General features: G+C 69.0%; 77 protein-coding genes and 1 pseudogene (2 of these 78 running past the window's edge). 6 read left to right on the top strand and 72 right to left on the bottom strand.

All coding sequences use genetic code 11. The annotated features are described in order from the left end of the window. From ACZ4Z5_RS12930 to ACZ4Z5_RS12790, 29 genes and pseudogenes are all read right to left on the bottom strand, one after another. Nucleotides 1-926, bottom strand: partial view of a tyrosine-type recombinase/integrase gene (locus tag ACZ4Z5_RS12930; protein WP_468260884.1) — the 5' portion only. It extends 148 nt beyond the left edge of the window; 926 of the gene's 1,074 nt are visible here — the first part of the coding sequence; its start codon is at nucleotides 924-926; its stop codon lies beyond the left edge, outside the window. Between the two features lie 146 nt (nucleotides 927-1,072). Then, nucleotides 1,073-1,294, bottom strand: a complete 222-nt coding sequence (locus ACZ4Z5_RS12925; protein WP_468260881.1) for a hypothetical protein — start codon at nucleotides 1,292-1,294, stop codon at nucleotides 1,073-1,075. A 121-nt stretch (nucleotides 1,295-1,415) separates the two neighbouring features. After that, nucleotides 1,416-1,850, bottom strand: a complete 435-nt coding sequence (locus ACZ4Z5_RS12920) for a hypothetical protein (RefSeq protein WP_468260877.1) — start codon at nucleotides 1,848-1,850, stop codon at nucleotides 1,416-1,418. Continuing rightward, on the bottom strand, nucleotides 1,850-2,170 hold the full coding sequence (locus tag ACZ4Z5_RS12915) for a hypothetical protein (protein WP_468260875.1): 321 nt from the start codon (nucleotides 2,168-2,170) through the stop codon (nucleotides 1,850-1,852). The genes ACZ4Z5_RS12920 and ACZ4Z5_RS12915 overlap by 1 nt, the downstream gene beginning before the upstream one ends. Before the next feature lie 171 nt (nucleotides 2,171-2,341). Continuing rightward, nucleotides 2,342-2,923: pseudogene (locus ACZ4Z5_RS12910) on the bottom strand (N-acetylmuramoyl-L-alanine amidase); the annotation flags it as partial. Continuing rightward, the gene (locus ACZ4Z5_RS12905) at nucleotides 2,923-3,234 is read right to left on the bottom strand and encodes a hypothetical protein (protein WP_468260872.1); all 312 of its coding nucleotides are present in this window, start codon (nucleotides 3,232-3,234) and stop codon (nucleotides 2,923-2,925) included. The pseudogene ACZ4Z5_RS12910 and the gene ACZ4Z5_RS12905, both read right to left, overlap by 1 nt. Beyond that, nucleotides 3,234-3,668, bottom strand: coding sequence for a hypothetical protein (locus ACZ4Z5_RS12900; protein WP_468260869.1), 435 nt, complete (start codon nucleotides 3,666-3,668; stop codon nucleotides 3,234-3,236). Before ACZ4Z5_RS12900 ends, ACZ4Z5_RS12905 begins: the two co-directional genes overlap by 1 nt. Before the next feature lie 9 nt (nucleotides 3,669-3,677). Next, complete coding sequence (locus ACZ4Z5_RS12895) at nucleotides 3,678-6,854, bottom strand: hypothetical protein (protein WP_468260867.1); 3,177 nt, start codon at nucleotides 6,852-6,854, stop codon at nucleotides 3,678-3,680. A 163-nt stretch (nucleotides 6,855-7,017) separates the two neighbouring features. Further along, a complete protein-coding gene (locus ACZ4Z5_RS12890; protein ID WP_468260863.1) occupies nucleotides 7,018-9,918 on the bottom strand; it encodes a hypothetical protein in 2,901 nt (966 codons plus the stop codon). Nucleotides 9,919-10,047: 129 nt separating this feature from the next. Then, nucleotides 10,048-10,446 (bottom strand): hypothetical protein, encoded by a 399-nt coding sequence (locus ACZ4Z5_RS12885; RefSeq protein WP_468260861.1) that lies wholly within the window; start codon nucleotides 10,444-10,446, stop codon nucleotides 10,048-10,050. 27 nt (nucleotides 10,447-10,473) lie between these two features. After that, nucleotides 10,474-10,881 carry a hypothetical protein gene (locus tag ACZ4Z5_RS12880; RefSeq protein WP_468260859.1) on the bottom strand — a complete coding sequence of 136 codons (408 nt, stop codon included), beginning with the start codon at nucleotides 10,879-10,881 and terminating at the stop codon, nucleotides 10,474-10,476. A gap of 45 nt (nucleotides 10,882-10,926) precedes the next feature. Then, a complete protein-coding gene (locus ACZ4Z5_RS12875; RefSeq protein ID WP_468260856.1) occupies nucleotides 10,927-11,574 on the bottom strand; it encodes an endonuclease VII domain-containing protein in 648 nt (215 codons plus the stop codon). A gap of 21 nt (nucleotides 11,575-11,595) precedes the next feature. Continuing rightward, complete coding sequence (locus ACZ4Z5_RS12870) at nucleotides 11,596-12,009, bottom strand: hypothetical protein (RefSeq protein ID WP_468260854.1); 414 nt, start codon at nucleotides 12,007-12,009, stop codon at nucleotides 11,596-11,598. Between the two features lie 3 nt (nucleotides 12,010-12,012). Beyond that, the gene (locus ACZ4Z5_RS12865) at nucleotides 12,013-12,450 is read right to left on the bottom strand and encodes a hypothetical protein (RefSeq protein ID WP_468260851.1); all 438 of its coding nucleotides are present in this window, start codon (nucleotides 12,448-12,450) and stop codon (nucleotides 12,013-12,015) included. 10 nt (nucleotides 12,451-12,460) lie between these two features. After that, nucleotides 12,461-13,207, bottom strand: a complete 747-nt coding sequence (locus ACZ4Z5_RS12860; RefSeq protein ID WP_468260848.1) for a hypothetical protein — start codon at nucleotides 13,205-13,207, stop codon at nucleotides 12,461-12,463. Beyond that, nucleotides 13,208-13,666: a hypothetical protein gene (locus ACZ4Z5_RS12855; RefSeq protein ID WP_468260845.1), complete on the bottom strand. Its 459-nt coding sequence runs from the start codon at nucleotides 13,664-13,666 to the stop codon at nucleotides 13,208-13,210. 4 nt (nucleotides 13,667-13,670) lie between these two features. Then, nucleotides 13,671-14,054 (bottom strand): hypothetical protein, encoded by a 384-nt coding sequence (locus ACZ4Z5_RS12850; RefSeq protein WP_468260842.1) that lies wholly within the window; start codon nucleotides 14,052-14,054, stop codon nucleotides 13,671-13,673. A 2-nt stretch (nucleotides 14,055-14,056) separates the two neighbouring features. Then, complete coding sequence (locus tag ACZ4Z5_RS12845; protein ID WP_468260840.1) at nucleotides 14,057-15,115, bottom strand: hypothetical protein; 1,059 nt, start codon at nucleotides 15,113-15,115, stop codon at nucleotides 14,057-14,059. Between the two features lie 36 nt (nucleotides 15,116-15,151). Beyond that, nucleotides 15,152-15,469 (bottom strand): hypothetical protein, encoded by a 318-nt coding sequence (locus tag ACZ4Z5_RS12840; protein ID WP_468260837.1) that lies wholly within the window; start codon nucleotides 15,467-15,469, stop codon nucleotides 15,152-15,154. Nucleotides 15,470-15,565: 96 nt separating this feature from the next. Continuing rightward, nucleotides 15,566-15,730 carry a hypothetical protein gene (locus tag ACZ4Z5_RS12835; RefSeq protein WP_468260834.1) on the bottom strand — a complete coding sequence of 55 codons (165 nt, stop codon included), beginning with the start codon at nucleotides 15,728-15,730 and terminating at the stop codon, nucleotides 15,566-15,568. 261 nt (nucleotides 15,731-15,991) lie between these two features. Further along, nucleotides 15,992-16,438 carry a hypothetical protein gene (locus ACZ4Z5_RS12830; protein WP_468260831.1) on the bottom strand — a complete coding sequence of 149 codons (447 nt, stop codon included), beginning with the start codon at nucleotides 16,436-16,438 and terminating at the stop codon, nucleotides 15,992-15,994. A 13-nt stretch (nucleotides 16,439-16,451) separates the two neighbouring features. Then, on the bottom strand, nucleotides 16,452-16,967 hold the full coding sequence (locus ACZ4Z5_RS12825; protein ID WP_468260828.1) for a hypothetical protein: 516 nt from the start codon (nucleotides 16,965-16,967) through the stop codon (nucleotides 16,452-16,454). A 95-nt stretch (nucleotides 16,968-17,062) separates the two neighbouring features. Then, nucleotides 17,063-18,427: a phage major capsid protein gene (locus tag ACZ4Z5_RS12820; RefSeq protein WP_468260825.1), complete on the bottom strand. Its 1,365-nt coding sequence runs from the start codon at nucleotides 18,425-18,427 to the stop codon at nucleotides 17,063-17,065. A gap of 11 nt (nucleotides 18,428-18,438) precedes the next feature. Continuing rightward, on the bottom strand, nucleotides 18,439-19,392 hold the full coding sequence (locus ACZ4Z5_RS12815; protein ID WP_468260822.1) for a head maturation protease, ClpP-related: 954 nt from the start codon (nucleotides 19,390-19,392) through the stop codon (nucleotides 18,439-18,441). Nucleotides 19,393-19,577: 185 nt separating this feature from the next. Next, entirely contained in the window at nucleotides 19,578-21,791 is a 2,214-nt protein-coding gene (locus tag ACZ4Z5_RS12810) for a phage portal protein (RefSeq protein ID WP_468260819.1), read from the bottom strand. Between the two features lie 180 nt (nucleotides 21,792-21,971). After that, on the bottom strand, nucleotides 21,972-23,477 hold the full coding sequence (locus tag ACZ4Z5_RS12805; RefSeq protein ID WP_468260816.1) for a hypothetical protein: 1,506 nt from the start codon (nucleotides 23,475-23,477) through the stop codon (nucleotides 21,972-21,974). Then, nucleotides 23,458-23,982, bottom strand: a complete 525-nt coding sequence (locus ACZ4Z5_RS12800; RefSeq protein WP_468260813.1) for a hypothetical protein — start codon at nucleotides 23,980-23,982, stop codon at nucleotides 23,458-23,460. The genes ACZ4Z5_RS12805 and ACZ4Z5_RS12800 overlap by 20 nt, the downstream gene beginning before the upstream one ends. A 102-nt stretch (nucleotides 23,983-24,084) precedes the next feature. Next, nucleotides 24,085-24,369 carry a hypothetical protein gene (locus ACZ4Z5_RS12795; protein WP_468260810.1) on the bottom strand — a complete coding sequence of 95 codons (285 nt, stop codon included), beginning with the start codon at nucleotides 24,367-24,369 and terminating at the stop codon, nucleotides 24,085-24,087. Between the two features lie 97 nt (nucleotides 24,370-24,466). Then, nucleotides 24,467-24,850, bottom strand: a complete 384-nt coding sequence (locus ACZ4Z5_RS12790) for a hypothetical protein (protein ID WP_468260807.1) — start codon at nucleotides 24,848-24,850, stop codon at nucleotides 24,467-24,469. Between the two features lie 129 nt (nucleotides 24,851-24,979). Here ACZ4Z5_RS12790 and ACZ4Z5_RS12785 point away from each other — a divergent pair, with 129 nt between their 5' ends. From ACZ4Z5_RS12785 to ACZ4Z5_RS12775, 3 genes are read left to right on the top strand one after another with little or no spacing between them, the layout of a single operon-like run. After that, nucleotides 24,980-25,195 carry a hypothetical protein gene (locus tag ACZ4Z5_RS12785; protein ID WP_468260804.1) on the top strand — a complete coding sequence of 72 codons (216 nt, stop codon included), beginning with the start codon at nucleotides 24,980-24,982 and terminating at the stop codon, nucleotides 25,193-25,195. Next, nucleotides 25,192-25,710, top strand: coding sequence for a DUF6221 family protein (locus ACZ4Z5_RS12780; protein ID WP_468260801.1), 519 nt, complete (start codon nucleotides 25,192-25,194; stop codon nucleotides 25,708-25,710). Before ACZ4Z5_RS12785 ends, ACZ4Z5_RS12780 begins: the two co-directional genes overlap by 4 nt. Then, nucleotides 25,710-26,045: a hypothetical protein gene (locus tag ACZ4Z5_RS12775; RefSeq protein WP_468260799.1), complete on the top strand. Its 336-nt coding sequence runs from the start codon at nucleotides 25,710-25,712 to the stop codon at nucleotides 26,043-26,045. Before ACZ4Z5_RS12780 ends, ACZ4Z5_RS12775 begins: the two co-directional genes overlap by 1 nt. A 239-nt stretch (nucleotides 26,046-26,284) precedes the next feature. Here the strand turns inward: ACZ4Z5_RS12775 and ACZ4Z5_RS12770 are convergent, their stop codons facing one another. The 12 genes from ACZ4Z5_RS12770 to ACZ4Z5_RS12715 form a co-directional block, all read right to left on the bottom strand. Beyond that, nucleotides 26,285-26,524 carry a hypothetical protein gene (locus tag ACZ4Z5_RS12770; RefSeq protein ID WP_468260797.1) on the bottom strand — a complete coding sequence of 80 codons (240 nt, stop codon included), beginning with the start codon at nucleotides 26,522-26,524 and terminating at the stop codon, nucleotides 26,285-26,287. A gap of 99 nt (nucleotides 26,525-26,623) precedes the next feature. Next, nucleotides 26,624-27,094 carry a hypothetical protein gene (locus ACZ4Z5_RS12765; protein ID WP_468260794.1) on the bottom strand — a complete coding sequence of 157 codons (471 nt, stop codon included), beginning with the start codon at nucleotides 27,092-27,094 and terminating at the stop codon, nucleotides 26,624-26,626. Between the two features lie 222 nt (nucleotides 27,095-27,316). Then, complete coding sequence (locus ACZ4Z5_RS12760) at nucleotides 27,317-29,533, bottom strand: FtsK/SpoIIIE domain-containing protein (RefSeq protein WP_468260791.1); 2,217 nt, start codon at nucleotides 29,531-29,533, stop codon at nucleotides 27,317-27,319. After that, on the bottom strand, nucleotides 29,530-30,834 hold the full coding sequence (locus ACZ4Z5_RS12755) for a hypothetical protein (RefSeq protein ID WP_468260788.1): 1,305 nt from the start codon (nucleotides 30,832-30,834) through the stop codon (nucleotides 29,530-29,532). Before ACZ4Z5_RS12755 ends, ACZ4Z5_RS12760 begins: the two co-directional genes overlap by 4 nt. 21 nt (nucleotides 30,835-30,855) lie before the next feature. After that, nucleotides 30,856-31,050 (bottom strand): hypothetical protein, encoded by a 195-nt coding sequence (locus ACZ4Z5_RS12750; protein ID WP_468260785.1) that lies wholly within the window; start codon nucleotides 31,048-31,050, stop codon nucleotides 30,856-30,858. Between the two features lie 88 nt (nucleotides 31,051-31,138). Then, nucleotides 31,139-31,309: a hypothetical protein gene (locus tag ACZ4Z5_RS12745; protein ID WP_468260782.1), complete on the bottom strand. Its 171-nt coding sequence runs from the start codon at nucleotides 31,307-31,309 to the stop codon at nucleotides 31,139-31,141. Between the two features lie 45 nt (nucleotides 31,310-31,354). Further along, nucleotides 31,355-31,528, bottom strand: a complete 174-nt coding sequence (locus tag ACZ4Z5_RS12740; protein ID WP_468260779.1) for a hypothetical protein — start codon at nucleotides 31,526-31,528, stop codon at nucleotides 31,355-31,357. After that, complete coding sequence (locus ACZ4Z5_RS12735; RefSeq protein WP_468260776.1) at nucleotides 31,515-31,694, bottom strand: hypothetical protein; 180 nt, start codon at nucleotides 31,692-31,694, stop codon at nucleotides 31,515-31,517. The genes ACZ4Z5_RS12740 and ACZ4Z5_RS12735 overlap by 14 nt, the downstream gene beginning before the upstream one ends. Nucleotides 31,695-31,716: 22 nt before the next feature. Continuing rightward, nucleotides 31,717-31,902 carry a hypothetical protein gene (locus tag ACZ4Z5_RS12730; protein ID WP_468260774.1) on the bottom strand — a complete coding sequence of 62 codons (186 nt, stop codon included), beginning with the start codon at nucleotides 31,900-31,902 and terminating at the stop codon, nucleotides 31,717-31,719. A 96-nt stretch (nucleotides 31,903-31,998) separates the two neighbouring features. Next, entirely contained in the window at nucleotides 31,999-32,142 is a 144-nt protein-coding gene (locus ACZ4Z5_RS12725; protein ID WP_468260771.1) for a hypothetical protein, read from the bottom strand. Next, nucleotides 32,139-32,441 carry a hypothetical protein gene (locus ACZ4Z5_RS12720; RefSeq protein ID WP_468260768.1) on the bottom strand — a complete coding sequence of 101 codons (303 nt, stop codon included), beginning with the start codon at nucleotides 32,439-32,441 and terminating at the stop codon, nucleotides 32,139-32,141. Before ACZ4Z5_RS12720 ends, ACZ4Z5_RS12725 begins: the two co-directional genes overlap by 4 nt. Continuing rightward, nucleotides 32,441-32,698 (bottom strand): hypothetical protein, encoded by a 258-nt coding sequence (locus tag ACZ4Z5_RS12715; protein ID WP_468260765.1) that lies wholly within the window; start codon nucleotides 32,696-32,698, stop codon nucleotides 32,441-32,443. Before ACZ4Z5_RS12715 ends, ACZ4Z5_RS12720 begins: the two co-directional genes overlap by 1 nt. Before the next feature lie 195 nt (nucleotides 32,699-32,893). On the opposite strand from ACZ4Z5_RS12715, the gene ACZ4Z5_RS12710 reads away from it, so the two are divergent. Beyond that, complete coding sequence (locus tag ACZ4Z5_RS12710) at nucleotides 32,894-33,652, top strand: GntR family transcriptional regulator (protein WP_468260762.1); 759 nt, start codon at nucleotides 32,894-32,896, stop codon at nucleotides 33,650-33,652. 58 nt (nucleotides 33,653-33,710) lie between these two features. On the opposite strand, the gene ACZ4Z5_RS12705 is transcribed toward ACZ4Z5_RS12710, so the two are convergent. Genes ACZ4Z5_RS12705 through ACZ4Z5_RS12685 form a run of 5 tightly spaced genes read right to left on the bottom strand, consistent with a single transcriptional unit; the run spans nucleotide 33,711 to nucleotide 36,295 of the window. Continuing rightward, on the bottom strand, nucleotides 33,711-34,376 hold the full coding sequence (locus ACZ4Z5_RS12705; protein ID WP_468260759.1) for a hypothetical protein: 666 nt from the start codon (nucleotides 34,374-34,376) through the stop codon (nucleotides 33,711-33,713). Nucleotides 34,377-34,411: 35 nt separating this feature from the next. Continuing rightward, a complete protein-coding gene (locus ACZ4Z5_RS12700) occupies nucleotides 34,412-34,618 on the bottom strand; it encodes a hypothetical protein (protein ID WP_468260756.1) in 207 nt (68 codons plus the stop codon). Beyond that, nucleotides 34,615-35,448 carry a hypothetical protein gene (locus ACZ4Z5_RS12695; protein WP_468260754.1) on the bottom strand — a complete coding sequence of 278 codons (834 nt, stop codon included), beginning with the start codon at nucleotides 35,446-35,448 and terminating at the stop codon, nucleotides 34,615-34,617. The genes ACZ4Z5_RS12700 and ACZ4Z5_RS12695 overlap by 4 nt, the downstream gene beginning before the upstream one ends. Beyond that, complete coding sequence (locus ACZ4Z5_RS12690; protein ID WP_468260751.1) at nucleotides 35,448-35,669, bottom strand: hypothetical protein; 222 nt, start codon at nucleotides 35,667-35,669, stop codon at nucleotides 35,448-35,450. The genes ACZ4Z5_RS12695 and ACZ4Z5_RS12690 overlap by 1 nt, the downstream gene beginning before the upstream one ends. Continuing rightward, complete coding sequence (locus ACZ4Z5_RS12685; protein ID WP_468260748.1) at nucleotides 35,666-36,295, bottom strand: DNA-methyltransferase; 630 nt, start codon at nucleotides 36,293-36,295, stop codon at nucleotides 35,666-35,668. The genes ACZ4Z5_RS12690 and ACZ4Z5_RS12685 overlap by 4 nt, the downstream gene beginning before the upstream one ends. A gap of 390 nt (nucleotides 36,296-36,685) precedes the next feature. Here ACZ4Z5_RS12685 and ACZ4Z5_RS12680 point away from each other — a divergent pair, with 390 nt between their 5' ends. Further along, nucleotides 36,686-36,910, top strand: coding sequence for a hypothetical protein (locus ACZ4Z5_RS12680; RefSeq protein ID WP_468260746.1), 225 nt, complete (start codon nucleotides 36,686-36,688; stop codon nucleotides 36,908-36,910). A gap of 265 nt (nucleotides 36,911-37,175) precedes the next feature. Here the strand turns inward: ACZ4Z5_RS12680 and ACZ4Z5_RS12675 are convergent, their stop codons facing one another. The 8 genes from ACZ4Z5_RS12675 to ACZ4Z5_RS12640 all read right to left on the bottom strand — a co-directional run bounded on the left by ACZ4Z5_RS12675 (nucleotide 37,176) and on the right by ACZ4Z5_RS12640 (nucleotide 42,804). After that, the gene (locus ACZ4Z5_RS12675; protein ID WP_468260743.1) at nucleotides 37,176-37,601 is read right to left on the bottom strand and encodes a DNA methyltransferase; all 426 of its coding nucleotides are present in this window, start codon (nucleotides 37,599-37,601) and stop codon (nucleotides 37,176-37,178) included. 178 nt (nucleotides 37,602-37,779) lie between these two features. Continuing rightward, the gene (locus ACZ4Z5_RS12670; RefSeq protein ID WP_468260740.1) at nucleotides 37,780-37,992 is read right to left on the bottom strand and encodes a hypothetical protein; all 213 of its coding nucleotides are present in this window, start codon (nucleotides 37,990-37,992) and stop codon (nucleotides 37,780-37,782) included. Then, nucleotides 37,989-38,291 (bottom strand): hypothetical protein, encoded by a 303-nt coding sequence (locus ACZ4Z5_RS12665; protein ID WP_468260738.1) that lies wholly within the window; start codon nucleotides 38,289-38,291, stop codon nucleotides 37,989-37,991. The genes ACZ4Z5_RS12670 and ACZ4Z5_RS12665 overlap by 4 nt, the downstream gene beginning before the upstream one ends. Before the next feature lie 85 nt (nucleotides 38,292-38,376). Then, entirely contained in the window at nucleotides 38,377-38,877 is a 501-nt protein-coding gene (locus tag ACZ4Z5_RS12660; protein WP_468260735.1) for a DUF4326 domain-containing protein, read from the bottom strand. 35 nt (nucleotides 38,878-38,912) lie between these two features. Then, nucleotides 38,913-40,268, bottom strand: a complete 1,356-nt coding sequence (locus ACZ4Z5_RS12655) for a DNA cytosine methyltransferase (protein ID WP_468260732.1) — start codon at nucleotides 40,266-40,268, stop codon at nucleotides 38,913-38,915. A gap of 66 nt (nucleotides 40,269-40,334) precedes the next feature. Then, entirely contained in the window at nucleotides 40,335-40,565 is a 231-nt protein-coding gene (locus ACZ4Z5_RS12650) for a hypothetical protein (RefSeq protein ID WP_468260729.1), read from the bottom strand. Further along, complete coding sequence (dnaB, locus tag ACZ4Z5_RS12645) at nucleotides 40,562-41,896, bottom strand: replicative DNA helicase (RefSeq protein WP_468260726.1); 1,335 nt, start codon at nucleotides 41,894-41,896, stop codon at nucleotides 40,562-40,564. Before dnaB ends, ACZ4Z5_RS12650 begins: the two co-directional genes overlap by 4 nt. A gap of 14 nt (nucleotides 41,897-41,910) precedes the next feature. Next, nucleotides 41,911-42,804 (bottom strand): hypothetical protein, encoded by an 894-nt coding sequence (locus ACZ4Z5_RS12640; protein WP_468260723.1) that lies wholly within the window; start codon nucleotides 42,802-42,804, stop codon nucleotides 41,911-41,913. Nucleotides 42,805-42,998: 194 nt separating this feature from the next. Between ACZ4Z5_RS12640 and ACZ4Z5_RS12635 the strand changes: the two genes are divergently transcribed. Further along, the gene (locus tag ACZ4Z5_RS12635) at nucleotides 42,999-43,208 is read left to right on the top strand and encodes a type II toxin-antitoxin system Phd/YefM family antitoxin (protein ID WP_468260721.1); all 210 of its coding nucleotides are present in this window, start codon (nucleotides 42,999-43,001) and stop codon (nucleotides 43,206-43,208) included. Between the two features lie 31 nt (nucleotides 43,209-43,239). Here ACZ4Z5_RS12635 and ACZ4Z5_RS12630 read toward each other — a convergent pair whose 3' ends face one another. The 18 genes from ACZ4Z5_RS12630 to ACZ4Z5_RS12545 form a co-directional block, all read right to left on the bottom strand. Next, a complete protein-coding gene (locus ACZ4Z5_RS12630; protein ID WP_468260718.1) occupies nucleotides 43,240-43,725 on the bottom strand; it encodes an HNH endonuclease signature motif containing protein in 486 nt (161 codons plus the stop codon). 63 nt (nucleotides 43,726-43,788) lie between these two features. After that, on the bottom strand, nucleotides 43,789-44,196 hold the full coding sequence (locus tag ACZ4Z5_RS12625; RefSeq protein WP_468260716.1) for a helix-turn-helix domain-containing protein: 408 nt from the start codon (nucleotides 44,194-44,196) through the stop codon (nucleotides 43,789-43,791). Then, nucleotides 44,193-44,669, bottom strand: coding sequence for a helix-turn-helix domain-containing protein (locus ACZ4Z5_RS12620; protein WP_468260713.1), 477 nt, complete (start codon nucleotides 44,667-44,669; stop codon nucleotides 44,193-44,195). The genes ACZ4Z5_RS12625 and ACZ4Z5_RS12620 overlap by 4 nt, the downstream gene beginning before the upstream one ends. Next, complete coding sequence (locus tag ACZ4Z5_RS12615; RefSeq protein ID WP_468260710.1) at nucleotides 44,666-44,908, bottom strand: hypothetical protein; 243 nt, start codon at nucleotides 44,906-44,908, stop codon at nucleotides 44,666-44,668. The genes ACZ4Z5_RS12620 and ACZ4Z5_RS12615 overlap by 4 nt, the downstream gene beginning before the upstream one ends. Further along, on the bottom strand, nucleotides 44,905-45,225 hold the full coding sequence (locus tag ACZ4Z5_RS12610; protein ID WP_468260707.1) for a hypothetical protein: 321 nt from the start codon (nucleotides 45,223-45,225) through the stop codon (nucleotides 44,905-44,907). Before ACZ4Z5_RS12610 ends, ACZ4Z5_RS12615 begins: the two co-directional genes overlap by 4 nt. A gap of 176 nt (nucleotides 45,226-45,401) precedes the next feature. Next, entirely contained in the window at nucleotides 45,402-45,935 is a 534-nt protein-coding gene (locus ACZ4Z5_RS12605) for a hypothetical protein (RefSeq protein ID WP_468260705.1), read from the bottom strand. Next, a complete protein-coding gene (locus ACZ4Z5_RS12600) occupies nucleotides 45,935-46,981 on the bottom strand; it encodes a hypothetical protein (RefSeq protein ID WP_468260702.1) in 1,047 nt (348 codons plus the stop codon). The genes ACZ4Z5_RS12605 and ACZ4Z5_RS12600 overlap by 1 nt, the downstream gene beginning before the upstream one ends. Before the next feature lie 115 nt (nucleotides 46,982-47,096). Beyond that, nucleotides 47,097-47,417, bottom strand: a complete 321-nt coding sequence (locus tag ACZ4Z5_RS12595) for a hypothetical protein (RefSeq protein WP_468260699.1) — start codon at nucleotides 47,415-47,417, stop codon at nucleotides 47,097-47,099. Continuing rightward, nucleotides 47,414-47,575: a hypothetical protein gene (locus ACZ4Z5_RS12590; protein WP_468260696.1), complete on the bottom strand. Its 162-nt coding sequence runs from the start codon at nucleotides 47,573-47,575 to the stop codon at nucleotides 47,414-47,416. Before ACZ4Z5_RS12590 ends, ACZ4Z5_RS12595 begins: the two co-directional genes overlap by 4 nt. Next, complete coding sequence (locus tag ACZ4Z5_RS12585; protein WP_468260693.1) at nucleotides 47,572-47,754, bottom strand: hypothetical protein; 183 nt, start codon at nucleotides 47,752-47,754, stop codon at nucleotides 47,572-47,574. The genes ACZ4Z5_RS12590 and ACZ4Z5_RS12585 overlap by 4 nt, the downstream gene beginning before the upstream one ends. Next, nucleotides 47,751-48,089: a hypothetical protein gene (locus tag ACZ4Z5_RS12580; protein ID WP_468260690.1), complete on the bottom strand. Its 339-nt coding sequence runs from the start codon at nucleotides 48,087-48,089 to the stop codon at nucleotides 47,751-47,753. The genes ACZ4Z5_RS12585 and ACZ4Z5_RS12580 overlap by 4 nt, the downstream gene beginning before the upstream one ends. Beyond that, nucleotides 48,082-48,327: a phiSA1p31-related protein gene (locus ACZ4Z5_RS12575; RefSeq protein WP_468260687.1), complete on the bottom strand. Its 246-nt coding sequence runs from the start codon at nucleotides 48,325-48,327 to the stop codon at nucleotides 48,082-48,084. The genes ACZ4Z5_RS12580 and ACZ4Z5_RS12575 overlap by 8 nt, the downstream gene beginning before the upstream one ends. Nucleotides 48,328-48,429: 102 nt before the next feature. Further along, nucleotides 48,430-48,771 carry a phiSA1p31-related protein gene (locus ACZ4Z5_RS12570; RefSeq protein WP_468260684.1) on the bottom strand — a complete coding sequence of 114 codons (342 nt, stop codon included), beginning with the start codon at nucleotides 48,769-48,771 and terminating at the stop codon, nucleotides 48,430-48,432. Further along, nucleotides 48,768-48,956 (bottom strand): hypothetical protein, encoded by a 189-nt coding sequence (locus ACZ4Z5_RS12565; RefSeq protein WP_468260681.1) that lies wholly within the window; start codon nucleotides 48,954-48,956, stop codon nucleotides 48,768-48,770. Before ACZ4Z5_RS12565 ends, ACZ4Z5_RS12570 begins: the two co-directional genes overlap by 4 nt. Next, the gene (locus ACZ4Z5_RS12560; RefSeq protein WP_468260678.1) at nucleotides 48,953-49,144 is read right to left on the bottom strand and encodes a hypothetical protein; all 192 of its coding nucleotides are present in this window, start codon (nucleotides 49,142-49,144) and stop codon (nucleotides 48,953-48,955) included. The genes ACZ4Z5_RS12565 and ACZ4Z5_RS12560 overlap by 4 nt, the downstream gene beginning before the upstream one ends. After that, nucleotides 49,141-49,446 carry a hypothetical protein gene (locus ACZ4Z5_RS12555; RefSeq protein WP_468260676.1) on the bottom strand — a complete coding sequence of 102 codons (306 nt, stop codon included), beginning with the start codon at nucleotides 49,444-49,446 and terminating at the stop codon, nucleotides 49,141-49,143. The genes ACZ4Z5_RS12560 and ACZ4Z5_RS12555 overlap by 4 nt, the downstream gene beginning before the upstream one ends. 87 nt (nucleotides 49,447-49,533) lie before the next feature. Next, nucleotides 49,534-49,815, bottom strand: coding sequence for a hypothetical protein (locus ACZ4Z5_RS12550; protein WP_468260674.1), 282 nt, complete (start codon nucleotides 49,813-49,815; stop codon nucleotides 49,534-49,536). Nucleotide 49,816: 1 nt separating this feature from the next. Further along, nucleotides 49,817-49,905: the end of a helix-turn-helix domain-containing protein gene (locus ACZ4Z5_RS12545; protein ID WP_468260672.1), read on the bottom strand. It continues 160 nt past the right edge of the window; only the last 89 of its 249 coding nucleotides appear in the window; its start codon lies off the right edge, out of view; its stop codon occupies nucleotides 49,817-49,819.

The raw sequence follows: 49,905 nt of genomic DNA, 5'->3' as shown, positions 1-49,905 counted from the left end.
GTGGCTAGGCCGGACCGGAGACTGTGCCCCGTCCAGCGGATGGGTACGCCGCATCGCTGAGCGACGCGGGCGACGGCCGCGGTGACAGAGTCGGGCGCCAGGCGGTCGCCGATGTGACCCCATCGGTCGATGCGGGGGAAGGCGGGCGCGGTCGGGCCGGTGGCCCCGTAGGCGTCGAGCCAGCGCTCCCAGGCCCGGACGGCGCAGATCTGCGGCTCGTCGTTGTTGTAGGGGACGGCGACGGTACGGACGGAGCGCTTCGTCTTGCCGGTAACGACGGCGACCTTCATGCCGCGGGCGTGCTGGGTGATGTCGGCGAGCAGCAGGCCGGAGATCTCGGAGGCCCGGGATGCGAAGTGGAAGCCGGTCAGGATGAGCGCCAGGTCCCGCTTGCCAGTGAGGCTGTCGTCGCAAGCGGCGGCGATGCGGTGCAGGTTGTCGATGTCGGCTGCCGGAGCCTTGCCGCGGCCTCGCCGTTCCTTTGCCTGGGCGAGCTTGGTGGCGATGCCCTCGAGCCGGGCGCGGGCTTCGGAGTGGGCGTCCTTGCTGACGGGGTGGCCGCATTCCCGGAGGCCGACGATGACGGCGGTGAGGTGGGAGTGGGCGGAGGCGGGCGCGTAGCCGAGGACGCCGCCGGGGCCGGGGCTTTGTCGGCCTTCGCGGAGCATCCACGCGACGTAGGCGACGAGGGCGCCGCGGCTTCCTTCGGTCGTCGGGAGCCCTTGCGTAGCGCAGAACCGTTCCCAGACCTTCCAGCCCTTGGCGTAGGTGTCGCTCGTGTTGGGCGGCACCGTCGCCTGCTTGATGGCGTCGGCGAAGTCCTCCGCTTCCACGAGTCGGGCGGCGGCTGCTTCACCGTGGCGGGCCGCCCACGCGTTGCGGATCTCGACGGGCACTCGGCTGACGTTTTCTACCGCTCCGTCCATCACTCTCCTTGATGTCTCGTCAGGGACGCTTTGTCACTCGGGATATGAAGAGTGTATCCCGAGTGATACGCCCGGGAGGGGGACACGAAGAAGCCCCCGCCGCCGGCCGGGTGGGCTGGCAAGCGGGGACTGTAGAACTCCAGTTCTCACATGTCGATGTGGTGGATGTACTGCCGTGCCCGCTCCGGGATCGGCCGCGGCGCAGGCGGCTCCTGACCGCCCCGGCGAATGAACGCCGTCACGTCCCGCAGCCGGGACATGAGCCAGTCGAGAGCGAGGGCCTGGTCGCTGATCTGCTCGGCCTGCCGAAGAGACTCCGCCTCCAAGCCGCAGATCCGCCGGTCCTGCCGCTTGAGGTCCCGGTCCATGCGGTTCGTGACGATCGTGAAATCATCCCGCTTCTCCTGCCGAGGAGTCCGCCGAGCGGACCTCGCCGCCCACACCCCACACACCGCAGTCGCTGCCGACACTCCGATCGACGCCCAGGTCTCAGCATTCATAAGGGGGATCCGCTCTTTTACGGCGGGGCGGCTCCGGCCACCCCAGCACCACCATGATGGGGACGGTGATAGCCGTCCAAACCGCTGCCGCCGCCCAGCCGCGGGGATAGTCCCCGAGCAGCCAGGAAGCGAGGTAGGTCGCCATCCACGGCACCACGATCAGTACCAGGGCGGCGAAACCAGCAGCGTCACGGCCCGGCGGAGCCCACGCACACACAAGCGCTATCAGACCGGCAGCGATCCAAAACCAGCCCCACACGTTCAGTGGCCACAGCGCGAGCAGCAGTCTGATGCCGCGCTGGTCGGGCTGCGGCTGCACGATCTGCCCCCAGCCGATCAGCATCCACACGATGCCGTAACAGGAGAGGATCGCCCCGCGCCGGCCCAGCTGGTATCGGATCAGCCGGGCCGCACGGCACCGCACTACACGCTCCGCGGCGAACCGCTGGTGATCAGCGAATCCTGCGCCTTACCGCTGACCCCAGTGGGCTTCCACAGGCCGAAGTGGGAGAGCACACCCACAGCGAACGCGACGAGCGACAGCACGACCGCAGTACCGACGTCATAGCCGGGCCCCGCGGCGGCGTACTCGACGAGGAACCCGTTGACGCCAGACAGCGCCAGCAGCAGCACAGCCTTGACGCCGGCGTGCGTGACCCGAGTGGTGACCAGCCCGACCAGGACCGGCAGGACGACAGAGATGACCAGGCCGATCCAATAGGCCTTGTCGAGGGTGACGTTCATGGCTGTCTCCTAGTACTGGATGTTCTGGCCGACGTGGATCAGCCCATTGAGGCGGACCAGTCGGGCGCTCGACGACTGCGTTGCGGCGAGCACGTCTTCCCAGGTGTCACCTGACTTGACCGTGTACCAGCGGCGGACGCGGGGCGGTTCGGCAGGGGCGGCCCAGTCGTCGAGGAGTCGCTGAACGCGCGCGCGGAAGGCGCCCATGTCGAACGTCGGGTCGGACTTCCCGGGCTGCCATTCCTTGTGGCCGATGACGCTGGCGGCGGTCCAGCCGTGGAACCGGCAGATCGCGGCGGCGGAGCGGGCCATCGCCTCGAGCTGCACCTCAGGCCAGGGGTCTTTGCCGTCGCCGAGGTTCTCGCACTCGAACCCGTAGAAGTGCCGATTGCCGTCGGTGTTGGCCTCGTTGTCCGCAGGCAGGGCGCTCTCGGCCTGGACCGCGGCGAGCACGTCGTCGTCGCCGAGGCCGGCGTGGTTGACGCGGCCGTAGCCGATGAGGTGGACAGTGCCGTCCTTGGCGGGCATGCCGTGGCACAGCGGTCCAGGCAGGCCCGAGTAGCCGTCACGGACGATCGCGACGGTGTTGGCCGTGCCCTTGGTGACGGTGTGGTGAATCATCGCGCCGTGCACCGGACCCCAAGGGCCCATGTGATTCCGGTTGTGGGTACGCCAGTTGCCGACCTCGGCAACGCGTACCCCAGCAGCACGCAGGGCGGCTATGAACTGGTCGGCGGTCATCGGGGCAGCCATCATCGGCCTCCTTCTGCTCTGAGTGGGTCTCGGCGGCCGAGGCCGCCCGCAGCACGGGGCCAGTGCCAGGTGCCGTTCACGTCGCCTTCGTCGGAGGCGGGGATCCAGAGGGTGTCGGTGCCGTCGAGGAGCACGCGCAGCGACAGGCCCTCAGCGGTGAGGCCGACGGCGATCGCAGCGCAGGCCTGGCCTACCTGCACGGGGTTGCCGCGCCACAGGTCGGGGTGGGCGGCACGCTGCGCCTCGATTGCGGTGACGTCGGCGGTGGTGAGCCGGTACCGCATGATGCGGTCGGCGGGAGGGCGGGCCATCACGCCACCTCGTAGATCTCGATGGTGAGCGTCGTCGACGCGGCGATGATCGTCTGGTTGGCGACGGGGCTGCCGACGAGCTTGAGCGTGTGCGAGCCTGCGGTGGACAGGGTTCCGTTGTAGGTCTGAGAGACGGTGGCCCGGTCGGTGGCCACCTCGGCAGCGAACACGGCGAGCTGCGACTGATTGGTGCCGTCGACGTTGAGCCGGCCGAACCCGGTGCTCGTCGTGGCGCCTGTGAGGTCGATGTCGAACGTCGCGCGCGCCACGTAGACGGCGTTCGCCACCGTTGTACTGAACGTGACCGTGGCGCCGGGCACATCGCTGTCCGATGCCGCGCCCGCCAGGTTCGAGCTGGCGTTGGCGTAGTAAACGACGGTCTGGAGCCTGTTCAACCGGGCCGCGGTGATCCTCTCGCCCGCCAAGAACGCCATGATCCCTCCCTAGAGTGCCGCTATCGCGGGCTGGTAGAGGCGCACGTCCGCGCCAGCCGAGTGCGCCTTGGTGACGCCATTCACGCTGCGGGTGACGGACATGACGCACGGGTTGAGGACGTTGAAGTTGTCGTAGCGCATGATCGGGTTCACGTTCGTGTTGCCGGTGACGAGGATTGAGCGGACCCCGTACCGGTTCGCCGCGGTCAGGGATGAGTCGGTCGTCTGTAGCTGCCAGAGGCGCGGCTCCCGGCCTGTCGTCGGCCACGCCTTCGCGTACAGCGACGTGCCCTCGAGCTTGAACCGCACCGAGATGTAGGTGTCCGCCGCGTGCGTCACCCCGGCGAGCGTGTACGTGGCAAGCTGCATCTCGACCGCGGCCACGCGTTCCCGGATCGACAGGATGACGGCCTGGGCCGTGGTGAACTCGAGGCGGGCCATGTACATGTTGTCGATGTCGATCGCACGCGCCATAAGCCCCATGCAGATCGACTGCCCCGTGGCCGTGGCGCTGGTCGCGCACTCCACGTACAGGTCGGCGTCTGCGCTCACCGCGGTCAGAGACGAGCGGCGGGACGTGTTGACCGACGTCATCAGATGAGTGCCGCGCCCAGACGCCACGTCGTAATCAGTCGAGGCGCCACCGTTGTTCACCCAGGAGCCCCCGACGTCGGCACTCCCCCACGTGTCGGTCTGGTTCGTGGAGAAATCGTCCTCACCAGCACCCGTGATGTCGGTGACGGTGATCCGCTCCCCTCCCATGAGCACATCGAAGGGGAACTCTGAGCTGGACTGAGTCCAGTTTTCGCCATCGGTCGCGTACACGGTCATGCTGGTCGCCGAGGACGTGATGCCCGACAGCAACTCGGAGCCGTCCGTATCCGCCCGGCCGTAGCTGGTGTCATCCGCGATGGCGATCGTGTACGGAGACGCAGGCGTGCAGTTGAGTTGGATGTCCCACTGGTACTGAGACAGCGTCTCCATGTAGCCCTGCACCAGTAGATCAATGTTGCCCGGCGGGAAGCGGGACGGCGTGCCCGTGATCTGCATCCGCATGCCAGAGTCCAGCTCGGCCACGTCGTCGATGATGCTGGGTGCGGCCTGCAGGCCGAGGTTGACGACCGGGTACCGGGCCTCATCGACGGTGCCCACGTGCACCAGCCAGGCGGCGTGGTGGTCTGTCTGGTCGTCCTGGTACAGGTTGAGGGTGGTCTGCTGGTCGTACCGGCCGGCCCCGTCGGGCGGGGACTGCACCGACATGCTGCCGGACTCGAGGACGTACCGCGCCGACGAGCCGCCCACGCGGGTGACGGTCTGGTCGTTGACGGTGTTCTGGTCGTCGTCGACCGGGTCCAGTGGCGCCATGAGGTCCGTTGAGTACGTGAGAGACGCGGTGACGGTCTGCCCGTAGAGAGAGCACCGGTCGCGGTAGCGGAGGCCGAGCCGGTTACGGTCCTCGTACAGGATCCCGTGGTCGGCTTCAGCGGCCTCCCGCAGGAGATCGAGGAAAATGTCCGGCCGCTGGGCCCCCACCTGCTCCGATTCGATGTCGACGTCGCCGTCCAGGTAGGTGAAGGTCTGGTCCTCCTCCTCGGTGAGGCGACGGATCCGCGCGATGGCGGTATCGCCGGCGTAGCCGTCCGCGGCACCTGTGTAGATGCTGCTGTCAGCCGTGTTGAAGACGGAGATGTGGCCGAGGGCGGTGCCGTCGAGGGCGGCGGCGAAGGTGTTGCTGATGCGGGTGACGCGTCCGATGTCTGAGGCCGCGCCCGCGTAGGTGCCGTTGATCGTGGTGACGTCATCGTCGACCGAGTAGACCGACAGGGTGATCCGGTTGTTGGCGCCCGCGTTCTCGTGGAGGATCTGGAACCGGCGCCAGGTCCCATACATGCCGGTGTCGTTCTGCCCGAGGGTGAGGACGCCGGTGTCGAAGGAGTCGACGGCCTGCATCTCCATGTAGCCGGCCGCGGACACCATGATGCGGATCTTTGCGACTGAGGTGCCGCTCGTGTGGATGTCGAGGAGCGTCGTGTCCACGCTGATCGAGTTCGGCAGCTTCACCATGAACTCGACCTGGTATGCGTTCGCCGCGGAGGCTGGGGCGGGGGCCGACGCGGTGATGTGGCAGCCTGTGCTGAACGTGGGCAGGGCCTTGGATCCGGGCAGGTTGTCGTCGGCTGCCCAGGTCATCGTGCCGGTCGGTCGGAACGTGTTGACTCCGGGGATGGGTGAGTACCCTCGGGTGGCGCCGGACTCCTCCTCGAGGGGCCAGTAGGCGAGCAGGTCGGGATCGGTGGGTATGCGACGGCGTAGCGTGGACTCCAGCTGCTGCTGACCCTGTCCCAGTCGGCGCAGGATCCCGGAGGCCTCGACCTGGGTGTAGGTGTCGGTGCCGCTAGGGTCGGCGCGCATGGGCCAAGCGGTGACCTCGCCGATGAAGCGGACTTTCCGTTTCGTGATCTCCGCATCCCCAGCCAGGGTCCACGTGCGGCCGGCGCCGTCCGCGAAACTGCTGGCGCCGGCTGTCTGGGCGGTGAAGTCGGGAATGGCTACCGCGGAGCCGGCGATGCCGTCGAGAACCTGGGCGGCGTAGATCTCACCCGTGGGTGCGGCGTAGCCCAGGTTCTGGATCTCGCCGACGTCCAGGGGCGCGGTGCTCGCGAAGATGCTGGTGACGCCGCCGAAAGTGATGGGGTCGCCCAGTTGTGTCCACGTCCCCGAGATCGAGTCGGACCAGTAGAACGTCACCGTGTGGCCGCCCGCGCCGTTGTTGACGTCGAGAGTCGCACGGACGGCCATGCGCCCCGTGGCCGTGACGGGCAGCGGGTCGGACACCTCTTCGTTGAAGTCCGCGCCTGTCGTTGACCAGCCGAACTGCAGCCGGCCGCTCTTCGTGATCAGGCGATAGGAGCGCTGGTTGCCGGTGATGTTGAACTTGCCGATGAGGGTCTGCTCGGTGGTGCTCATCCAGTCGTACAGGCGTGCCTCGGCGCGGAGGTCGATGTCGCCGGTGATGTCCAGTGCTGCGGCGTCCGGTGTGCTGGCCCGGTCCCCGGAGGAGTCGTTGATGGCCATGTACGGCGTACCCTCGTGGACACTGACCCGTACCGGGGTGTTGCGGCCGATCTTCCCGTAGTAAGTACCGCTCGGGTTCCGGGGACTGTACTTGCCCGTGCGGTTGTCCAACGTGAACGTGCAACGGGACGGCTCAACCTGCCGCGACTCGTCAGCCCGGCCGCGGCTAATCCTGATCTCATCCCGGCTGTACACATCGGACGTGATGCTCGTCCACGCGCCGTCAATCAGCAGCTCAACCCGAGTGTCCAGGGGGGTCTGAGGGAACGCCACGTCAGAGCTCCTTTCCGCCGAGCACGAGCTGAACGTTGCCACCGCGGACCCGGACGGACTTACGGAGGATCTCCAGCAGCAAGTCGTCAAGCCGCGACCCTGACGAGCGGATCTCCAGCACCGCGGGCGCCGATCCGCCGCGCGCATCCCCCACCAGCCGACGCGAGTCCGGGTTCGACCTGACCGTGGACCCGGGGGCAAGCTGCACCAGCTCCGGACCCTGCTCACCCACCAGAGTGAGCCGCGACCTCGGGCCGCCACCCGCTGCACCGACGACACCACCGGTCGCCATCTCCCGGCCGCCAGAGCCCTTCGGGTGCCCGACGGTTCCGTGCTTGGTGATGAAGACGGTAGTGATCCTCACGGTCTTGTCGTGGACGCTGTTGAGCTGGGAACGGGCGCGGGCGATCGCTGCCTCAAGCTCCCGGATTTCCGCGCGAATCCGCGCCTTGCGCGAGTCCGGCACCTTCGACAGCTGCGCCTTCGCCCGGTTCAGCTTGGCCTGCAGGTCTTCCATGTTGCCGCGCAGCCGAGCGGTCTTGTCCGGGGTCTTCAGGATCTGCGCAGCCAGCGACGCCGCCTCTCTCCTGGTCAGACCCATCTGCACCGCGGCCTCGATCAACTTCTGCCTACCGCGCGTGTAGATACCGTTGACCGTTGCCCATGACTGGCCGTTCTGGCGGGCTGCCGCGGCAGCTTCGTCGGTCTTTGCGGCAAGGTCCGTCAACGCGGAAGCCGCACTCCGCGCTTTCTCCGTATTGAGGTCCAACCGGCCACCCACCATGTTCAGAGCGCCCGCGTTCTCCTTCGCCGACTTCGCAGCAGCGTCGATAGCGGCCTCGAACCCGATCATTCCGCCAAGTGCTTGCCGGTGGACATCGTTCAGGGCCTGGATCGCACCGCGCAGGCCGTCCGTGCTGGCCTTCTGCGCATCGAGCTTCTCCTTCACCGACAGCGCCTGCTGCCCGAAGAGCCCCATACTCTCGGCGATCATCTGCTGCTCGAACTTGAGGTCGGCGAGGGCGGACTTGTAATCGTCGAGCTGGGCCCGCAGCTCGCCTCCCGTCAACCCCTGCTTCTCCATCGCCGCAGCCACACGATCGAACGCGGCACTCGCCAGCTCCGCGTTACCCGACTTCACCAGCGACGCGAGCCCCTTGTCGAGGGCGTCGATCTGTTCCTTTGCCACAGAGAAAGGGGTGGAGTCGAAGCCGGTCCAGGACACGAGCATCTGCTGGAGGCTTTCACGGTTCGACGGGCGTGCCAGGGTCCGCAGGCTGAGCTCAAGCTCTCCGAAGTCCTTGCCGAGCATGCGGGCGGCCTCGCCGGAGAGCTTCCCGCCCTGGGCGAAGTCCCGCAAGGAGCCCGCCATTTTGTCCAGATCAGCGGGCGCCTGCCGTCCCACCTGCGACAACTGCGAAAGCACAACGACAATTGCACCGATACCCGTGGCAATGAGCGCAGCCCTCGCACCAACGGAAAGCGCACCGAACGCTGCGGTCAACGTGCCGAGTGTGCCGGACGCCCCCACAGCCGCAGCGGCCATGGCAGTGATCTGCACACGGAACGCCGCTAGCAGCCCGCCCAGGGCGGCAACGCCCGCGATAGCCAGCTTGACGGCCTTGAAAGCGATCGCGAACTGCAGCAGCATGCTGAGCGCCTCGGCCGGGATCGCGTCGATGAGCCGGGCGAACGCGTTGACGGCTGCCAGCATGCCGACGCCGACATCAGACGCTGCGACCACCAGGTTGGCCAGCGCACGCCCGAGGTTCCCCAGCGTGTCAGCGACAGCCGGGCCGACCTCTCTCACATAGTCCATGAACTCCGCGAAAGCGCCGGACCCCGCCCCACCACTCATGACCCGCATGAAATGGATCAGGCCGTCGGTGGCCTTACGCAGCGCCCCCGAGGCGAACTCCGCGAACCGCTTCATGAACGCCTCGAAGCCGGCCGACTCCACACCACCCGCCAGGACCGTCATCAGACGGCTCAGCTCGGCGCTCGCCCCCTGCGCCAACGGCGTCATCTTCTGGAGAAGGCCCGAGAAGAGCGCGAAACTCTTGGTGGCCACGGGCATCGTGCTGCCCGACAGCTCGGTGGACCAGCCCTTGAACTCGTCCTTCAGCACCGAGAACGCTGCAGCCGCCTCGCGGGTGGCGGGCGGCAGTTTGGACACCTCACGGAGGTACGCCGTCTCCGCTTTCACCGCCTGGTCCGAGGCGCGCCCGTGCTCCTCCACGGCCTCGGTGTACTTCTTCTCCGCCTGGGACGCCTCCGCCAACGCCTTGATCTGCGGGATGAGGGCGACACCGAATGCCATCACGGCCGCCCCGGCGGCTCCAACAGCTGCGGCGATCGGTACCGCGGCTGCGGCCACGGGGATCAGGGCCGGGGACAAGGCGATTGCTGCTGTGCGCAGGGCGTTCATGCCGTCGCCGGCGGAGGCACTGGAGGTGCGGAGCGTGCCGAGACTGCCCCGCAGGCCGCCCATGGCGGCGCCGGCGCGGCGGAGGCTACTGTCGAGGTCGTCCATGTCCGAGCGCAGTGAGCGCGTGCGGTCGGACATGGTGCCCAGGCGTCCGTCTGCGCTCTGGAGCCGCGTGTTCATGGTGCGGAGCGAGTTGTTGGCGCCGGTCATGCCGTCCCGGAGCTCGCTCATGGCTGCTGCGGCAGCGGCGGCTCGTCCGCGAAGGGTCCGCAGCTCACGCGAGGCACGCTCGGCTGCTTCGGCCAGGGCTCGGAGTGCGACAGCGGCAGCCGTCGCCCGCGCCGTCAGCGCGGTGAGGGCCTGGCCGCTGTCGCTGGCGCGCTGTCGAAGCTGCCGGAGGGACTGGTTGACGGCGGCCAGCCCAGACTGTGTCTGGTTGTTGACCCGGACGCTGATCGAGATGTCATTCGCCACCGCTACCTCCCTCCGGGGTGCCGAGCTTTTCGATGCGGAGGAGCCTCCACAGGGAGGCGTCCTCGGCTAGGAGCTGGCTGGGCAGGCATCCGAAGCGTTCGCACAGGCCCAGCACCGTGCGTGCGTAAGTCAGCTCACGAGGCTCGACGACAGGGTTTCCATGGGAATCGACGCCTCCAGGGACGGCTCGCCATCGGGCGAGCTCTGCTCCAAAGGGGCCGGCACCCCGGCCATGGCGTCCATCCACGCAGCGGCGATCTTCAGCACGAAGTCCTGGTCCTGCTCGTACACCGACTCCGCCGTAGCCGGGACCGCGTTGCCGTCCTCGTCTTCGAGGTTCCAGCTGATGAGTGAGTCGGCGAACCGCTGCAGCTGGTCGGCGATGCCACTGGCGTCGACTTCGCCCAGGCCGATGACCTCCAGGTACTCCCGCAGGTTCATCGACCGCAGCGTGACCTGCAAGCCGGCGAACTCGTGCGGCTCGTCGAAAGTGAGGTTGATGCGCTTCTTCTCGCGACGGTAGCCCACGTCAGGCCCCCTTCTGACAGTTATTGATCAAGCCCAAGTCGGGACAGATCCGTCCGAAAGCACCCCAGGAACCGCGAACGTGAGTTCACCAGAGTCGCTGCGAGTGAGCGGGTAGTCCGTGAACAGGCACTCGTTAGCGAGGGTCTGTCCCGAGACGGTGAGCGTCACGGTGCGCGCCACCGAGGTCGACGGCACGGTCTTGAACACGTCGTGCGACTGGTTCGCCGCATCGTTGAAGACACCGTTCAGGGTGACCGAAAAGTCGGCGAGCAGGAGCAGTCGCTCCATGGCGGACTTGTCGATACCGGTCACGTCCTGAACAGCCCGCGGCGTAGCGAACTGCAGGTTGGTGATGTCGTTTTTGATCGCCCTGGCGGTGCCTGACGCATCGTCAACCGAGCACACCGACCAGCCCAATCCGGACTCTTTGGCCAAGGCTACTGCCCTCCCTGCTGAGAGGAGGGCAGTAGCTGCCCTCCCTTACTGAACTGGTTTCGCGCGCTGCCGCAGCAGATAGCTGATGGCCTTGCGCATGAGGACCGGGTCATCGTCCAGCAGGCCGATGGCTCGGTTGCATTTTTGGCAGAGCAGACCGCGCACGACGCCAGTCTTGTGACAGTGATCGACCGCCAGCCTGAATTGTTTACCGGTGCGCCCGTGCGCGTTCGGCTCATCCCGGCCGCATACAGCGCACACCCCTCCCTGCTCTCGCAGCAGCGCGTTGTACTCGGCGACAGAGAGACCGTAGTTGTTCTGCAGGTTCCACCGACGTCGATTTTCGTTGGCCCGCTCAGAGTTATCCTCGAACCACTTCCGTGCCCGCTCCGAGCAGCATTCCTTGCAGTGGCTGCGGTAGACCGGGTTCGTCGTCTCTGTGGCTTTGCGGGCGAGGCTGAAGTCGGCCAGGGCCTTGATGACACCGCACTTGCGGCAGGTCTTGGGGGTGTCGAGGCTCGGGGCTGGCCGCAGGGCGCGACGCGGCTTGGGAACGAAGTTAGCGGCGTGGCGGGCGGCGTCGCACTGCTTGCAAGACGACTTGCGGCCGTACTTGCCGCGAGGCGCCTTGGAGAATTCAGACAGGGGCTTGTCGACGGCGCACTTGGTGCACCGTCTTGAGTCAGGCTGCATGGCACAATTCTAGTGAATTCCTTAGCCACTTGACTCACCTCCTGTCGAATTCCCCTGCTTTCTAGGCGCCTGCCTTTCTGTGACCCACTTGGGCTCGCGGTCTCGGCTGGCCGCAAGGCAGCCGAACACCTTACGGACCCCGTTGCGCTCGACCCACTCCTCGTGGAACTGGACTTGCACTGGGATCGCCTGATCGCCGAACGTGAGCGTGAGCGGGTGGATCTGACTGCCGCCGTCTACCAGTGCGCGCAGCCGCTCGCTCGGGCCTGACAGCGTGATTGCGAAGCCCCGAGGTCCGAGGACCCTCCGCTGTGCGCGTCCGTCGTCGTGCGGCACGTCGTACACCAGGGCCGGGCTATTGAAGTCGAGTTCATCGCAGTCGGCGGTGAAGTCCTCGCCGCCAATCTCAAGGCGCCAGCGCTTAGATTCGCTCACGGCTCACCCCTTGTCCTGCTGGTCGACGAGTCGGAGCTGGTGCTCGCCGAAGTCCTCCACCCAGTCCTGGGCCCTGGTGTGTTGGCGGATCCTGCCGGTGGGGTTGCCGCGCCAGTCCCCGTCCCGCACCGCGTACAGCTCGGGCCGCGTCTTGTGGTCGGCGAAGCACCGCTGGCGGCTGTCGAAGCGGAACACGGTCAGGCCGGCGGCCGTCTTCTGCTCGCGGAACGTGCGGCCGGACGTCTGCCGGATGTAGGCCGCCTGCCGCTTGCCGAGGTTGGTGGTCTCGTCGATGGTCGACTCCCAGCCGTGCAGCCACGCTGCACAGCCCACCTGCTCGCACGCCGCGCGAACGAGGGTGTCTCGCGGCTGGTCGATGCTGTACGTCTGGTAGGCGCCCGGGGCGAGGTACAGCCGGTCGGCTCGGTTCAGTTCACGCATGGCAGGCCCCTTAGAACGCTGTCGCGATGTCGTTGCGGTTGACGGTCACGGCGAACACCGCTTCGGAGAACGTGCCGGTCGTGACCACGCGCAGGTATCGCTCGATGGTCTGGCTGGACGACGTAGCGATCCGCTCGGAGGTGATGCCGGTAGCTGCGGTGAACGCGCCGCCGGTCACGTCGGCCCAGGCGTCGCCTGATCCGTCGTCGCTGGACTCCTGTAGCTTCACGGTCACGCTGGTGCCTGTGAACGCGAACACGTGCAGGTAAGCCTGCAGCCCGAAGGCGGTGGATCCGGTACCGAAGTCCACCGAGGACCCGTTGGTGGCGCTGGTGTCCGTGCGCTTCCCGGCCGTCATCTGCCGTCCCCACTCCAGGCCGTAGCCGGAGCCCTGTGCGTCGACGGTGAACGTGAACTCGCCGCTGTCGGCTCGGGTGCCGTCGTAGTTGAGCTGCTTGGCGGCGAGGCACGCCGACGGGTTGCCGAGCGTCGTGCCACGGCAGTACGTGAGGATCACGTCGCTGGTCGGCAGAGTCTTGAACCGCGAGTGAGCCCGGTCGGTGGCCGGGTTGAAGAACGTGCTCATCTGCAGTCGGCCGTCGCGCACCAGCCCGATCCGCTCCATTGCGCTCTTGTCAATGCCCGTCACGTCCTGGACCGCCGGGCCGCCGCCGATGTTGCTGACGGCGCCGATGTCCCCGCTGAGGTCGTAGCCCGCGATGAACAGCGCATCGCCGAGCCCGGACTGCTTTGCCACCTAGGCCACCTCATCCCATAGGTCGTTGACCACGACTGGCAGCGTGATCGTCATGACGCGGTACTGGGCGTCGTCCTGCCCGATGTAGCCGGCGCGCGCCCGCATCGGCTGGCCGTAGGCGCCTCTCACGTCGACGTGCCGCACATCGGAGGAGCCGCCGAGCTGGAAGTCGCCGATGTACGCGCGGAACAGGTCGTCGACGGCGGCGAGCATGTTCGGGTCGATGGCGTCGGCTGGCTCGGTCTGCATGCTCGAGAAGATCCGCACGTTGAGGATCAGGACCGCGCTCGTTGTGCCGAGCCCGGAGCGAGTGGGCACCAGGTCGTCCACCCACACGGCAGCGGAAAGCCCGTGGCCCGGCGGGTTCTCGGGCTCATGCTGATTGACGCGCTCGAAGTGCCCGGAAGCCATGGCGTGAGAGACGACCGTGTCGAGAATCGTGGTGATCTGCAGGGCCACCGGGTCACCTCATCTCCGGGAGACGCCGCTGTACGGCTCGCTCGGCGATCTGACGGCCGCGTGCGCGGACAAGCTGCTTGGTGCGCTGCCAGTGCTTGTAGCCCTTGAAGCGCGTGACCGGGTAGTTACGGGACCCGACTCCCTCCAGCCAGGGCCCGTACACGACGCCGGAGTCGTGGACGCGGGACGTGTCCGCCGAGACCCGCTCGGTCTTCACGCGGGACTCGTAGTAGCCGGTCGGGTTCTTGAACGCGGCGCCCATCAGGCTGAGCACGTGCTCCTCAGCGAATTCGGCGATGTCCTCGCGGGCGTCGTCGCAGGCGTGTTGCATGGCACGTGCAGCGCGCCCGTCGAACAGCGGGCCGTCCGCGCGGACCTCAATGGACATGCTCATACCCCCCGGATCCGGGCCTTGCGGCCGTGGGAGGCGTAGACCTGCTGCCGCAGCGCCTCGAGGCCCCGCTGGTCACGAGCACGCTCGGTGCTGCCCTCGCCAGAGCGGGCCACCTTGGAGTAGCCGGCGGTCTCAAGGGTCAGGGTGGTGATGGCATCGGCGATGACAAGCTGCCGGACGGGGCCCGGCGCGTCCCACCGGTACACGGTCGTCGAGGTGCTGTGAGCCGCGGCGGTCGTGCCCATCGCGCCGCGGGTGACGGTGAGAGTGCGGGGGGCGTAGACGTCAGCGCCGACAGAGTGGGCGGCGAGCACGGTGCCGTCCCATGCGCGCTTGACCGTCAGGGTGTTGCCGGCGATGTCGACGACGAGCATGCGTTCGGAGTCGATGAGCAGGATCTCATCGACGGCGAATGAGGTGCCGTCGGACACAGTGACGGTGACGCTGGCAGCTGATGCGGTGAGGCCAGAGCCGCCAAGGTTTTGCCCGGTGTCGAGCATGCTGCGCCCGGTGACCAGCATCCGCTCCGAGTCGACGCGCAGCACCGAGCCGACGCCCAGTTCGGCGGACGCAGCGCCCGTCACGTCGACCCCGGACTCGGAGGCGTCGAGCGCCTCGGCGAGGGCGCCCACGGCGGTCTCGTCGTTGCGGTAGCCGAACAGCCCCGTCACGGTGATGTCCCGCTGGTGGGTGTCGCCGCCGCCGTAGGCAGCGTTCGAGTCCAGGTCGATCTCGATGCGGTTGTACGGCGGGCCGGATCGGTTCGGCTCGAGGAAATAGTCGCTGGAGGCGATCGTGGTGCCGCCGGACGACAGGGTGGTGACAGAGATGAGCTCGTGGTCGTCGAGCCACAGCCGCCACGGCCGCGCGGTCTGCCCGTTCGGCCAGTCCCAGTACCGGGTCGCCGTCTCCGGGTAGAAGCGCCGGTGGCACAGGGCCTCCACACTGCGGGATGCGCCTTCGAGCGCCCGGTCGACCTGCCGCGCGTTGCGGGCGGTCTCCTTGTAGTCGAGGGCGCGCTGGACGTCCTCACGGGTGGCGTACCAGATCCCCATCTCCGTTCACCTCCTTCCAGATGCCTTGCGGAGCTCTTAGGGCCGGCCGTACAGGGAGAAACTGACCCCGGTGAATGACGGCGAGTCGGTGCCGCCGACCGTCCAGCGGATCCGGCCGAGGTCGGTCAGGACGTAGCCGCTGGTGATGTTGCCGTAGACGGTTCCGCTGCTGGTGAGCACGGCCCCGCTGATCGCGGTTGCGTTAGAGGTGAGCGCCCAGTTCCCGAACGCATCACTCGCATCGAAGAACACCGCAAGCGTGGGGTTCGTCCCGGTGGGCGCGTTGGCAACGTTTACGACGAGGAGACCGGAGCTGATCCGGGAGATGTCGATGGCGCCGGTCCGGCCGGTCACTGCGTTCGTGATGCCAGCGGTGACGTGGTTTGTGCTGCTGTTCAGGGTCAGACCGCTGACCCTGAACAATTCGTTCGACCGGTAAGCGCTCACGTCTCACCGCCGTGGTCGCCATCCGTCGAAGGGGCAGTAGAGCTGTCCGTCCGGGCCTGCTTTGAGCGGCTCGCCGTCTTGCGGGCAGGCTTGCGGGGGCTGCTCGCGCTCGGCTCGGAGCTCGTCGGCGTACTCGCGGGTGATGGAGAGGAGCTCTTCCCAGGCCATACCTGGTCACCTTCGTCGAAGTGCACGAGCTCAGGGCCGTGCTCGCCCCTCAGCTCGGTCCGAGCCGGTGCCGTGCTCGCGGGGGGCTCTGTCACGGCACCGGCGGTCTCGAGGTCGAAGCGGTTGCTGGGACCGCCGTGGACCGTGTTCTTCGGCATGGGTTCTCCCTGCTCGACGTGCGCAGTCGACTGGCAGTGCGGGCAGCATGAAGCGCCCACCGCGTACACGGCGGTGCACTCCACGCACACCCAGGCGGCCATGTCAGGCCGCCACCAGCGTCGCGCCCTCGGTCAACGGCACCCACGTGCAGTACACCGTCAGTGCACCGTCCACGTTGGTCCCGTTCGAGTCGAGTTCCACGGTTCCCGTGGACACGACTGCCGAGATGGGCGGGCCGTTCCTCACGAACGCGGCGCTGTCCGGCTCCCAGCCCAGAACGGTCCCGGCGGCCGTATCGGTGGTGCCGAGGTCGCCGGCGCAGATAGCGGACGTGTCACCGGTCGTCGGGTTGGCCTGGATCGTGACCGTGTTCGCCACGGTGATGGCTGTGGTCACCTTCGCCCACATGGCAGTGATCAGGACCTCGCCGCCAGCGACGGTGAACAGGGTGGGGGTGACGTCCTCGTCGAGGGTGCCGGACGCGGTGGAGACAGGCGCGTTACCCAGAAGCAGGTTCCGCAGCTGGGAGCCCTGGATGATCGCAGTCATGGGTCGGGCTCCCTTAGCTCAGCGGGGCGACGAGGTTCTGCGGCGCGCGCTGAACCGCAAGGTCACGGAGGATGTACAGGCAGGTCGACAGCTGTGCGTTCGAGCCCTCGCCGCCGCTGTTCAGGCTGATGTAGTCGTAACCGTCTGACAGCTGCCGGGCGTCGACCTCAATGACGAGGATCTGCTCGTGCTCCGCCGACGTACCGGCGCCCCCAGCCTCAGTGATTTCCGAGGCCGCAGTCTGGGTGAGCCTCGACCAGGTCTCGTCGCCGTCGAGGGTCGTCTCGTCCTTCAGGTAGTACGACGAGATGATGTCGAGGTCGGCGGTCGTGCCGCCCGTACTCGCGGTGTGCTGCTGCAGGTCGTAGGAGTGGTCGTCGCCTGCCGTGCCAGCCGCCTTGACGACGACAATGGTGCAGCCACCCGCGTGCTTGAGGGACACGCGCTTGCCGGTCTGCGCGGTCTGCGCATCGACAGGCGACCATCCCGTCGACAGGTCGAAGAGCCTGCCGAGTCCGTCCTGTGCCATGTTCAATCTCCTGTCTGTGGTGCCCTGCCGGGGCGACACTGCCGGCCCGGGTGGAAGCCGACGCCGGGGCGTTACTGCCGACGCCGGCCAGTCGGTTAGCTGCGGGTCTCAAGCTCGACGAACGGGGACAGGGTGTCTCCGCCGTTCTGGGGGGTGATGGCGTTCTGGAGCCAGGGGCGGCCGTCGACGCGCTGCAGGATCCGGAACGTGGTCTTGTCGGAGCCGAACTTGTAGTCCGTGCTCGAGGAGGCGGCCATGGTCTGCCGGTCGCCGATGAGGTAGTAGGAGAGGTCGACGAACGCGATGTCGCCGCGCGTGCCGAGCTGGCTGGCCTTTTCGCTGACGATGATGGGGCGGCCCAGCAGGGTGGCGTGCGGCGACTGCTGCCCTGCCGCCATGAAGATGGGGCCGCCGCCGGTGCCGACGGAGAGGGCCATCGTGTACAGCTCCGGCAGCACCTCGTTGCTGACGATCCATACGGCCCGGTTCAGCGAGGACGGGAGCATGCGGGCGTACATTTTGACCACGTTTTCCCACACGAGCGTTGCCGCCGCCTGGCCGGACTCCTTGCTCACGGCGATGGAAGCGGAGTTGGCGGCGCCGAGGAATCCCAGCGGCTCGCCCGCTCCCGTGCCGACCATGAACGCGACGTCCTCGTACCAGGCGAGGGTCTCGGGCCACAGTCGCTCGATCAGCGCGGAGAAGGAGATGAGTGAGTCGGCGAGCAGCTCGTTCGGCACCGCGGACAGGCCCGTGAGCTTCTTGGCGTCGAGGACGACGCGGCCGAACTTCGCGGAGGCGTCGGTGAACTCGGCGCCTTCCTCGCCCCAGTAGGCGACCATGCCGCCGAACACGGACGAGGAGTTCGACGTGGAGTCGATCATCGGGAACGGGACCCGCGCCGACTCCATCGGCACCACAGTTGCGCGGGGCCGGACCACGGCCATCTCCAGCGCAATCTCCAGCAGCTGCGACCGGAGCGTCTCCGGCACCAGGAACCCGCCATCCGACGGGACCACGCTGCCGAAGGCGTTGCGGATCTCCGACTGCTTGGCCAGCGCCGCGGGGTCCGTGTTGAGGTGCCAGATGTTGCGGATGTAGTCGGCGGCGTTGGTGAACTTGCCGTCGAGGACGGCACCGGGCGCCTTGGGGTTGTGCGCAGTGGCCTGCTTGTGACCGGTGAGCATGTTCCGGGGACCGGTCTGCGGGTCGAGGTTCAGCCGCTGGATGGACTCCTTGTCGGCCCGCTGGTCGTTCTCGCGAAGCATGTTGGCGAGCTGCTTCTGCGCTTCCTCGGCAACGAGCTGCTTCAGCTCGGTGCCGTCGCCCTGGCGCTGGTGCGCGTAGGAGTCGACGAACTTGACCAGCGAGTCGGTGCTCGCCAGGACTTCCTTGGCCTTCGCCGGGTCGGCGAGCATCTCTGCGAGCTCATCCGAGTTGCGCGGGACGGTAGTGGTCACGGGTGCCTCCTTCAGGCGTGAGTGCTCGTCGCCGCGCTGGACGACGTGGTGGTGTCGGTCAGGTGGGCGACGAGGGCAGCCCACGGGTCGGGGGCTGGCTCGCACAGGTGCGCGGTCAGGGACGCCCAGGCGTCTGCCTCAGCGGGCGGTTCAGGCTCGGGTTCTTGGGCCGGCGCCTCGTCGGTGACGACGTATTCGGTGACGTCCATGACAGTCGGCGCGGGCTCCTCGACTGTCTCGCCAGCCGTCTCCGTGGCCTGCGCCTTGAGGACGGGCACGGGGGCCTGTTCGCGGCTCTGGTAGCGGAAAGCGGCCCGGATCAGTGCGTCGGTGTGCATGGCCGGGACGCCCTCCTGCTCCGGCTCCTCTTCGGGCTGCTGCTCCTCGCCGCGACCCCGACGGGGCGGCTCCGCGACCTCGTCCGCAAGGCCCGCGTCGACGGCTTCCCGCGCCGAGTACCAGGTCTCCGCGCGCATCCGCTCACGCCACTCATCGGGCGTGCCGCCGGCCCGGTCCGCATACGCTCCGGCGATGTTGTCCGACTGCTTGTCGAGGAGGTCGGCCATCTCGCGCATGTCGACCGCGTTGCCCATGCACAGCCCGGACGCGTCGTGGATCATCATTTGGGAGCGGGGCATCATCACGACTCGGTCGCCTGCGAGGGCGATGACGGAGGCGATGCTGGCGGCGATGCCGTCCACGTAGACGGTGACGTTGGCGGGGTGGGAGGCTATGGCGTTGGCGATGGTGATTCCGTCGAAGACGCTGCCGCCCGGGGAGTTGATGCGGACGTTGAGCTGGCGGGCCTGGACCTGGCGCAGTTCGCGGACGAAGTCCTCGGCGCCGAGCCCCATCCAACTGATCTCGTCGTAGATCAGGACTTCGGCTTCGTCGGCGTTCAGGTTGGTGATGGAGTACCAGGGCTGGATGGAGGCTGTGGCCCGCGGTCGCCCCTCCCGGGCCACAGCTCCGACAACGTTGTCTACAACGTTGCCACCCCGGCGTCCGCCACGAACGCCGTCCCCGCCACCCAGCAGGATCCCGGACGCACCCACCGGCATGCCAGCCGTCGCACGGTGCACCATCCGCACGCGCTCAGCCCTTGAGGGAATGCGCATCCCCAGCTCCGCAACTCCCCCACGAGTCACCCTCATGATGCACCATCCCAGGTCGCTATAACCGTGCCGCGGCAACGAGATCCGCCCTCGCACTGCTGGTAGCCCCCGGCTCCGTAGGCGGCGCGGACCGCGTCGAGGGTCGGGAACTGCGTCCCGTCGATGTCCGCGCAAGGCCGGCAGGTGTTGCCGTCGAGCTTCTCCGTGGCCTCGTACACGGCGACCGGTGCGGCCTCTAGGACTGCGATCCGGCCCGTGTTCTGCGCGCGGTGGAGAGCTGCGGCCAACTGGTCCTTCTGGAACCGCCCCTTCAGCCCGCGCAGGAACGACCGCACCGAGGAGGCGACGCGGGCGCCGACCGCACCCGGCCGGTACTGGCGGATAGCCTCCGTAGCGGCGGAGCGGGCGAGTTCGGCGCCGAGGATGACCGCAGCCACGGTGGCGATGTCGATGAGCTCGGAGCCGTAGTCCCGCAGCAGTCGGCCGACTGTTCCGTCGGCGTGCATCTCCAGCTCGGGTACGTCGACGCTCACGCCCTGGGCTGCGGCCTCGGATGCCATCTGCCGTGCCGCAGCGGTGGCCATGTCGGCGAGCGCCGCACGGAGGCGCTGTTCGGCGTCGGCCGTGTCGACGGTGAGCGCGCCGAGGGCGGCGATGTCCCCGTCGTCCACGGCGGTCTGGATCTGGGTGGCGAGCTGCTCGATCTGCCGGTCGGTGACCGTGTCCCACTCGGCGAGGAGTGCGTTGAGGGCTGTCTCGTGCTGCTGGCGGATCTGCTCTAGCCGGGGGTCGGTGTCGGCCTGGGCGAGGAGTGCGGTGAGCTGCGGGCCGAGCGGCAGCCGGCTCGTCGGCTCAGGTGTCGCCTCGGCCTTCGGAGGCCCCTTGTCGGGCGGCTCGTCGTCGGGCTCCGGCTGCTCGGGCACGGCGATCGCGGGAGGAGCCGGAGACTCAGGCAGTTCGAAGCCCAGCATGGGCAGGATCGTGGAGGCCAGCGCGGCGGGCGCGGCCTTGACGAGGTCGATGAGCAGCTCGCGGTCCTGGTCCGCTCCTGGCTGGCCGAACGCCATCTCCGGGAGGTTGAGGGCTTCCCGGACCTCGGGGGCGTAGAAGCCTGCGGTGACCAGCTCGCGGGCGGCGGCGGCGCGGGCGGTGAGCTGCGCCGCCTCGGTCGCGAGGTCGGCGGGGACAGGGTCGCAGTAGTCGAACTCCAGGCCCTGCGCTGCCGAGCCGAAGAGGGGCAGCAGTTCGTGGTTCAGCGCGGCCTTGATGCGCTCGAGCCGGGGCACGGTGAGCATCTCCGCGAACCACGTCTTCGAGGCTTCAGCGGTGGCGCGGTTGACGTCGTCGACGTCTCCCACGGCGAACTTCGGTATGCCGAAAGCTTCGCGTATGACGTCGCGGCTGACGTGGCGCAGTTCGACGAACTGCATGTCGCGTTGGGTCATTTTCCGGTCGACCCATTTGCCGTGCTCGAGGATCGCGACCCGGTGCGCGTTGGCTACGCCGCGATGCTGCTCGTTCCATCGTTCCCGCAGCTGGTCGAACTCGGGATCGCTGAGCGTCTCGGGGACTTCGATGATGCCGCCCGGCTCGGCCGAGTTGATGAAGAAGGCGCGGTTCCACTCGGCGCTGTACTTCGTGGCGTCGAGGTCGGTGAGTACCGACTGCACAGGGCCCATGCCGCGGTACGGGTCGAGCGGGTTGGGCATGCGGAGCTGGATGACCTCGTCTACCTCGAGCGGCACCTTCTCCCCGTCGGGGGAGGTGTACACGTAGCCGGCGAGGAACTTCTCCGGGTGGGGTACGGGGGTCATGCGGTCGGGGCGGACGGGCCACAGTTCGAGCGGGATCGTGGACCGCGGGTCGCGGGCGATGACCCACCAGCCTTCGCCGGTGAGGTCGATGTGCTGCTGGAAGACTTCGACGAACTCCTGCCGCGGCATGAACGCATTGGGCCTGGCCCACAGGTCCAGGGCAGCGTGGCTGGTGACCTCGGTCCGGTCTTCGTCTCTGCCCGACTTGGCCTTGCGCCACAGCTTCCATTCGACCTGGCTGGTGGCGTTGGAGGTGCGGTTGACGATGGCGAAGAGGGTGCCGACGGAGCCCATGGCGGACATCTGTGCGACGGCGTCGCGCCGTTGCCCGAATGGCAGGGCGAAGGATGCGGAGCGGTTGGTGAACGGGACCGGGGTGGTGCTGGGCGTGGGGGTGATGGCGTCGCGGAGCGTGCTCAGGAATGCTTTGCGCACCACGCCTCCCCTACTCGTCTCGGAGCCAGCGTTCGAAAGCGAGGGCTCCGAGTCCGGCGGCCACCCACCCCGCGGGCCCATAAGCCATCCCTATGCCGATCGCAACAAGCATAAGCCCAACGAATACCAGCAGGATAGAGATGACTGCTCGCAGTCTTGACAACGTTGTCCGATCGGGCTTCACAGCCACCTCACTCGAGTTCGGCCCGCGCTGTAGAACGCGAGCAGCAGAGCATCCGCATTGTCCGGAGACCGGCCCAGCCGGGACCGGATGTCATCCTTCGGCTCAACCCGGATCCGCCCCTTCGGGTCGGTATCCCACCTCGGCTCCAGCAACTGGGCCATGGTGGCGTCCGGGTTGTCCATACGGGACAGGTCCCACGTGCCGGCTTCGGAGTGGCCGCGAGCCAGCTCCCACCACATTTCCGCCCGCAGGTTTAGGTACTTGTCGGGGCGACTGGCGGCCTGGGCCACGTTGACGCCGAGAACCTGGGCGCGATGTTCCCCGCGCGTCGCCGCGTTCCTCAACTCGCCGATGACGCCGAAACCCACGCCGATGGAGTCCACCTTGACCGCGGTGGCGCCGGTGTCGCGGATGGCCTGCAGCACCAGGGGGGCGATCTTCTCGGGGCGGTCGGTGTGGGCGCGCCACTCCCTGCCCGCGCGACGGCCGCGGCGCTCCCGGATGACGGTCTCGTCGCCCCCGCCACCGACGTCCACGCCAAGCTCGACGGGAGCGAGTTCCTCGGGCAGCGGCTTGCGGTCGCGGTCGATGCGGCACTTCGCCAGGTCGGAGGCGCGCACCACCTGGTTCGGCGCGTCCGAGCTGAACTCCCCCAGCACCTTCGAGCGGTAGATGGGGTTGTCCTCGCCCCACTCGCGCGCTTTCTCCTCGACCCATTCGCGGCCGACGAGGGCCAGCGCCATCTCCTCCGGCACGGTCTCCCCGGTCAGGTTCGGGGAGTCGAAGGCGCTGATGCTGATCTGATGCCAGCTCGAGCCGGCGGTGCAGACCTTGCGGAAGTGCGAAGCGGGGTTGTCTGGGTTGCCGATGGCGAGGATGCGGCAGTCCGGGCCGGTGGCGAGCCCGTCGGCGGCGACCCAGAGCTGCTCCGGCACGCCGCATGCTTCATCGATCAGCACCAGCACATACCGGGCGTGAATGCCCTGGAACGCCGACTCGTCATGGTCAGCGGGCTTGCGGCCATATCCGACGAGCTCGTCGTCGATGTGCCACTCGGTTTGGTTCACCCGGCCGGCGAGGTCCCCCGCTCGGTGGTTGCGGCGGATGTAGCGCCACAGGATTGCCCGCACCTGGGAGAACGTTGGCGCGGTGGACACGACGAAGGCGGTACCGGGTGGGTGCGTGTCGAGCCACCAGCAGGCGACGAGGGAGGCCACGTGGCTCTTGCCGACGCCGTGTCCGGACCGCACCGCGACGCGGCGGTGGTCCCGCACGGAGGTGAGGATCTCCCGCTGCTTGGACCACACGGTCTGCCCGAGGCGTTCCTGTACCCAGAGCACGGGGTCGGTCGCGTACCGGGCTGCGCGCTCCGCGAGGTTGATGCGGTCGGACCGCGACTTGAGCTGGTCGCGGATGGTCTTGAGCTGCCGGGTGTCGCCGGCCCGGACGAGCTGGGCGACTTGGGCGCGGATGTGGTCGAGGTCAGGCGCGGGCGCTGTCATCGCCGCTCGTCTCGGTGAGCCGGTCGAGGATGGCGCTGATCTCGGCGCCGAGGTTCTCCGCATCAACAGAGACGCGGGACGGGGCGTCGAGGCCGAGGAGTTTGCGGCGGGACTCGGAGATGCGGAGCAGCCGGTCGATGGCCTGCAGGGTGGGTCCGTCGTCGGGGAGGGGTTCGCCGTTGAGGGCGATGATGCGGCCGTTGGAGACGGTGATGTGCTGCCGCTCGAGGACGTTCATTGCCGCGGCGTACATGGCGTCGAGGCGCTGCAGCTCGAGTTCGCGGAGCTCGTCGGCCGGCTCCTGCACGGTGTCCTGGAGGACTTTGCGGACGGCGTGGTGGGCGGTGCCTTTGTTGCCGTAGCCGAGGTGGTCGCTGATCCGCTGGTAGGACCAGCCCTTGGCGCGGAGTCGGCAGGCTTCGGCGTCGCGTTCGGCGCCTTTGAGGGTGCGTATGAAGCGGCCGTCGGCGCCGTGGACTGCGCCGACCGCAGGCTCGTCGCTCATTGCGGCCTCCCTTCTGGCCCTAGGGTCGCATGGGCACACGCTAATTGGCCCGCTCTCATGACCGTTATGCACGGCTAGAGAGCGGGCCAATCGGGGTGGGGGTCAGGCCGCTTCCGGTAGGTCGTGGCCGTGGTCGTCGACGAGGCGCAGGCTGTGGTGCCAGTAGAGGCCGAGGTAGTAGGTGCCGGCGGGGAGGTGGGTGCCGAGAGCGGCCATGTCGTGCGTGGGCAGGTGGCTGGCGAGGACGCTTATGGGGCAGTGCTCGCCGTCGGGGCAGTCGGTGGGGTGGGTCCAGTCGATGTCGCGGGCGCCGTCGGGGAGGTCGGTGATGGTGTAGGGGTGCGGGGTCTGGTGCATGCGGGTCTCCGGGCTAGTCCTCGTCGTCAAGGTCGTGGTCGTAGCGGTCTGTCCAGTAGTCCCGATCGAGGCGCGCCTCTTCCTCGGGCGTGAGCTCCCACCAGGCGGTGGCGGCGGCTTGAGTGGTTCAGGCGGCCTCCACGAGCGCGGCGCGGGTGAGGTTCCGGGTTGCCTTGTAGGTGCGGAGCGCCGTGTAGAGGGCGGGGTCTGCGGGGGCGTAGACGAACACGTGGGTCCACTTGCCGGTGCTGCGGTGCTGCACCCAGACGCGGATGGCGTCGGCGCCGTCGTGGGTGGTGCGGTAGGCCTTGGCGACGTGTCGGCCGTACCAGCTGCGCTGTCCGTCGGGGAGGTCGGCGCCGAGGCGGTCGAGGATGTCGCCGGTTCGGACGAGGCGGCCTTCGCTGACCCAGACGCCGACGATGCCGTTGAGGGTGGTGTAGCCGAGGGCCTTCGCGGTGGCGGCGGCGGCTCGGGTGGCGTTGCGGCGGGTACGGGCGGCGGCTTTCATCGTGGTCCCCTCCAGAGCGACTGTCTATGTTCTAGACACTCATAGAGTCTCAGAGGTTCGGCTCACTGTCTAGAGATTAGACGCGATTGTGTCTATGGATTAGCCATCCGAGGTGAGACGATGGGGCGCATGACCGACTGGGAGAAGGAGCTCAACCGCCGCGCCGCCGCAGTGGAGCGCGCCAGGGATGCGCTGGACGCGGATATCGCTGCAGCGCGTCTCGACGGCCACTCGTTCCGCGAGATCGGCACCTGGGCCAACGTGAACCACGAGCGGGCCCGCACCATCGCGATCCGCATCAATGGGGACTCGCGCACACGTGCGGAACGGGAGGCGGTCCGATGACCGACGACCTGGTGGCGTTCCTGCGGGCGCGCCTCGACGAGGACGAGCAGGTGGCGCGGGACGCGACGGTAGGACCGTGGCGGAACGCGCCGACCACCCGTCACCACGCCACGGCCTCAGGGCGGACAGAGGAGGCGGTGTTCGCCGCGCCGCCCGACATGGGAGCTTTGGTTGTGGCCACCACCGGCGAGGCCAGTGAACGGCGGAACCTGGTCAATGCGGAGTACATCGCCCGCCACGACCCGGACCGCGTCCTTGCCGACGTCGACGCCAAGCGGCAAGTCGTTGAGCGGTACGAGCGCGCGATGGAAAACCGCCGCGCCCATCCAGACGACCTCGCGTCCGCTGGCGCGCTGCTCGCGCTGCACGGGGCCGTCAAGCTGCTCGCCCTGCCCTACGCCGACCACCCCGACTACCGCAAGGAGTGGCGGCCGAGCGTCTCGGTACGGCGCGTCGGCACGGACAACATCGCACCGAACATGGGCCAGGTGCGCCCAGACGAGGAGCAGCCCTGATGTGTAAGCAGTGTTGGGATGAACTCGGCCGCCCAGACCACTGGAATCCCCAAGTCAAGCGCGCCCTCGAACTCATCCGTGCGATCTACGAGATCGAACCTGTCGGGGGCCCGCTTCACGTCGTTCTCGACGACTGGAACATTCAAGATGGCGACATTGCAGCCGCCGAGAACGAGCCCTACACCCCCTACATGTTCGTCGAGGCGAACGAAGCCGAGGAAGTGCGCGCTGCTGTCGCAGAACTGGTACCGCTGCTCCGCTGCATGTCGGTGCACGAGCGCGCGTCGGCATTGGCTCGAAACGACGGATACCTTCCTACGGCCACCGAACCCTGATCCGGCTCAAGGCGCGTTCGGCCGAAACGCCGAACCCCCATACGGCACGCTGCCGTCATGGGGGTCTCCTATATGGTCCGCGCCCGTACCGCGGAGGAGTGCTGGCGGGAGCTGGATCGGTTGTGCCGGTTGTTGGATGCGGTGCCGACGAATCCGCCGTCTGCTGCGGTCGGCCGGGGCTGGGTGGCGCGAGCGGTGCCACGCACGGCGGCCCCGGCCGATGACCGGGGCCGCGAGGGCTAGTTCTTGAGCATCTTCCGCCAGTAGTGCCGATCGGCAATTCGCGGCAGTGGGAGGACGGCGATCGGCTCTTCCGGAGCGCAGGTGCAGGCGCGTTCGTCGACGCAGTCCATGTCGTCGCCTACGTAGCCGCCGCCGTCGCAGTCGGGGCAGCGGGGGTCGGGTTTGTGGTGGAGGGCGATGACGGGCCGGCGTTGCCACACAGGCCAATAGATGAGGGTGAGGCGGGCCGGGTTCACTCGTCCTCCTCGGGGTTGTCGGCGGCTTCGCAGGCGGTGTTGCAGTACGGGTAGCCGCCGGGCGCTCCGCACAGCTGGCATTCGTTGTCCACGGGTCTCCTACAGGTTGTTGGTGGTCTTGCCCCACAGCCGGGTCTGGCTGTGGATGGTCTGGGTGTGCTGGTGGACGGGCCCGGCGTAGTGGTGGTGCTGCTGGGCCGGGGCGGCTTCGGCGACGCCTTTGGCGCGCTTGAGTACGGCGGCGAGGGCTGCGAGGACCGCGACGGGCATCCCGCAGATGAGCCCGATGGTGAGCGGGTCGACCTGGCCTGCGGTCCACAGCACCAGGGAGACGGAGCCGCCGATCGGTACCGACGCGGCGCCGGCGGCGAGCATCAACGCGCTGGCGTCGGTGGCGCGCTGGCTCATGGGGGGCCGGCCGGGCTGGGCGACGGGCATGGCGTTTCCGATGCTCGGTAGGGGCGTGTCGTCGCGGTACGAGGTGGCGAAGTCGGCGATGATCCGGCGGGCCTCGATTGCGGCTTCTGCGTCGGTCATGGCGGCGTGGGTGGGCGTGGTCTCGGCAGGCATCGGGGTCTCCTGTTGGTGATCGTTTTATCGGTCTGAACCCTGGACGGACCCTGGTCTGCGGCGGTGTTGTCGCAGGTCGGACGGGCTGACGGGGGTGGACAGCGGTGCCTGGGCGGGGGGTGACCCTGGACGCGGGAGTCCAGGGTTGTGCCTCCACTGTCCACCCCCAAACCGGGGTATACCGGGACCCTGTCCAGGGGGTATCCAGGGTGCAAATGGGTCTTATCGGGCGGCGTGCAGGTCCTCGAGGCGGTAGCCCATGGAGCGCGTTCCGTCGGCAGTCGGGACCTTGACGGCCTCGAGTTCGATGTCCTCGGCGTCCATCGCCGCGGCAAGCAGCTTGCCGACCCGGGCGCCGTACTGGCCGTCGCCCTCGCCGTCGGCGCGCGCGTACTGCTCGTCGACGACGAGGGCGAGGTAGGCGAACAGTTCCGCCCGGGTGATCACGCCGCGGCCGGTCGCGGTCGCGGCCTTGATGATGTGGTCGAGGATCGTCGGTTCGTCTTCAGGCTGGACCGCGGTGCCCTTGCCGGTCGGCCCGCCCGCGACCATCGAGACGCCGGTCTCGGCGGCAAGCTGGTCCTCGATCGGGTCGGGACAGTGGCCGGGGACGCGCCCGATTGCCTGGCGCAGCTCCAGGCCGGCGCGGGCGGCTTTGCGGAGGTCGCCGTTCTCGACGTCGACGAACAGGGAGCGGGCTTCGATGAACCCGGTGTCGGGGGTGGTGAGCCAGCCCCGGCCGCGGGTCGCCTTGCTGTTCTCGATCTTGCTGGAGTCGTATCCGTCTCCGGCGGCTCCGTCTCCGAGGATCGTGTTGGAGGCGGTCGCCGACTCCACGCGCATCGCCCACCGCCCGGCGCAGTTGCCGCGCAGGCGGGAGTTGACCACCTCAACCTTCGGGCTCTGTGTGGCGAGGACCAGGACGATGCCGACGGCGGCGCCGACGGCGGCGATCTGCGCGAGCAGCTCCGTGATCTCCTCCGCGTGCTGGCCGTTGAGGCCGCCCTTGACGGTGTAGGTGGCCAGCTCGTCGACGATGACGAGCTCGATGCCGCCGAGCTGGTCGAGGAGTTCCTCGCTGGCCTTGGACACGCCGAGGTCGACGAGGATCTCGGTGCGCCGCTCCAGCTCGGCAGCAAGCACTTTGAGGAACTCCAGGAGCCGTTCGGGGTTCCGGCGGACGAACGTATCGAGGGACGAGGCGATGCCGACGTACTCGCCGGTGCCCTTGCCGTCGAACAGGCGGACGCGGATGCGGGGGTCGAGCATGGCGCCGACGAGGATGTTGGCGATGGCCATGCCCTTGCCGGAGCGGGTGGCACCGCCGACGAGCAGCGAGTAGTCGGAGATGGTGGCCAGGACGATGGAGCCGCGCTTGTCGAAGCCGAGCGGGAGGCCGTCGCGCCAGGCGTTGACCTTGTCGGTGGTGCCGATCAGCGGGTTGGGGACGGTCCGGCCGAACGGGTCCGTCATGCTGACCCACAGGCTGAGCCGGTCCTCGCGGCCTTCGTGCCGGATGTCCATCTGATGCCGCGGGATACCCAGGGCGGATGCGAGAGGCCCGGACTTCTTCTGTACCTCAGCGACGGTGACGCCGCCTGTCACCTCGACGTGGACGAGCCACGCGGCTCCGTCCTGGATGACCGGGGAGCGGAACACGACAGCCTGGTCAGCGCGGAGGATGCCGACGTCACGGAATGCCCGGTCGATCATCTCGTCGGTCATGCGGTAGCCGTCGCCGATCTTCGCATCGCGGTCGTTGTACAGCTCGCCGGCGTTGGTCCGGCGCCCTATCAGGGCGAACGCCAGCAGCGCGGACCCGGTGGCGAGGATCCCGCCGGGGGCGCCGACGAGGTAGAAGCCGGTGCCTTCGACGGCGGCGATCGGTGCGAGTGCGGCAGCGGCGCGGAGGGCGCGCTTGGTGCGGGCGTCGTTGCGGGCCTTCTTGTAGCCGGCCATCGCCGAGGCCGATGCGGTGGCGGCCTTGTCCATGTCGGCGCGGCGCTTGTCCTTCTCCTTGCCGGGGATGAGCCGCTTGTCGTGGGCCCACTTGGCGGCCTTGTAGTCATGGTGGGCACGGTGCGCCTCGTGCTTGGCGACGGCGACCTGCGTGCCCTCGACTCCCTGCACCCACAGGGCGGTGCGGGCGATACCGCGCCAGGTCTGGGCGGCGTGCCCGTGCTCGGTGGTCTGGCGTCGCAGCCATCTACGGAACCCGCGGGTGGTGTTGATCCGGCCGACGCGGGCTCGGGCCTTCCACCCGGCCCGGGTCTTGACCCAGGCCGGGGTGAGAGGGGTCTCGCCCATCGGGTCGGCGACCACGGTCTGCTTCACGGCCGGCGCGGTGTCGGGGGTGCCCGTCGGGCCGGCGAGGTAGCCGGAGACGAGGCGCTCCCACTCGGGGTCAGGCGTGCTGCTCGGGGTCGTCTCGATGCTCACGCGTGCTCCTCACGGGTGACGGTGCGGGTCTGCTCGAGGGCGGCCTGCTTGCGGGCGAGGGGGCTGGCCGGGGGCGTGTCGCCGGGCCGGCGCAGGGGCGGGGTGCCGCCGTTGAAGCGGCGTCCGTCGGGGGCGTCGGGGTCGCGCTTGGCCCTGGGGGCCTTTTGGGATTCCACCTGCGACAACTCGCCGAGTATCGGAGCGCTGGTGGCGGTCTTCATGCGGGCCTGGGCGGACCGGCTGAGGGCCTCGAGTTCTGCGGTGACGCCGACGACTTTGGAGCCCGTGACGCGGTACCAGGCGTCCGCCCAAATCTGCTCCGTGACGAACGGCACGCCGCGCGCGGAGCGGAGGGCGTCGGCGACTTCCCATACGTCCTTGTGGCCTCGGCGGCGGTCCTCGTCCTTGCGGCTCTGCTCCTCCTCGGCGCGGCGCTGCTGCTCGGCCTTCTCGGCAGCGGCCTTGGCCTCGGCGGCCTGCTTCTCCGCCTTGGCCTTGGCGCGCGCCGCGGCCTCTTTGGCGGCGGCCGTCTTAGCAGCGCGTCGCTCACGCCACGACGGGATGCCGTCGGCCTTCTGGGCGATGCCGTGCTCGTAGGCCATGAGGACGACCGGCCCGCCGAGGGAGGCGAGGGCGCCGATGAGGCCGGCGTTCAGGCCGATGGCCGCGTCGGTCATGCCGTGCCACAGGTTGATCGTGGCAGCGATGCACGCGCCGGTCATGATGCCGATCCGGTAGGGCAGAACGTCCCGCCGGTGGGCGACGGCCCACGCGGCGCCGAACGCCAGGACGAGCGCGAGCCCTTCGAGCAGGGCGGGGGCGGCGACGAGGAACGGCCGCTCCTCGTCCCAGAACGCGAGGAACTGGATCGGGGCGGCGATGATCAGGCCGACGAGGTAGATGCCGCGCGCGCCCCACTTCCAGAACGCTTCGGTGCGGAGCTGCTCGGCTGTGCGCTGCGCCTCCTGCTCCGCCTCGTCCTGGGCGGCCTTGTCGGCCTTCTCCTTGGCGGCCTTGGCGGCGGCCTCTTCGGCCTGCTTCTTCGCCAGGTAGGCGGCCTGCTCTGCTTTGTCGCGAACGAGCTTCATCTGCGCGCGCTCGGTGGCGATGCGCTGCTTCTCGGCTTCCTGCTCGGCGAGGATCTCCGCGGCGCGGGCCTTGCCTTCGGCCTCGAGGCGCAGGGCTTCGGCCTTCGCGGCGGCCTCGGTACGGATGGCCTCCGCCTCGGCGAGGGCCAGCGGGTCGAACCGCGGCTCGGCCGGGGCGTGCCTGTTGACCTTCTCGATGGCGGACGTGCTCACGGCGATCGGTGTCCTTCCGGGTTAGGCGTGCTTGGCGGGGCGGGCGATCTGGCGGAGGTGGGGCATGGCCGCCAGCCCGAGGCCGAAGCCGACGAGCAGGGGCTGGCCGGCGATCCAGCTGAGGACGGGCGCGATGGCGGCGGCGATCCCGGCGCCGAGGCCGGGGAAGAGGAGCAGCAGGGCCAGAGCGGCGAGGATCCAGGCGAGCGTCTTCACGGGTGGTCAACCCTTCGAGTGGTCGTGGCGGCGGGGTGTCTGGCGGATCTCCTTGGTGCTCAACCGGGTTGAGCACCGCGGGCTACCGTCAGGCGGCGGCGGGGGTGTGGAGGCCGCGGATCTCGTCGAGGAGCCGGCCAGTGGGGCTGTCGGGCTGGTCGATCGCGTCGAACACGATCTCGATCGCACGGTCGTAGTCACCCGCCTCACGTGCCGCCCGGTACTCGGCGAGGTAGGCGATACGGGTCTGCTCGGGCATGACGGGGTCCTCTCGGTTGGTCAGTCCGGGATGGGGGTGGGCGGGTCAGTTGATGTCGGCGACGAGGCCGCGGCTATCGACGGTGAGGACCGTCCAGCAGGCCCCGCAGGTGAAGTTCCGGCCGTCGGGGGTCATCTCGTCGCCGCAGCAGTCGGGGGTGACGCCGTGGCCGAGCTCGTCACCGACCGCGAGTTCGCGGCCATGGCTAGAAGGCTCCATCGGGGAACGGGTCCTTCCTGGTGTCGTCGGTCTCGGTGACTGTCAGGGCGGGGTGGTACTTGCGGATCCGGCCGATGCGCTCCCTGGCGAGGTCCGGCGCGTTCGTCGAGAACTCGTCGAGGAAGGTGCCGTCGGCATCGACGACTCGATAGCGGATGAACTGCACGTGGATCTCCTTCTCGGGCGGGTCAGGCGGCGGCGAGGAGCCGGCGGGCGCGGTCCGCGTCTGCGGCGAGAGCGGTCGCGGTGGCCTCGCAGTCCGCGGCCTCCGCGGCGTCACCCGCGGCTCGGGCCTCGTTGGCGGCCTTGCGGAACAGTGCGGCCGACGTGCTGCTGTGCTCGACGATCAGAGTCAGACGGGCGCGACGGGACATGGCTGTACCTCCGGTGGTCATGCGGATGGGTTGGGGTGCCGTGCTGGCGGTGCCGCGGGGGTGGATGGTCACCCCGCCAGGGCGGCGGTCAGGGGGTTAGCGGCGGTACTGCCGCTTGGCGGTCGCGTCGAACTTGCGACGGGTGTCGGCGCCGGCCTCGTAGTCCTTGCGGCAGTCGGCCACGGACGCCGGGGTGACGGCAGGCGAGGGGCGCTTCGCGGCCGACTTCTTCGCGGTCATGACTCGCCCTCCCGCCGCTCCTCGAGGGCCTGGGCGAGGGTCCGGTACCTGGGCGGGCGTTCGGCGGCCGTGCGGCGCAGGTACTTGGCCTCCCACTCGATACCGAGGTTGGCCTCACCCGCGAGGACGTCACGGATGGTGGCCTGCACGACCCGGATGCGGTCCTCAACGAGCAGGCGGTACGCGATCTCGTTCTCCAGGTCGATGTCCGGAGACGGCACCTCCAGCACCTCGGCGATCGCAGCCAGCAGGTCACGCACCGGGGCAGGCAGGTCGGCCGGCTTCTGCTGCGCGGCCATCAGGCTGCGGCCTTCACGGCGGGCCGGACGTAGCTCGCCTCGACGTGCGCCTGGCGGTCGGCGGCCGACATGGCCGGCTCGTCGGTCCACGTGAACCATCCGGCCTTGCCGAACGGGGCGCCGTGCGGGTCGTCCGCGGTGTGGCTGCTGGCGCAGTCCATGTAGTCGCCGGTCGGGGTGCGCGTGCCGCGAGCGGTACGCGCCGAACACTGGCCCGGGTGATCTGCGCGCATCGGCGCGCCGGTAGAGTTCTGCATGGCTAGCTCCTGTTCCTGCAGGTGGCTGGCTGCCAGGGCCGGTGGTGAGACACCGGCCCTGGATCCCAAGACCCCGCTCGGTGGTGAGACACCGGGCGGGGTTTCGTGCACTACCCCTGAGCCTAAAGGGCTAGCCCTAATCCGTCAAGCTTGCGGCGTCAGTGCTAGCCTTAACGCACCAGAGAGGAGGTCTTAATGCGTGGCTACCGCGACCTCGCCGCCGAGCTGAGGCGGCGAATTGAAAGTGGCGAGTTCCCCGTCGGCTCGACGCTGCCGACGATCACTGAGCTCATGGCCGAGTACGGCCTGGCGCGCCAAACCGTGCGCGCCGCGATCAATCACCTGGCGATGGAAGGGTTGGTCAAACCGGTCCGCAAGCGCGGCACAATCGTCCGTGACCGCACCCCCATCCGAATCCCACTGAGCCGGTACAGCGGGGCGCTGAGGTCCAGCGACAAAGGCCCGTGGGAGCAGGCGACAGCAGCCCAAGGGCTCAACGGATCAATGCGCTTCCAGGGCGTCGAGCAGCAAACGGCCGACGAGCAGATGGCGGAGGCACTCGGCATCGAGCAAGGCGCGGATGTCGTCTACAGGATCCGGCACGCAATGATCGGCGACGAGGTGGTCCAGATCCAGCACGCCTGGTATCCGGCCGAACTCGCACACCGAGCCGGCCTGGATGAGGCAGGCAAGATCGAGGGCGGCGTCTTTGCCAGGCTCACCGAATCCGGCGAACCGCCGCAGGCGATCGACGAAGTGATCCGGGCCCGCATGCCATCAGAGGATGAGGCGGCGTTGCTTCAGACAGGGGTCGGAGTGCCGCTCCTCGTCGTCGAACGGATCACCAGAGGCAACGAGGGGCACATCCTTGAGCTGCTTCGAGTCATCGCGCCCGCAGACCGCATTGAGCTCACGTATGACCAACTGCCTCTCAATGGAGGGTCGGCGCAGTGAAGCCCGACCGAACGCACGAATGCCGCCCCGCACCGGGTCACCGGGCGGGGCGGCTTCGTCATGCGGCGGCGCGGCGGGCGGCGTCGTCGGCGAGCTCCTGCTGGGTGTAGCTGAATCCGCAGGCGCCGCATCGGATGTACTGGTCCCAGTCGGTCTGGGTCAGCGCCAGCTCGGCGCAGGCCTCCCAGGGGCAGGGGCGGGTGACGGGCCGGGTCTGGGGCCGGAGACGGGTGATGCCCCAGATGGCGCGCATCATGGCCTGCAGCTCGTCGCGGAGTTCACCGGCCCACGGCTGCATGGCGGCCCAGCCGAGGTGCGGGGCGAGCCAGGCGGCGAGGCGGACCGGCGACCACTCAGCCGGGCCGTTGAGGCGGCGCTCCTCGACGACGATCCGCACCCAGTCGCCGAGGACGCCAACGATGGGCTGCTGTCCGTGCTGGTCGCCGTGCGGGTCCCGGACGGTTCCCCACGCGGCCGGGCCGAGCAGGTTCAGGGTGTCGAGCCGGCCGGGCGTCGGCGCCTCGCGGGTACCGCCGCGGGTCCCGTCGCCGGTCACCTCCCGCTGCACGCTGCCGACGAGGACGACGAGCTGGTTCGGAATGCTGGCCAACCATGCGCGCATGGCGTTGACGCAGGGGTCGCACAATGCCTGACCGGTGTCGAGTTCGTGGGCGCGGAGGCTGCGGGTGCAGGTCTCGGCGATACAGGGCCGGGCGTCGTTCACGGTGGTGCTCCTGTCCGGATGCGGGCGGTGCGGGGTCAGGCGGTGGGCGGCTGGCGTGGCGGCAGATGCGTGTCGAGGTGTTCGCAGTACATGGCCAGGGCCTGACCGATCTGGCGGCCCCAGCCCGCGGGGTCGTTGGGTCGGCCGGCGGCGTCCCATTCCTCGCCGAGATCTTGGAGGGTGGACCAGTAGGCGCGGCAGGAGGAGCAGGTGCTGGTGCTCTCCTGCCGCTGCCACGTCACGGGTGCTCCTGCGGCTGGTCGAGGGCTTGGAGGGTGGGGCAAGGGTAGGGCAGCGGGGTGCCGTAGCTGTCGACGCAGTGGGCGCAGTGGCCGGGGTCGGCGTCCCAATTCCGGTGCAGCTGCCGGACGCAGTTAATGGCTGTCTGCATCCGGATCAGTGACGGGGGCAGCCCGTCGTGGTTGCTCATGAAGCAGCGGCGTGCGCGGACGGCGTCGCATCGGATCCGCTCGATGACATCGAGGCGCTGCTCAAGGGATGCGCGGTTCCACCTCCAGATCCACTGGCCGGGCGTGAGCTCCGTGTACTCGTGTTCGGGCCCGACGGGCTCCTCTCCGGCATGGAGCTGCGCCAGGTCCTGCTGCGTCTGGTCGGCGAGCTGCAGTCGCTGTTGGGCCCGCTCGAGGGCCCGGTCCCGGACGGCGAGGACGGCGTCGGTGACGGCGTCGAGGATGCGGGCGCTTGACGTGTAGGTGGCCGCGGCTGCGTACCAGGTCTCGGTGATCGCCTCGGTGTACAGCTGCCGCAGCTCCTCCACCGAACCGACGGGCGCGTACTCCGCCGCGGGCTCGGTCGACTGCTCGAGGGCGGCGAGGATGGCGTCGGCGACGGGGCCGTACACGTCGTGGGCCAGCCAGGCACGCTGCGCGTTGACCGCGGCCCGCATGGCGTCCACGACCAGGGCCCGGCGGTCCGGGGCGGGAGTCGTGCCGCAGGTGACCTCGCGGGGGTCGGTCGTCATACGGTCCGTGGCGGGTAGCTCGAACGGGGTGCTGCCGCAGCAGGCGGTAAGGCCGGATCCGGTGGGCGGGCATGCGTGGGTCGTGGTCACTAGATGCTCCTGATGACGTCGCGTATGGGCCGGGCGGGGTGGATGTACGTCGGCTGTCGGGTGGCGGGTCGGGCGTGGCCGGCGGGGACGGGGCTGCTGCGTTGGGGGCCGTGGAGGTCGAGCCACGCCTGCTCGTCGGCGGCGGCCTGGTCGGCCTGGGCCTGCCAGTCCGGGCCCCACAGAGGCGGCTGCTCCACCCACTGCTCCGGCGGGGCAGTCACGAGGCTTCCTCGAACGCGAGGACCCCTTGCGCGAACCGGTTCTTGGCGAGGTCGTGGTAGGCCGGGTTCAGGTCAATGCCGATGTACCGGCGGCCGAGCTGGCGTGCAGCGGCGCCCGTCGTTCCCGAGCCGGAGAATGGATCGAGCACGGTGCCGCCGGGCTTGCAGCCGGCCTTGATGCAGCGGATCGGCAGGTCGATCGGGAACACCGCGAAGTGCGCGGCCGGATACGGCTTGGTCGTGATTTCCCAGACGTCTCCCGGGTTCCGGCCCTTCGTCGAGCCGGCGGCGCCGTAGACGCTGACGTTGCCGCCGCTCCGGCGCGCCGAGCCTCCCACCTTCCCGCCAGGGCCCTTGCTGCCGCCGAACACGATCCCTTCGCTCAAGGCCTCTGGGCGGAGGAGCGGCTCGCGGATCGCGTCGAGGTCGAACCAGTACCGCGGCGACTTGGTGAGCAGGAACAGGTGCTCGTGCCGGTTGGAGAGCCGGTCGCGCACGGACTCCGGCATCGCGTTCGGCTTCAGCCAGATGATCTCGTTGCGGAGTATCCACCCGTCGTCCTGCAGGGCGAACGCGGTGATGACGCTCTTTGAAAGCGGCCACCTAGTGCTCGGGGGTGACCCCATACCTGCTCAGTGGATCTACCCACCCATAGGCACCTGACCTGCGGAGGGGCGCCGCAAGGCAGGGGCCGCTCGATAACCAGCCAGGCCCGAGGGCGGGAGTCCAGGGTGGCCGAAGGCATAGCGCGCAGCGCCGCCGCAGGCGCCCTTGAGCGGCCGGTGCGGCCCGTCCACTCCACGAGCGGGCGGCCCCGGTCGACAACGCGCGTGACCTCCCTGAGTGCCTGTTTCGATCTCCTGGTGATCGCCATCGCGAGGCTGGCCAGACTTGGCGTCGGCTCGGTCGTGCTTTAGAACTCCGCCTGGCCTGAGTTACGTTGACGAGAGGAACCGACAACGGCAAGCAGGCCACACAGTCGGGACGCAGAAGGTCACCGACGAGGAGGGGGGAACGTGTACTCCACGAGCGAGAGCTATTACGACGGCAGGGGCTTCATCAGGAAGCCCGGGGAGAAGTTCGACGACTACGCGGGTTACAGCAGGAGGCCGGGAGGGACCTTCACCGACAGCAAGGGTTTCAGCAGAAGGCCTGGCGAGGCGTTCTACGACGGCAGGGGTTTCAGCAGAAAGCCTGGCGAGACCTTCTATGACGGCAAGGGCTTCAGCAGACGCCCGTAGATCTGGCTGTGTCTGAGGTAGCGCCCAGTACGAACCGCCACTGCCTCGAACGACACACCCGAGCAGACCGCGTGAGGCCGGGCACCCGACCTCAGCTGTTCGCCACAACTTCGCGGACTCTTCCCCCGGCCCGGTCGGTGTCCACGGACACCGTCGGAGCGTAAGGCCCAGCGCACGCGTCAATCGGGGACCAAGACCAGAGACTGAGACTCCCCACTTCGTTGAACAGCGGACGGAGTGGGGTGATGAGTAGCCCTGGCCGTTTTCAAGGATTCTCATCAGCGGTACGCCACGGGATGCCGAGGAGGCTCTTGGCGGGAAGCCCCCCACCGTTCTTGCCGCCGCTACCGGCGGGCGTGGTGGAGTGATTGCTGCGTCCGGTCAGCCCGTCCGTCTTGGACTCGCTGCCTTTCGGGCTGCATACGTAGGAGTCGCCGAGGTTGAGCCACAGCGTGCCGTCGTCGGCGAGGACTCGGCGAGCCTCCGCGAACACGGCTGCCATGGTGGCGACGTACTCGGCGGGCGTGGCCTCGAGCCCGTACTGGCCCGGCGTGCCGTAGTCGCGCAACGAGTAGTAGGGCGGGCTGGTGACGATGCAGTCCACGGACCCGTCAGGCAGGGTGCGGAGCTGCTCGAGGGTGTCGCCGAGCAGCAGCGTGACCTGCTCGTCGGCGTAGTACGGCTCAGGCATCGGGTGGTCCTCCGTTGTGTCGGCGGCGGGTTGATCGATGGGCGAGGCCACAGGAGCTCGTCTGCGGCCCTAACGGACCCCCGGGGCGGCTCGGTTCCAGCGGCGGGGGGTTCGGGGCTCTGAGCGGGCCCCTGGCGGCTTCTCGGGGCCTGTTCGGCGGGTAGAGAATCCGCCCGGCTCACTCGTCGACGCCTTCTGCCCCGATTTGCGGGGACTCGAGACCGAGTTGGATGGCGGCCAGGCGCACGGCCTCCCGGATCGACACCTCGCCCTCCGACGCAGCCCGGATCGCGAGGGCCCGGACGTGGAGGTCGTCGGCGAGGGCCTGCTGCTCCGGCGACAGGGACGGCCGGCCCTTCCGGTTCCGGGCCGACGTCGGCTCGTAGGTCATGCGGTCTCCCTCGTTGTCGCGGTCGGGGGTTGGGCGGTCAGCACGGTGGTGAGGGCCCACAGGCTGACGGCGCGGGCGCCGCGCTGCCGGGCGCGGTGGGCGAGGCGGGCGACAGCGGCGAGCCGGGCGTCGGATGCGGCCCGACGGCTGGCGGCGGTCTGGCGGGTGGCCAGGCTGCGGATGCCGGCGCGGAGTCGGGTCGCTTCGGCGGGGGTGAGGCCGCCGGGGCGTTCGGCGCGGTCGGCGAGGACGAGGAGCTGCTCCACCGTCGGCGGGGCCGTGGGGCGGCGGGCTGTCACCGGCTTCTCCTTCGGGCTGTGGTGTGATCTGTGGGTGGCCGCCCCGGATTGCCCCCGGGGCGGCCCGTCGTGCGTCACGGGGCGGTCAGGCGGCGGAGTCGTTGGCCAGCCGCAGGAGCACGGCTGCGTGGCAGTGGTCGGGCTGGCCGGGCTCGGGCAGCGGGCACCAGCACATGAGGTCCCGGCCGTGGAGAAGGGCGCGGAACAGAGCGCGGTCGTCTTCCTGCTCGGGCAGCTGGATCCACGTGCGGTAGGCGTCGGTGGCGTATCGGCGCGCTTCCGTGTTGGTGGGGAAAGTTCCGACGCTGACGCCGTTGGAGCGGGCAACGTGCCAGCCCTTGGTGTCGGGGTTGTGGGTGATCTGGAACGGGTTGCCGAAGCGGGTGGGGCGGCCGACGTACACGGAGCCTTCGGGCTTGCGCCAGCCCACGTGGCGGCGGCGCTGGATACGGATGGGGCCGCCGTTGGCGTCGCGGCGTGCCTTCTGTTCGGCTCGCAGTTCGATGGCAGCTGGGCATGTGCATCCGCAGTCGCACCCGTTAGGGCAGATACAGCGGCATCGGTGGGTGGCAGTGGTCTCGGGCATTTCGGTCTCCTTCGGGCGGGTTGGGGCGGGAGGGGTTAGGCGGCGGGGGCCAGGACCGGGCGGGAGGCGGCCGTCTGGGTGGCGGGCAGGTCGTACTCGGTGCCGAGGACGGCCTCGGAGACCATCGCGAACAGGTCCCGGGCGGCGTTGACCGTGACGGCGTTACCGGCCATGCGGACGCGTTCACGCTTGTTGCCCAGCCAGATGTAGGGCCGATCCGTCTCCTTGCCGGGGAAGGTCATCGCGGCGGCGTACTCGTGGGGCTCGAGCATCCGGAACCCGAGGTCCTCGACCGCGGTCACGGTGCCGGCGGGCAGCAGACCGTGATGGTTGCCGGAAGCGCACACGGTCGCCAGGGGCTTGGAAGCGAGGCGGTGGTTGGAACCGCCGCCGCGGAGCTCGACGATGTACGCGGGTACGGCGAGACCGGTCTCGTTGCGGGCCGTGCACGTCCGCATCGGGGCATCGGCCGGGCGAGCGACCTTCCCGTCGCGTCCCTCGACCGGGACAAGGAGCGGTCTGGCGTAGGTGGCGAACCCGTCGCGGACCCGCTTCATCGTCTTCTCAGCCAGCGGCCTGTCCCGGTCCCCGATGCGCTGCGCGGGCAGCGTCCAGTCGATGGCGTCCGCGGCGGGCCGCACTGCGGGGAACACCTCGGCGTGGCAGCGGGCGGTGGGACACCGCCACACGTACTGGGTGCGGTACTTGCCGTAGGCCCGGTCCGGGTTCTTCCACGCCTGCACGGCGCGAACCGCGCGGTCGCAGCGGGTGCAGTGCGCCGCGGGGCGGGTCCACTTGTCGAAGTCGGGCTGACGTTCACCTTCGAGCCAGAACACGACGTACATGCGGTCACGGGACTGAGGTGCCCCGTCGCCCAGGGCCTGGGCGTGCATGCTGTTCAGGTAGACGACCTTGGCCCGGTAGCGCATGGCCTTCATCGCGGTGAACCACGCCGGCCAGAGGATCCACTCGCGGGCATCGACGACGTTCTCGACGATGATGGCCCGGTAGCGGTGGTATTCGGCGAAGCGGACGACGTCCCACATGGTGGCCCGGGAGCGTTCCGCAGCCTCGTCGGGAAGGGTCTCGCCGAACAGGTCGGGGGTGGCGTCGATGTGGCGGCGCCGTCCCTTGGCGATGGAGTGGTTGGTGCAGCTGGGGCTGAACCAGGCGAACGTCGTGGTGGGGTAGCGGCGGGGGTCGATTTGGGAGATGTCGGCGCAGTCGTGGCCGGTGTCGGGGTGGTTGGCCTGGTGCACGTCGACGGCGAGGCGCCAGTGGTTGAGTGCGGTGCGGACCTGGATGCCGACTTGGCGTGCGCCTTCGGAGGATCCGCCGGCTCCGCAGAAGCCGTCGGTCGTGTCCCCGGCGAGGGTCTTGAGGCTGTGCATCAGGGTCGTGTCTCCTTCGGGGTTAGGCGGCGCGGCGGGGCTGGCGGAGGGCGGCGAGGAGGGCGGTCACGGTGCCTTCCTCGCCTGGCAGTCGGGGCAGGGCGGTGGCGTGGGGCCGGTGGCGGCGGTGCCGCAGGGCCAGGCACCGGGGCGGCGGATGTGGTAGCAGGGCTCCTCGGGCTCGGCCTCGCGCTGCTGGGGGGCCTTGACGGTGATGCCTCCCGCCAGCAGAAGCAGGGACTTGAGGTCGCCCTGCGCCCTGGCCGCAGCGATGTCCTCGGGGGTCAGGCCGCTCATGTGTGCGCCATGTCCGTGAAGCGGCTGTAGTGCAGCTGCGCCGCGACGGTGATCTCGGACGTCGGTCCCGCCCGGTGCTTAGCCACGATCAGGTCGGCTTCGCCGGCCCTCGGGGACTCCTTGTCGTATGCGTCCTCGCGGTGGACGAGGATGACGATGTCGGCGTCCTGCTCGAGGGATCCGGACTCGCGGAGGTCGGCGAGCATGGGCCGCTTGTCCTGCCGCTGCTCGGGGCCGCGGTTCAGCTGGCAGAGGACGATGACCGGCACGTCGAGTTCCTTGGCCATGAGCTTGATGCCGCGGCTCATCTCGGATACCTCGACCTGTCGGTTCTCCGGCCGCCGCTTCCCCGGGGTGTCGAGGAGCTGCAGGTAGTCGATGACGACGAGAGACAGGCCGGTCGCCTGCTTGAGCTGACGGCACCGGGCCTTGATCTGGGTGACGGTGCGGTTCGGAGTGGCGTCGATCGTCAGCGGGGCAGCGGCCAGGTTCCGCATGTGGTTGCCGAACGCTGCCCAGTCGTGGTCCGTCATGAAGCCGCCGCGGATCTTGTGCAGACCGATCTTGGCTTCGGCGGAGATGATGCGGTGCTGCACCTCGCGGCGGGACATCTCAAGGCTGAAGAACGCCGACGGGAGTCCGTGGCGGATCGAGCAGGTGCGCAGCATGTCGACTCCGAGGGTCGACTTCCCGAGCCCGGGCCGCCCGGCAATGATGATCATCTGTCCGCCGTGGAGGCCATGCGTCAGCACGTCCAGGTCGATGAAGCCGGTGGACAGGCCGGTTGCGCGGCCTTCGGCCTGGAGCTTCTCCAGTTCGGCGACGACGTCCTCGAGGTCATCGCCGATCAGCGCAGAGTCGGCCTCCTCGCGGGCCTTCGTCACGGCGTTGAGCTCGGCCTGGGCGGCATCCGTGGCGTCCTGGGCTTCACCTTCGCCGCTGTAGCCGATCTCGGTGATGCGAATGCCGGCCTCGACGATGCGGCGACGGACGGCGCAGTCCCGGACGATCTCCGCGTAGTAGGCCGCGTTCGCGGCCGTCGGCACTGAGCGAACCAGCTCGTTGATGTAGGCGGGCCCTCCGACCTTCCCGAGGAGTCCGAGCTCGCGCAGATAGTTCGAGATGGTGATGAGGTCGGCCGGCTCGTTCCTGCCGTACAGGTCGAGGATGGCGCGGAACACCGTCTCGTGCGCGGGGCGGTAGAAGTCTTCGGCGTCGACGATCTCGACGACCTCGGTGATCGCCCTCTTCGAGAGAAGCATGCCGCCGAGGACACACTGTTCGGCCTCGACGTCCTGCGGCGGCGTCCGTCCGATGAACTCGTCTTCCATGGGTTCTCCTTGGGTCAGGCAGCGTGGCTGGTCATTTGCGGGTGGCACTTGGGGCAGGGGTGGCCGTGGCCGCGGTCGTCGTAGACGAGGCGGAGGCGCGCTTCGCGCTCGGCCGCACGGGCACCGTCGGCGCATTCGCCGCACCAGGGCGGCAGCGGGGAAGCGGTGGGGCGGGGCAGGGGTGCAGTCCGCTTGGGGAGGTCCGAGATCCGGATACGGAGGATGGCCGAGTAGTTCTTGATCCCCCCAGGGTTCTCGGTGAGTTTCCGAGCGAGCTCTTCGTCCAGGTCCCATCCCTGCCGCTGGGCCATCGCCAGAAGGTCGGGGGCCATGGCGGCGGCTGTGCGGGGCCCGATTCCCCATGGGGATGGGAGGCCTTCGAGGAACGCGACGGCCTCGGCAGTCCCTTCCGGCTGCTCCTCGTCCGCTCCGGCGGCCTCCTGGAGGGGAGGAGGGGAAGAGGGGGGAGGGGTAGGGGGAGATTCTGTTCCCGCCTGGCGGGACTGTGTTCTCCCCATAGGGGGGACTGTGTTCTCCCCTGGCGAGACTGTGTTCTCCCCTTCTTCGCTTGCAGGGGAGACTGTGTTCTCCCCTGCAAGGAGGGGGAATCGGTAGCGGCACTGCTTCCCGGGAAGGGCGTACAGCGGCCGACCGTCTTTGCCCATGGTGATCGGGACTCGGACCTCGAGGCCGCGCTTGCCGAGCCGCTGGAGTGCCGCCTTGAGCGTGCCGGTCCCGGTCAGGCCAGTGCGCTCGGCGAGGATCTGAACGTTGAAGTCGGGCCAGGTAAGCCGCGTGGGATCGCCGTCCCGGACGTTCTCGCCGATGGCGACAAGCACCATGCGCTCAGCCGCAGTCAGGTCCTTCGGCGCGTGCAGAAGTACGTCGAGGACGCGCTTGATCCCCACTACTGCACCTCCGTTCGCGGCATTGCGTCGAGGGTCACGGGGTTCCTTCTCTCGGGAGGTACGGCTACGGGCTGACGAGCAGGCATGGAGCACCCCGAGGGAGGGGCGTCAGCACCGTTCCTCACATGCACATCATAGCTAAGAAAGCGAAGTCGCTGTGTTGATGTACGTAGCAAATCCGCTACGCTGGTCCCATGACCGCGACCCGAACCGAGCACCGCGCGAAGATCGCCGAAGCCCGCAATGTCCTTGGCGAGGTCATCTCCCGCGCCCGGTTCGCCGGCGAGACGACCGTGCTCATGAACCGCGGGAAGGAAGCGGCCGTGATCGTGCCCTTCGACTTCTACGAGCGCGCCCTGACCGCGCTCGGCGAGAAGGCAGTGCCGGCGGCACCGTCGTCCTGACGTCACGTCCCCTCCTCCTTCCGTCTGCTCGCTAGCTGGTCGCTCGTGCGCGTGCTCTCGAGAGCCGCTTTCCTGCGTTTTTGCAGGTCCGGCAGCGCCGGTAGCCATACGGGTTAGCCGGAGTCACGGGAGCCAGGTACGTGTTCTCGGGCGTGAATTCATGGCCGAGCGCGCAGTGAGTGGCCGATGCGCTCCCCACGACCAACCCGCGATGGACGTTCTCCCGGTGGGTGACGGGCTCCAGGTGAGCGGGTGCTACGCACCTGCGCACACGGCACAGATGGTCGAGACACAGGCCTTCGGGGATGGAACCGTTGATCAGTTCATATGAGGCGCGGTGCGCGCGGACCTGGCGCTCTCCGTTCCAGAAGCCGCCGTATCCCTTACCTGTGTAAGACCCCGTCCAGAGGACGCACTTTGCTGCGGCGTCCTCCGTCGCTACGCAGAGGTTGCATTCGCAGTCGACGGCTATCCTGGTCTTGGCCCAGAATCTCTCGGCGACGGTCTGCCTGATCATGCCGCATCTCCCTTCTGTGATCGGTGGCCCCGCCTGTCGGCGGGGCTTTGTCGTGTCCGGCGGTCAGGCCGTGGCGCGTATGAGCCGGCGTTCGCGGGCGTAGGCGCTGCGGGCGGCGCGGCAGGCGGCACACCGGCAGCCCTTGGCGTAGCCGCGGTGGCTGCCGTGTGGGGTGTCACCAATGTCGATGGGCGGCTTGTCGGGCGGCTCCGGGTAGACCCAGCCCCACTTGCGCCACTCGGTGACCGTGTCCCGCATGACGCCGAGCCGCTTGGCGATGCCAGTCAGGTCGACACCGTGCTCGTGGAGGAGCCGGGCGGCGTGGATGCGTTCGTCGCGGGTGAGCTGGACGGGTTCGCCGTTCATGGCGCGTTCGATGGCGATGAGGTCGAGGCCGCCGTCGTAGGTGATGTCCGTGGCGGCGTGGATGTGGGCCGGCGGTTCGGTGCCGATGCGAGTCGCGGTGATCATGCCGCCTCCCCGAGCTGCTCGCGGACACGCTGTCCGGTCTGCTGGTGTACGGGGGCGATGCCGGCCCGTCGGCGGATGCGTAGGACGGTGCGAGCGTGGCAGCGCAGACGGTCGGCGATCTGCCGGTCGGTGAGCTGCCGCTGGTACAGGACGAGGGCGGCTGCTGTCCTTTCGGCGGGGGTGAGACGGGCCGGTGGATCGCCGCCGATTGCTCGCGCGACGGCGATTTCGTCGATGACCGATTCAGGCACGTGCGTGGGGTCGCCGTACCTCAGCAGACGGTTGTAGTGCCTCTTGCAGTAGCCCTTGGCGAAATGAGTGTTGGGGCAGTTGGGGACGTCACATCCGGTGCGGGGCTGGCGTCCTGGGTGGAGGGGGTTGCCGTGGTTGCGCCACCGGTCGTAGTGCTTGCGGCACCAGCCGCGGGCTATCACCGGCCGGCCGCAGTCGGGGATTGAGCAGGTGGTGGTCACGTCCGGTTCTCCTCTCGGATGTAGAGGTGGTGGATGCGGGCGGAGAGGTCGCGGAGTTCGCGTTCGAGGTCGCGGATGGTGGTGTCGCGCTCGGGGAGTGGCGGGAGGTCGGCGGCGGCGTCACCGCGGGCGGTTCGCTGCCAGGCGCGCTGGTCGGCACGGGCAACCCAGCGGCACAGGATGGCCGCGAGGCCCCAGCCGGCCGCGAGGACGGTGACGGTCCACAGGAAGGCGGTCATGCGGCCCTCCCCTGGCGTGCCGCGCGGGTGCCGCGCCAGGTACGGACACCGGAGCCATCGCGGGTCGTGGTGAACGACGCGCGCTCCAGGAGGCCTTCCCCGTGAAGGCGGTGCATCAGCGCGCCCCACTGCGTCTTCGGCTTCGGCGGGTCGGGGAGCTTGGCGTCGACCTTGATGTGCCACGAGGCGAATTCGTGGCCAGTGCGGGCGGCGGCGACGAATGCGGGCCGGACCTGTTCGACCCAGGTCTCGAAGTCGGTGGGCTGCTCGGGGATGCTGCCGTCGAGGGCGGGTTGTATCGCGGGGTGGGTGGTCACTGGGTACCTCCGTGCGATGCTGGTGGGGTGGGGCCGTCGCCGGTTCGGACGGCGACGGCCCCGAGTGCTGTCAGCTGATGGGCTGGCTCAGCGGCTGCGGCCGGGCGCACGCCTCGCAGAGGCCGTCGTCGGTGAACGGCCCGTCTTCGTCGCCGCAGCGGCTGCAGCGGATCGGCTCAGGCACTGGGCTCACCCGCCGCCAGCGCGGCCATGACGTCCGCGGCCAGAGCCCCTGACCGCCATGCGGCGCCGATCTGGTCCTTGCCGGTCTTCGTGAACCGCACCGAGTGCGAGCGGGCCCGGGTCGCCCGGACTTCCACACCAGGCACCGTCTCTACGACGCCCGTCTGCTTGTCGCAGACCTCCGGCCGGCCAGCCGCCGTCATCTCGTTGAGCAGCAGTGCCTTGTACGAGTCGCGGACCTCGGTGACCATCCGGCGCGTGACCTCGGCCGGGGCGTGCACCCTGACCCAGGCGAGGAAGGCGTCCGGGTCGGTGATGACCGCCTCGGGTTTCGGGTCGCTCAGCGAGATTTTCGCGATCTCGGTCCCGTCCGGCAGCGCTGCGGCCACCTGCCGCACGCCGCCCGTAGCGTCGAGCGCGGTCTGCATGTCAGCCCGGACTTCCTTCAGCCGGGCGTTCACTGCGTCGGCGAGGGCCCTGAGGACCGCTTCGTCGGAGGCGAGCTTGGTGAGCTGGTTGAGGTCCATCACGCGGCTCCCTCGAGGATGTTCGTCATCTCGGTGAGCTGCTGGACGCCGGCCTGCTCGATGGGGAGCCCGTAGGAACGCTCGAACTCCTCGTCGAGATTGTTGAGCCCGGCCTTGACCGCGGCGTCCCGGAGGCGCTGCTCGGCGGCTGCGGCCTCATCGACGACCTCCGCGTCGACGACCTCCGCGTCGACGACAACGTCGTCCTTCTTCGGCGCCGTCTCCGGCAGTGCCTTGCCGAGCCGGGTCAGGTACTCGCGGACCATCTCCCACGCGCCGCTGTCGGGCGCCTTGATGACCGCGTGAAGCAGTTCGGCGGCCTTGGCTTCGGCCCACCGCTCCTTCACCTCGCCTCGGTGCCTGGCCTTCGCTGCGGCGTCGACGATGGCCTGGCCCTCCGGGTGCGTGACGATGCAGTCCGGATCGACGACGAGCGTGCCCTTCGGCTGCGGCGCCGGGGTGGCCCACGGCTCCGGCTCGCCGGGCTGGACCCGACGCAGCTCGGTCACGGTCGCCTCGATGGGCGTCCCGTCCTGATCGACGTTGGCGCCCAGTTCCTCGGGGGTGTAGATCGTCCCCTGCAGAATCTCCGAACAAGCGGCCCGCGCTACCTCGGTGATCGCGCGAGCCTTCAGCATCGCGGCCGGGAAGTTCTTCCACGTGTCCTTGTTGACGAGCTTGGCGTTCTGCGCCCGCTCGATGGTCCACACGGCCTCGAAGGTGAAGTCGGGGTCGTCGGACCGGATGATCTGGGCGACGGCCCGGCGGTCGTCGCCGTTGACGCGGAGCTTGTGTCCTGCGCGGCGGACCAGTCCGGCGATCAGGTCGGCCGACGCGGTGGGCCGACCGTTGATCACGTGGATGGACTGGACTGCGGTGAGGGGCGCGACGCCGAGGGTCTGGCCGTAGGAGATGGCCCACAGGAGGTTCGCCGGCTTGCCCCGGTACTGCTGCGGGAGGAGGTCGGAGACGGCGAGGGCCTTGGCGTAGTCCATCTGGGCGGAAAGGACTTGGGGTTGGTACTGGGCTGGCAGGTTGTCGCTCACAGCTCCTGCTTTCGGGTGTCGTTTGCGGGGGCAGCGGCGCGGTGTCCGCTGCCCTGGGGTGGTGGTTGTTGCGCCGGCGGGGCGGGTGGGGTGGTCACCGCCCGGCCGGCGGGTCTCATGCGGCGTGGGCCGCGTTGTCGAGGAGCTCGTCCAGCTCGTCGAGGTCGAACGAGTGGTCCTTGCGCAACTCGTCCGCGCCGCGGGTCCAGTCCGTGAAGCCGGCGACCGCGACGGCGGCGGCCATGGCCTGCTCGCGGGTGTCGAAGACCGCGAGGCCGTAGCCGGAGTGGTGCCCGATCAGCCACTTCGGTTCGACGGTGGCGCGGAGCTCTTCCGGCGTCTGGTAGACGAACAGCCCGGGCACGGCTTCGACGGCGGGGACGAGGAGCGGGGCGAGGGTGCGGGCGGAGCGGAGTTCGTAGGTGACGGTGTTCACCGGTTCCCCCTTCGGGTCTGCCGCGGGATGCGGTCCTGCTGGCTGGGGTGCCGGGCGATGCAGGCGCGGCGCTCACGGGCGGCGTGGAGCCGCTTCGGGATGTCGGCGACCAGCGCGGCGAGGAGGACCAGCGAGGCGACGACGACCTCGGTGTTCACGCCGCCTCCCCGATGATCGACACGGTCTGTGCGTGGGAGGTGTGCCAGGCTGCGGACAGCTCCGGCACCTGGTGGACGCTCATGACGTGGTTGATCATCCGGTCCGCGGTCGTGCCATCGTCGGCGCTGGGGATGCGGTAGCCGCAGCGGTCGACGGGGCAGCACAGGTAGGTCGTCACGCCGCCTCCCCGATGCCGAGGCCGACCTCAAGGGAGCGGTTCTCGTCGGTGAGGCGGGCGTTCTCCTGCTCGAGCGCGACGGCGATCCGGCGGGCCTGCTCCAGCTGCTCGATCAGCCAGGGCACGTCCAGGCGGGCGTGGGCGATGAATTCGGCGAGTTCGTAGCCGTAGTCGGCGACTTCGGCGACGAAGCCGGCGAGCGGATTGTCGGTCGGGTAGGAGACGGTCCACCTGTCGTGGGTGTGCTCTCCGTCTCCGGTCGTCCAGGACACGGACCACGGCCCCTCGTACAGGGCGGGGACGCGAACCTTGATCTCGTCGAGTCGGTCAGTCACGTGACTCACCCGCCTCGGTGAGCGGTCCGAACTGGTTGACGACGGCGGTGATGTTCCAGGCGGCCGGGTCGCCACCTCGGTGCCACATCGACGCGCCGTCGAGCAGGCCGACGTACTCCCACCGCTGGCCGGATGCGTCGACGTAGGCGCGGTCGCTGCGGTAGCTCGTGCCCTTGTAGAGCGTCACGGCGGGCGTCCGCTGGATCGTGACGGGCTCGAACGCTTCGATTTCAATCACAGGTGCCCCCATCGGGTGTGGTCCAGAGGTGGCGCCCCAGTGCGAGGAGCGCGGTGGATACGGCGGCCAGCACGGCCAGCGCGAGCGGGTGGACGAGGCGGGTCACGAGGTCACCGCCGGCCGGATACGGGCCGTGTACGCGGCGAGGGACTCGGTGTGCCCGTCCGCGATCGACTGGGCGAAATCCGCGTCCGCCAGCACCTGCCGTCGCAGATCCGGCGACACCCGCTTGGTCAGCGGGATCAGCGGCCCGTGCCAGTGGTAGACGTCCGGCAGCGGCAAAGCCCGCTCCGGGTGCCAGCGGTCCGCGCCGTACTCCATCTGCCGCAGCATCGGCTCATCAGCCGGCGACCACTCCCCGGTCCACGCCCACACGTTGCCGGTCACGTCGGCGAACGGCTTGGTCAGGTCGAACTCGATCCCGTCGTGCACGTACAGGGTCATGACGCGTCTCCGTCCTCGCAGGCGCACTTCTCGGGGTGGGCGCAGGCCATGGCGTCGAAGACGGCCTCGTACCAGGCGGCCGGCTGCGGGTCGGGGGTGTGGCCGTTCGGCGGGGCGGCGAGCAGCGTCTGAAGCGTCAGCTCCTTGACGGTCGTGTCGACGCGGGCCAGGTCGGCGGCGGTCATGACGCGCTCCCCTCGGCGGCCGGGACGTCGCAGGTGTCGAGGAGGTACGCGGCGTTCTGCTCGCCGATGGAGGCCAGCCAGGTCGCGGCCTCGCGCAGCACCTCGGCGCGGTAGGCGTCCAGGTCGGCGATCAGCTCCGGCGGCGTCGGCCGGCCACAACAACGCTCCAGACGCTCGCGGGCGCTCATCGTGCACCACCCGTCTCGTACCGGGCGGCGCGGGCAGCGAGGTCGTTCTCGCGAGCCTCCCAGTACGCGTAGAACAGGACGTCCAGCGCGCCGGCCTTCTCCTCGTCGGGGAGGCAGTCCCAGGCGGTACGGCCGATGTCGAGGACGTCGAAGCCCTCCGGGTACGCCTCGCGGAGCATCTCCTCCGCCTCGATGAACATCGCCTCGAAGGCGGAGACCATCGGGATCTCGCGAGTGGCGAGGTCGAACTCGTCGAGGTTGGTGGGGTCACCCGGCGATGCGGGTGGGAAGATGTCAGGCATGACTTGCCCTTCCGTTTGATCGGGTTCTCAGGGGGTGGGTCTAGGCCCCGGCTGCCGGTAGCGCCCGGCGGTTGGGGCCGCATGCCGCTAGGCGGCGGCCGAGACAGTGCGGCGAGCGCGAGGGCGGCCTCGACGCTGCGGGGCGTTGCGGTGAAGCCCCGCGATTTCGGCGAGATCGCTGTCGCTGAACATCAGCTGGCCGGCCATGCGGTGGCAGGGGAAGCCGAGTTTGTTCACTCCGTCGCGGAGCCACTTCTCGCCCTTCTTGCTGTCGTCTTCCTCGTCCCGGAGGCCGAGCCGGACGGCGGCAGCAGACACGCTGTAGAAGTTCTCCAGTACGGGCTTGAGCGGCGCCTTGGTGGCAGCCATGTCACTCCTTTCGGTGCGGGTCCTCTTCGAGGAGCCGGTGGTCGGTGGATCCGATGTCCAGGGCGGTGCGGAGTGCCGTGTACGTGGGGG

It is taken from the genome of Streptomyces sp. NPDC030222, from assembly GCF_055573115.1.
Note: the sequence above shows the minus strand (reverse complement) of the source record. Positions and strands in the feature narration are given on the sequence as shown.

Excerpts from the sequence above, each read along its gene's own strand:
- ACZ4Z5_RS12715 (WP_468260765.1), bottom strand. The coding sequence starts at position 32,698 with ATGCAGAACTCTACCGGCGCGCCGATGCGCGCAGATCACCCGGGCCAG.
- ACZ4Z5_RS12800 (WP_468260813.1), bottom strand. The coding sequence starts at position 23,982 with ATGAGCGACGAGCCTGCGGTCGGCGCAGTCCACGGCGCCGACGGCCGC.
- ACZ4Z5_RS12685 (WP_468260748.1), bottom strand. The coding sequence starts at position 36,295 with ATGGGGTCACCCCCGAGCACTAGGTGGCCGCTTTCAAAGAGCGTCATC.
- ACZ4Z5_RS12615 (WP_468260710.1), bottom strand. The coding sequence starts at position 44,908 with ATGACCGCCTTCCTGTGGACCGTCACCGTCCTCGCGGCCGGCTGGGGC.
- ACZ4Z5_RS12675 (WP_468260743.1), bottom strand. The coding sequence starts at position 37,601 with ATGCCTGAGCCGTACTACGCCGACGAGCAGGTCACGCTGCTGCTCGGC.
- ACZ4Z5_RS12660 (WP_468260735.1), bottom strand. The coding sequence starts at position 38,877 with ATGCCCGAGACCACTGCCACCCACCGATGCCGCTGTATCTGCCCTAAC.
- ACZ4Z5_RS12730 (WP_468260774.1), bottom strand. The coding sequence starts at position 31,902 with ATGTCCCGTCGCGCCCGTCTGACTCTGATCGTCGAGCACAGCAGCACG.
- ACZ4Z5_RS12835 (WP_468260834.1), bottom strand. The coding sequence starts at position 15,730 with ATGGCCTGGGAAGAGCTCCTCTCCATCACCCGCGAGTACGCCGACGAG.
- ACZ4Z5_RS12740 (WP_468260779.1), bottom strand. The coding sequence starts at position 31,528 with ATGGAGCCTTCTAGCCATGGCCGCGAACTCGCGGTCGGTGACGAGCTC.
- ACZ4Z5_RS12670 (WP_468260740.1), bottom strand. The coding sequence starts at position 37,992 with ATGACCTACGAGCCGACGTCGGCCCGGAACCGGAAGGGCCGGCCGTCC.
- ACZ4Z5_RS12865 (WP_468260851.1), bottom strand. The coding sequence starts at position 12,450 with ATGCGTGAACTGAACCGAGCCGACCGGCTGTACCTCGCCCCGGGCGCC.
- ACZ4Z5_RS12780 (WP_468260801.1), top strand. The coding sequence starts at position 25,192 with ATGACCGACGACCTGGTGGCGTTCCTGCGGGCGCGCCTCGACGAGGAC.
- ACZ4Z5_RS12850 (WP_468260842.1), bottom strand. The coding sequence starts at position 14,054 with ATGTCCATTGAGGTCCGCGCGGACGGCCCGCTGTTCGACGGGCGCGCT.
- ACZ4Z5_RS12830 (WP_468260831.1), bottom strand. The coding sequence starts at position 16,438 with ATGACTGCGATCATCCAGGGCTCCCAGCTGCGGAACCTGCTTCTGGGT.
- ACZ4Z5_RS12550 (WP_468260674.1), bottom strand. The coding sequence starts at position 49,815 with ATGGCTGCCACCAAGGCGCCGCTCAAGCCCGTACTGGAGAACTTCTAC.
- ACZ4Z5_RS12785 (WP_468260804.1), top strand. The coding sequence starts at position 24,980 with ATGACCGACTGGGAGAAGGAGCTCAACCGCCGCGCCGCCGCAGTGGAG.
- ACZ4Z5_RS12725 (WP_468260771.1), bottom strand. The coding sequence starts at position 32,142 with ATGACCGCGAAGAAGTCGGCCGCGAAGCGCCCCTCGCCTGCCGTCACC.
- ACZ4Z5_RS12625 (WP_468260716.1), bottom strand. The coding sequence starts at position 44,196 with ATGATCACCGCGACTCGCATCGGCACCGAACCGCCGGCCCACATCCAC.
- ACZ4Z5_RS12560 (WP_468260678.1), bottom strand. The coding sequence starts at position 49,144 with ATGAGCGCCCGCGAGCGTCTGGAGCGTTGTTGTGGCCGGCCGACGCCG.
- ACZ4Z5_RS12710 (WP_468260762.1), top strand. The coding sequence starts at position 32,894 with ATGCGTGGCTACCGCGACCTCGCCGCCGAGCTGAGGCGGCGAATTGAA.
- ACZ4Z5_RS12790 (WP_468260807.1), bottom strand. The coding sequence starts at position 24,850 with ATGAAAGCCGCCGCCCGTACCCGCCGCAACGCCACCCGAGCCGCCGCC.
- dnaB (WP_468260726.1), bottom strand. The coding sequence starts at position 41,896 with ATGGAAGACGAGTTCATCGGACGGACGCCGCCGCAGGACGTCGAGGCC.
- ACZ4Z5_RS12605 (WP_468260705.1), bottom strand. The coding sequence starts at position 45,935 with ATGGACCTCAACCAGCTCACCAAGCTCGCCTCCGACGAAGCGGTCCTC.
- ACZ4Z5_RS12565 (WP_468260681.1), bottom strand. The coding sequence starts at position 48,956 with ATGACCGCCGCCGACCTGGCCCGCGTCGACACGACCGTCAAGGAGCTG.
- ACZ4Z5_RS12635 (WP_468260721.1), top strand. The coding sequence starts at position 42,999 with ATGACCGCGACCCGAACCGAGCACCGCGCGAAGATCGCCGAAGCCCGC.
- ACZ4Z5_RS12555 (WP_468260676.1), bottom strand. The coding sequence starts at position 49,446 with ATGCCTGACATCTTCCCACCCGCATCGCCGGGTGACCCCACCAACCTC.
- ACZ4Z5_RS12825 (WP_468260828.1), bottom strand. The coding sequence starts at position 16,967 with ATGGCACAGGACGGACTCGGCAGGCTCTTCGACCTGTCGACGGGATGG.
- ACZ4Z5_RS12845 (WP_468260840.1), bottom strand. The coding sequence starts at position 15,115 with ATGGGGATCTGGTACGCCACCCGTGAGGACGTCCAGCGCGCCCTCGAC.
- ACZ4Z5_RS12925 (WP_468260881.1), bottom strand. The coding sequence starts at position 1,294 with ATGGACCGGGACCTCAAGCGGCAGGACCGGCGGATCTGCGGCTTGGAG.
- ACZ4Z5_RS12650 (WP_468260729.1), bottom strand. The coding sequence starts at position 40,565 with ATGAGCGGCCTGACCCCCGAGGACATCGCTGCGGCCAGGGCGCAGGGC.
- ACZ4Z5_RS12745 (WP_468260782.1), bottom strand. The coding sequence starts at position 31,309 with ATGCCCGAGCAGACCCGTATCGCCTACCTCGCCGAGTACCGGGCGGCA.
- ACZ4Z5_RS12905 (WP_468260872.1), bottom strand. The coding sequence starts at position 3,234 with ATGGCCCGCCCTCCCGCCGACCGCATCATGCGGTACCGGCTCACCACC.
- ACZ4Z5_RS12720 (WP_468260768.1), bottom strand. The coding sequence starts at position 32,441 with ATGGCCGCGCAGCAGAAGCCGGCCGACCTGCCTGCCCCGGTGCGTGAC.
- ACZ4Z5_RS12775 (WP_468260799.1), top strand. The coding sequence starts at position 25,710 with ATGTGTAAGCAGTGTTGGGATGAACTCGGCCGCCCAGACCACTGGAAT.
- ACZ4Z5_RS12630 (WP_468260718.1), bottom strand. The coding sequence starts at position 43,725 with ATGATCAGGCAGACCGTCGCCGAGAGATTCTGGGCCAAGACCAGGATA.
- ACZ4Z5_RS12875 (WP_468260856.1), bottom strand. The coding sequence starts at position 11,574 with ATGCAGCCTGACTCAAGACGGTGCACCAAGTGCGCCGTCGACAAGCCC.
- ACZ4Z5_RS12915 (WP_468260875.1), bottom strand. The coding sequence starts at position 2,170 with ATGAACGTCACCCTCGACAAGGCCTATTGGATCGGCCTGGTCATCTCT.
- ACZ4Z5_RS12765 (WP_468260794.1), bottom strand. The coding sequence starts at position 27,094 with ATGCCTGCCGAGACCACGCCCACCCACGCCGCCATGACCGACGCAGAA.
- ACZ4Z5_RS12570 (WP_468260684.1), bottom strand. The coding sequence starts at position 48,771 with ATGACCCTGTACGTGCACGACGGGATCGAGTTCGACCTGACCAAGCCG.
- ACZ4Z5_RS12655 (WP_468260732.1), bottom strand. The coding sequence starts at position 40,268 with ATGCACAGCCTCAAGACCCTCGCCGGGGACACGACCGACGGCTTCTGC.
- ACZ4Z5_RS12805 (WP_468260816.1), bottom strand. The coding sequence starts at position 23,477 with ATGACAGCGCCCGCGCCTGACCTCGACCACATCCGCGCCCAAGTCGCC.
- ACZ4Z5_RS12900 (WP_468260869.1), bottom strand. The coding sequence starts at position 3,668 with ATGGCGTTCTTGGCGGGCGAGAGGATCACCGCGGCCCGGTTGAACAGG.